49 protein-coding genes, 1 tRNA gene and 1 riboswitch (2 of these 51 running past the window's edge) are annotated in these 56,992 nt (G+C 63.8%); of the genes, 19 read left to right on the forward strand and 31 right to left on the reverse strand.

Annotated features, from left to right (window positions below; all coding sequences use genetic code 11):
• A protein-coding gene (locus WDX12_RS13445; RefSeq protein ID WP_434725183.1) for an O-succinylhomoserine sulfhydrylase crosses the window boundary here: on the reverse strand, window positions 1-942 show its 5' portion. It extends 249 nt beyond the left edge of the window; 942 of the gene's 1,191 nt are visible here — the first part of the coding sequence; the start codon lies at window positions 940-942; its stop codon lies off the left edge, out of view.
• Between the two features lie 56 nt (window positions 943-998).
• Window positions 999-1,076, reverse strand: a riboswitch (SAM riboswitch).
• Between the two features lie 116 nt (window positions 1,077-1,192).
• On the opposite strand from WDX12_RS13445, the gene WDX12_RS13450 reads away from it, so the two are divergent.
• Window positions 1,193-2,287, forward strand: coding sequence for a 2'-deoxycytidine 5'-triphosphate deaminase (locus WDX12_RS13450; RefSeq protein WP_434725184.1), 1,095 nt, complete (start codon window positions 1,193-1,195; stop codon window positions 2,285-2,287).
• 38 nt (window positions 2,288-2,325) lie between these two features.
• Here the strand turns inward: WDX12_RS13450 and araD1 are convergent, their stop codons facing one another.
• The 4 genes from araD1 to chvE form a co-directional block, all read right to left on the reverse strand.
• On the reverse strand, window positions 2,326-3,318 hold the full coding sequence (gene araD1 / locus WDX12_RS13455) for an AraD1 family protein (protein WP_434725185.1): 993 nt from the start codon (window positions 3,316-3,318) through the stop codon (window positions 2,326-2,328).
• Window positions 3,319-3,583: 265 nt separating this feature from the next.
• On the reverse strand, window positions 3,584-4,879 hold the full coding sequence (gene mmsB, locus WDX12_RS13460; protein WP_434725186.1) for a multiple monosaccharide ABC transporter permease: 1,296 nt from the start codon (window positions 4,877-4,879) through the stop codon (window positions 3,584-3,586).
• Window positions 4,876-6,408, reverse strand: a complete 1,533-nt coding sequence (mmsA, locus tag WDX12_RS13465) for a multiple monosaccharide ABC transporter ATP-binding protein (RefSeq protein ID WP_434725187.1) — start codon at window positions 6,406-6,408, stop codon at window positions 4,876-4,878. The genes mmsB and mmsA overlap by 4 nt, the downstream gene beginning before the upstream one ends.
• 195 nt (window positions 6,409-6,603) lie before the next feature.
• Entirely contained in the window at window positions 6,604-7,674 is a 1,071-nt protein-coding gene (gene chvE / locus WDX12_RS13470; protein WP_320297664.1) for a multiple monosaccharide ABC transporter substrate-binding protein, read from the reverse strand.
• Between the two features lie 293 nt (window positions 7,675-7,967).
• On the opposite strand from chvE, the gene WDX12_RS13475 reads away from it, so the two are divergent.
• Together WDX12_RS13475 and WDX12_RS13480 are read left to right on the forward strand one after the other, a co-directional pair.
• The gene (locus tag WDX12_RS13475) at window positions 7,968-8,957 is read left to right on the forward strand and encodes a LysR family transcriptional regulator (RefSeq protein ID WP_434725188.1); all 990 of its coding nucleotides are present in this window, start codon (window positions 7,968-7,970) and stop codon (window positions 8,955-8,957) included.
• A 104-nt stretch (window positions 8,958-9,061) separates the two neighbouring features.
• Window positions 9,062-9,400: a protamine-2 (modular protein) gene (locus WDX12_RS13480; protein WP_434725189.1), complete on the forward strand. Its 339-nt coding sequence runs from the start codon at window positions 9,062-9,064 to the stop codon at window positions 9,398-9,400.
• A gap of 132 nt (window positions 9,401-9,532) precedes the next feature.
• Here the strand turns inward: WDX12_RS13480 and WDX12_RS13485 are convergent, their stop codons facing one another.
• Window positions 9,533-10,597 (reverse strand): glycosyltransferase family A protein, encoded by a 1,065-nt coding sequence (locus tag WDX12_RS13485; protein ID WP_434725190.1) that lies wholly within the window; start codon window positions 10,595-10,597, stop codon window positions 9,533-9,535.
• A 161-nt stretch (window positions 10,598-10,758) separates the two neighbouring features.
• Window positions 10,759-11,700 carry a hypothetical protein gene (locus WDX12_RS13490; protein ID WP_434725191.1) on the reverse strand — a complete coding sequence of 314 codons (942 nt, stop codon included), beginning with the start codon at window positions 11,698-11,700 and terminating at the stop codon, window positions 10,759-10,761.
• Between the two features lie 197 nt (window positions 11,701-11,897).
• Here WDX12_RS13490 and WDX12_RS13495 point away from each other — a divergent pair, with 197 nt between their 5' ends.
• Window positions 11,898-12,617: a methyltransferase domain-containing protein gene (locus WDX12_RS13495; protein WP_434725192.1), complete on the forward strand. Its 720-nt coding sequence runs from the start codon at window positions 11,898-11,900 to the stop codon at window positions 12,615-12,617.
• A gap of 156 nt (window positions 12,618-12,773) precedes the next feature.
• Here WDX12_RS13495 and WDX12_RS13500 read toward each other — a convergent pair.
• The 5 genes from WDX12_RS13500 to WDX12_RS13520 form a co-directional block, all read right to left on the reverse strand.
• A tRNA-Gly gene (locus WDX12_RS13500) sits at window positions 12,774-12,847 on the reverse strand.
• Between the two features lie 56 nt (window positions 12,848-12,903).
• Complete coding sequence (locus WDX12_RS13505; protein WP_434725193.1) at window positions 12,904-14,340, reverse strand: sensor histidine kinase; 1,437 nt, start codon at window positions 14,338-14,340, stop codon at window positions 12,904-12,906.
• Window positions 14,337-15,002: a response regulator transcription factor gene (locus WDX12_RS13510; RefSeq protein ID WP_434725194.1), complete on the reverse strand. Its 666-nt coding sequence runs from the start codon at window positions 15,000-15,002 to the stop codon at window positions 14,337-14,339. The genes WDX12_RS13505 and WDX12_RS13510 overlap by 4 nt, the downstream gene beginning before the upstream one ends.
• Window positions 15,003-15,105: 103 nt before the next feature.
• The gene (locus WDX12_RS13515; protein ID WP_434725624.1) at window positions 15,106-15,489 is read right to left on the reverse strand and encodes a hypothetical protein; all 384 of its coding nucleotides are present in this window, start codon (window positions 15,487-15,489) and stop codon (window positions 15,106-15,108) included.
• Between the two features lie 186 nt (window positions 15,490-15,675).
• Window positions 15,676-16,290, reverse strand: coding sequence for an outer membrane protein (locus WDX12_RS13520; protein ID WP_434725195.1), 615 nt, complete (start codon window positions 16,288-16,290; stop codon window positions 15,676-15,678).
• A gap of 374 nt (window positions 16,291-16,664) precedes the next feature.
• Here WDX12_RS13520 and WDX12_RS13525 point away from each other — a divergent pair, with 374 nt between their 5' ends.
• The gene (locus WDX12_RS13525) at window positions 16,665-16,934 is read left to right on the forward strand and encodes a DUF6460 domain-containing protein (protein ID WP_181166832.1); all 270 of its coding nucleotides are present in this window, start codon (window positions 16,665-16,667) and stop codon (window positions 16,932-16,934) included.
• A gap of 12 nt (window positions 16,935-16,946) precedes the next feature.
• Here WDX12_RS13525 and WDX12_RS13530 read toward each other — a convergent pair whose 3' ends face one another.
• The gene (locus tag WDX12_RS13530; protein ID WP_434725625.1) at window positions 16,947-17,849 is read right to left on the reverse strand and encodes a histone deacetylase family protein; all 903 of its coding nucleotides are present in this window, start codon (window positions 17,847-17,849) and stop codon (window positions 16,947-16,949) included.
• Between the two features lie 121 nt (window positions 17,850-17,970).
• Between WDX12_RS13530 and WDX12_RS13535 the strand changes: the two genes are divergently transcribed.
• Window positions 17,971-19,302 carry an MATE family efflux transporter gene (locus WDX12_RS13535; RefSeq protein WP_434725196.1) on the forward strand — a complete coding sequence of 444 codons (1,332 nt, stop codon included), beginning with the start codon at window positions 17,971-17,973 and terminating at the stop codon, window positions 19,300-19,302.
• 37 nt (window positions 19,303-19,339) lie between these two features.
• Here the strand turns inward: WDX12_RS13535 and WDX12_RS13540 are convergent, their stop codons facing one another.
• Genes WDX12_RS13540 through WDX12_RS13550 form a run of 3 tightly spaced genes read right to left on the reverse strand, consistent with a single transcriptional unit; the run spans window position 19,340 to window position 21,750 of the window.
• A complete protein-coding gene (locus WDX12_RS13540) occupies window positions 19,340-20,302 on the reverse strand; it encodes a PLP-dependent cysteine synthase family protein (protein ID WP_434725197.1) in 963 nt (320 codons plus the stop codon).
• A 30-nt stretch (window positions 20,303-20,332) separates the two neighbouring features.
• Window positions 20,333-21,406: a quinone-dependent dihydroorotate dehydrogenase gene (locus WDX12_RS13545; RefSeq protein ID WP_434725198.1), complete on the reverse strand. Its 1,074-nt coding sequence runs from the start codon at window positions 21,404-21,406 to the stop codon at window positions 20,333-20,335.
• Window positions 21,403-21,750, reverse strand: coding sequence for a DUF952 domain-containing protein (locus WDX12_RS13550; RefSeq protein WP_434725199.1), 348 nt, complete (start codon window positions 21,748-21,750; stop codon window positions 21,403-21,405). Before WDX12_RS13550 ends, WDX12_RS13545 begins: the two co-directional genes overlap by 4 nt.
• A gap of 110 nt (window positions 21,751-21,860) precedes the next feature.
• Between WDX12_RS13550 and WDX12_RS13555 the strand changes: the two genes are divergently transcribed.
• Window positions 21,861-22,292 carry a hypothetical protein gene (locus tag WDX12_RS13555; RefSeq protein WP_320297652.1) on the forward strand — a complete coding sequence of 144 codons (432 nt, stop codon included), beginning with the start codon at window positions 21,861-21,863 and terminating at the stop codon, window positions 22,290-22,292.
• Window positions 22,293-22,479: 187 nt separating this feature from the next.
• Window positions 22,480-23,139 (forward strand): response regulator transcription factor, encoded by a 660-nt coding sequence (locus WDX12_RS13560; RefSeq protein WP_320297799.1) that lies wholly within the window; start codon window positions 22,480-22,482, stop codon window positions 23,137-23,139.
• A 9-nt stretch (window positions 23,140-23,148) separates the two neighbouring features.
• Here WDX12_RS13560 and WDX12_RS13565 read toward each other — a convergent pair whose 3' ends face one another.
• Window positions 23,149-24,660: an MFS transporter gene (locus tag WDX12_RS13565; protein WP_434725200.1), complete on the reverse strand. Its 1,512-nt coding sequence runs from the start codon at window positions 24,658-24,660 to the stop codon at window positions 23,149-23,151.
• Between the two features lie 140 nt (window positions 24,661-24,800).
• On the opposite strand from WDX12_RS13565, the gene WDX12_RS13570 reads away from it, so the two are divergent.
• Window positions 24,801-25,703: a LysR substrate-binding domain-containing protein gene (locus WDX12_RS13570; RefSeq protein WP_434725201.1), complete on the forward strand. Its 903-nt coding sequence runs from the start codon at window positions 24,801-24,803 to the stop codon at window positions 25,701-25,703.
• Between the two features lie 146 nt (window positions 25,704-25,849).
• On the opposite strand, the gene WDX12_RS13575 is transcribed toward WDX12_RS13570, so the two are convergent.
• Window positions 25,850-27,109, reverse strand: coding sequence for an MFS transporter (locus tag WDX12_RS13575; protein WP_434725202.1), 1,260 nt, complete (start codon window positions 27,107-27,109; stop codon window positions 25,850-25,852).
• 120 nt (window positions 27,110-27,229) lie between these two features.
• Complete coding sequence (locus WDX12_RS13580) at window positions 27,230-27,886, reverse strand: O-methyltransferase (RefSeq protein ID WP_434725203.1); 657 nt, start codon at window positions 27,884-27,886, stop codon at window positions 27,230-27,232.
• An 83-nt stretch (window positions 27,887-27,969) separates the two neighbouring features.
• Between WDX12_RS13580 and WDX12_RS13585 the strand changes: the two genes are divergently transcribed.
• Window positions 27,970-28,605: a TetR family transcriptional regulator gene (locus tag WDX12_RS13585; protein WP_434725204.1), complete on the forward strand. Its 636-nt coding sequence runs from the start codon at window positions 27,970-27,972 to the stop codon at window positions 28,603-28,605.
• Between the two features lie 8 nt (window positions 28,606-28,613).
• Here WDX12_RS13585 and WDX12_RS13590 read toward each other — a convergent pair whose 3' ends face one another.
• A complete protein-coding gene (locus WDX12_RS13590) occupies window positions 28,614-32,099 on the reverse strand; it encodes a PAS domain-containing hybrid sensor histidine kinase/response regulator (RefSeq protein WP_434725205.1) in 3,486 nt (1,161 codons plus the stop codon).
• 307 nt (window positions 32,100-32,406) lie between these two features.
• Between WDX12_RS13590 and mscL the strand changes: the two genes are divergently transcribed.
• Both mscL and WDX12_RS13600 read left to right on the forward strand, forming a co-directional pair.
• Window positions 32,407-32,829: a large conductance mechanosensitive channel protein MscL gene (mscL, locus tag WDX12_RS13595; RefSeq protein WP_320297648.1), complete on the forward strand. Its 423-nt coding sequence runs from the start codon at window positions 32,407-32,409 to the stop codon at window positions 32,827-32,829.
• A 103-nt stretch (window positions 32,830-32,932) separates the two neighbouring features.
• Window positions 32,933-34,099 carry a pyridoxal phosphate-dependent aminotransferase gene (locus WDX12_RS13600; protein ID WP_434725206.1) on the forward strand — a complete coding sequence of 389 codons (1,167 nt, stop codon included), beginning with the start codon at window positions 32,933-32,935 and terminating at the stop codon, window positions 34,097-34,099.
• 155 nt (window positions 34,100-34,254) lie between these two features.
• Here the strand turns inward: WDX12_RS13600 and hemA are convergent, their stop codons facing one another.
• Window positions 34,255-35,532, reverse strand: coding sequence for a 5-aminolevulinate synthase (gene hemA / locus WDX12_RS13605; protein WP_434725207.1), 1,278 nt, complete (start codon window positions 35,530-35,532; stop codon window positions 34,255-34,257).
• A 332-nt stretch (window positions 35,533-35,864) separates the two neighbouring features.
• Here hemA and galE point away from each other — a divergent pair, with 332 nt between their 5' ends.
• A complete protein-coding gene (galE, locus tag WDX12_RS13610; protein ID WP_320298870.1) occupies window positions 35,865-36,860 on the forward strand; it encodes a UDP-glucose 4-epimerase GalE in 996 nt (331 codons plus the stop codon).
• Window positions 36,861-37,049: 189 nt separating this feature from the next.
• A complete protein-coding gene (locus WDX12_RS13615) occupies window positions 37,050-38,306 on the forward strand; it encodes a D-amino acid dehydrogenase (protein ID WP_434725208.1) in 1,257 nt (418 codons plus the stop codon).
• A 6-nt stretch (window positions 38,307-38,312) separates the two neighbouring features.
• On the opposite strand, the gene WDX12_RS13620 is transcribed toward WDX12_RS13615, so the two are convergent.
• The 7 genes from WDX12_RS13620 to WDX12_RS13650 all read right to left on the reverse strand — a co-directional run bounded on the left by WDX12_RS13620 (window position 38,313) and on the right by WDX12_RS13650 (window position 45,463).
• Entirely contained in the window at window positions 38,313-39,677 is a 1,365-nt protein-coding gene (locus WDX12_RS13620) for an FGGY-family carbohydrate kinase (RefSeq protein WP_434725209.1), read from the reverse strand.
• Entirely contained in the window at window positions 39,674-39,988 is a 315-nt protein-coding gene (gene rhaM / locus WDX12_RS13625; RefSeq protein ID WP_434725210.1) for an L-rhamnose mutarotase, read from the reverse strand. The genes WDX12_RS13620 and rhaM overlap by 4 nt, the downstream gene beginning before the upstream one ends.
• Entirely contained in the window at window positions 39,988-40,989 is a 1,002-nt protein-coding gene (locus WDX12_RS13630) for an ABC transporter permease (RefSeq protein ID WP_320298866.1), read from the reverse strand. Before WDX12_RS13630 ends, rhaM begins: the two co-directional genes overlap by 1 nt.
• Window positions 40,986-41,963 carry an ABC transporter permease gene (locus WDX12_RS13635; RefSeq protein WP_434725211.1) on the reverse strand — a complete coding sequence of 326 codons (978 nt, stop codon included), beginning with the start codon at window positions 41,961-41,963 and terminating at the stop codon, window positions 40,986-40,988. The genes WDX12_RS13630 and WDX12_RS13635 overlap by 4 nt, the downstream gene beginning before the upstream one ends.
• On the reverse strand, window positions 41,960-43,519 hold the full coding sequence (locus WDX12_RS13640; protein ID WP_434725212.1) for a sugar ABC transporter ATP-binding protein: 1,560 nt from the start codon (window positions 43,517-43,519) through the stop codon (window positions 41,960-41,962). Before WDX12_RS13640 ends, WDX12_RS13635 begins: the two co-directional genes overlap by 4 nt.
• An 83-nt stretch (window positions 43,520-43,602) precedes the next feature.
• Entirely contained in the window at window positions 43,603-44,598 is a 996-nt protein-coding gene (gene rhaS, locus WDX12_RS13645) for a rhamnose ABC transporter substrate-binding protein (protein ID WP_140647400.1), read from the reverse strand.
• A 55-nt stretch (window positions 44,599-44,653) separates the two neighbouring features.
• A complete protein-coding gene (locus WDX12_RS13650) occupies window positions 44,654-45,463 on the reverse strand; it encodes a DeoR/GlpR family DNA-binding transcription regulator (protein WP_320298862.1) in 810 nt (269 codons plus the stop codon).
• Between the two features lie 188 nt (window positions 45,464-45,651).
• Between WDX12_RS13650 and WDX12_RS13655 the strand changes: the two genes are divergently transcribed.
• The 3 genes from WDX12_RS13655 to ggt all read left to right on the forward strand — a co-directional run bounded on the left by WDX12_RS13655 (window position 45,652) and on the right by ggt (window position 51,115).
• Window positions 45,652-47,754: a bifunctional rhamnulose-1-phosphate aldolase/short-chain dehydrogenase gene (locus tag WDX12_RS13655; RefSeq protein WP_434725213.1), complete on the forward strand. Its 2,103-nt coding sequence runs from the start codon at window positions 45,652-45,654 to the stop codon at window positions 47,752-47,754.
• 91 nt (window positions 47,755-47,845) lie between these two features.
• Complete coding sequence (gene rhaI / locus WDX12_RS13660; RefSeq protein ID WP_434725214.1) at window positions 47,846-49,138, forward strand: L-rhamnose catabolism isomerase; 1,293 nt, start codon at window positions 47,846-47,848, stop codon at window positions 49,136-49,138.
• A gap of 237 nt (window positions 49,139-49,375) precedes the next feature.
• Window positions 49,376-51,115, forward strand: a complete 1,740-nt coding sequence (gene ggt / locus WDX12_RS13665) for a gamma-glutamyltransferase (RefSeq protein WP_434725215.1) — start codon at window positions 49,376-49,378, stop codon at window positions 51,113-51,115.
• A gap of 17 nt (window positions 51,116-51,132) precedes the next feature.
• Here the strand turns inward: ggt and WDX12_RS13670 are convergent, their stop codons facing one another.
• From WDX12_RS13670 to WDX12_RS13680, 3 genes are all read right to left on the reverse strand, one after another.
• The gene (locus tag WDX12_RS13670; RefSeq protein ID WP_320298858.1) at window positions 51,133-51,477 is read right to left on the reverse strand and encodes a hypothetical protein; all 345 of its coding nucleotides are present in this window, start codon (window positions 51,475-51,477) and stop codon (window positions 51,133-51,135) included.
• A gap of 218 nt (window positions 51,478-51,695) precedes the next feature.
• Window positions 51,696-53,051 (reverse strand): sigma-54-dependent transcriptional regulator, encoded by a 1,356-nt coding sequence (locus WDX12_RS13675; protein WP_434725216.1) that lies wholly within the window; start codon window positions 53,049-53,051, stop codon window positions 51,696-51,698.
• Complete coding sequence (locus tag WDX12_RS13680; protein WP_434725217.1) at window positions 53,048-54,913, reverse strand: ATP-binding protein; 1,866 nt, start codon at window positions 54,911-54,913, stop codon at window positions 53,048-53,050. The genes WDX12_RS13675 and WDX12_RS13680 overlap by 4 nt, the downstream gene beginning before the upstream one ends.
• 237 nt (window positions 54,914-55,150) lie before the next feature.
• Here WDX12_RS13680 and WDX12_RS13685 point away from each other — a divergent pair, with 237 nt between their 5' ends.
• Entirely contained in the window at window positions 55,151-56,485 is a 1,335-nt protein-coding gene (locus tag WDX12_RS13685) for a dicarboxylate/amino acid:cation symporter (protein WP_434725218.1), read from the forward strand.
• Window positions 56,486-56,609: 124 nt separating this feature from the next.
• Window positions 56,610-56,992, forward strand: the 5' portion of a protein-coding gene (locus WDX12_RS13690; RefSeq protein ID WP_320298854.1) for a histidine phosphatase family protein. 199 nt of this gene lie beyond the right edge of the window; only the first 383 of its 582 coding nucleotides appear in the window; the start codon lies at window positions 56,610-56,612; its stop codon lies off the right edge, out of view.

Genomic DNA, 56,992 nt, shown 5'->3' on the forward strand with positions numbered 1-56,992 from the left:
GAGGCAGATCAATGTCGAGCCGCCCGACATCTGCTTCCTGACGATGTCGGCCTGCGGATGGTCGGCCCGGCCCGGATAGATGACGCGGGCTATCTCCGATCGGCCGGCGAGGAAATCGGCGATCTTGCCGGCGCTCTCGGTCTGCTGGCGCACGCGCAGCGGCAGCGTCTCCAGCCCTTTCAACAGCGTCCAGGCGTTGAAAGGCGACAGGCTCGGGCCGGTGTGGCGGAAATAGTCGTGCAGGTTCTCGTCGATCCACTTCTTGTCCGACAGGATGACGCCGCCGAGGCAGCGGCCCTGGCCGTCTATGTGCTTGGTCGCCGAATAGACGACGATATGGGCGCCGAGCTGCAACGGCTTTTGCTGCAGCGGCGTGGCAAAGACATTGTCGACGATCAGCCTGGCGCCGATCGAATTGGCGAGCTTGGCGACCGCGGCGATGTCGACCACTTCCAGCGTCGGATTGGTCGGGCTCTCGAGGAAGAACAGCTTGGTATTCGGCCTTACCGCCTTTTCCCAATTGGCGATGTCGGTGCCGTCGACCAGCGTTGCCTGGATGCCGTAGCGCGGCGCCAGCGTCTCGACCACCCAGCGACAGGAACCGAACAGCGCGCGCGCCGCGACGATATGGTCGCCGGCCTTGGCGCTGCAAAGCAGCGCCGCCGTTACCGCCGCCATGCCGGAGGCCGTGGCGCGGGCATCCTCGGCGCCTTCCAACGCGCACATGCGCTTTTCGAACATGTCGACGGTCGGGTTGGCGTAGCGTGAATAGATGAAGCCCGGCTCCTCGCCCTTGAAGCGGGCCTCCGCGGCCTGGGCCGTCTCGTAGACATAGCCCTGCGTGAGATACATCGCCTCGGCGGTCTCGCCGAATTGGGAACGCAATGTCCCGCCATGCACGAGTGCCGTCTGAGGTTTCCAGTTACGCTTCTTGGTGCTCATAGCCCTGCTTCCAGACACAAAAAAACCGGCCGCGAAGTCGCAACCGGTCCATATAGCCTTGCGGCTCGACGGTCCTTTAGCGACTTGTTTAACGTGGCTGCAAGCCGACCGGCCAAATCACCACGGGATAACGACCCTTTAGACCCGCGCCGCGCTTGCGTCAATTGCCGGCTTCATTAAGAGGTTTGTACCAGCCGGGCGGCAAGAGCCTGCTCAGGTCCTCGCCCGGCCTTGTGAACGGAGCCAGCCTTTGCGGCAGACAGGCATTCTTCCGGATCAGGACATCGCGGCGCTGTTCGACGCCAAGGCGCTGAAGTCGCCGCGCGCGCTGGATGCCGATCAGATCCAGCCGGCCAGCCTCGATCTCAGGCTCGGCGACAAGGCCTATCGCGTGCGCGCCTCCTTCCTGCCGGGACCCGATCATCTGGTCGCCGACAAGCTCGAACGGCTGAAGCTGCACGAGATCGACCTCACCGGGGGCGCGGTGCTGGAGACGGGCTGCGTCTACATCGTGCCGCTGATCGAAAGCCTGGCCTTGCCCTCGAATGTGTCCGCTTCCGCCAATCCGAAGAGCTCGACCGGGCGCCTCGACATCTTCACCCGGGTGATGACCGATCGCGGCCACGAGTTCGACAAGATCGCCGCCGGCTATCACGGCCCGCTCTATCTCGAAGTCAGTCCGCGCACCTTCCCGATCGTCGTGCGGGCCGGCTCGCGGCTGTCGCAGATCCGCTTCCGCACCGGCAACGCGGTGCTCTCGGAGAACGAGCTGCGCGACCTTCACCGCGCCGAGATGCTGGTCGCCACCGAGCCGCCCAATATTTCGGGCGGCGGCATTGCGCTTTCCATCGACCTCGACGGCGACAAGGACGGCCTCGTCGGCTACCGCGGCAAGCATCACACCGCGCTTGTCGATGTCGACAAGCGCGCCGCGCAGGATGTCGTCGATTTCTGGGAGCCGATCTACAAGAGCGGCGCTGGCGAACTGGTGCTCGATCCGGACGAATTCTACATCCTGGTCTCGCGCGAAGCCGTGCACGTGCCGCCGCTCTACGCCGCCGAGATGACGCCCTTCGATCCGCTGGTCGGCGAGTTCCGCGTCCACTATGCCGGCTTCTTCGATCCGGGCTTCGGCCACTCCGCCGCCGGCGGCAGCGGCAGCCGCGCCGTGCTCGAAGTGCGCAGCCACGAGGTGCCTTTTATCCTCGACCACGGCCAGATCGTCGGCCGTCTCGTCTACGAGCATATGCTGAAGCGGCCGCAGGCGCTTTACGGCACCGATCTCGGCTCGAACTATCAGGCGCAGGGCCTGAAGCTCTCCAAGCATTTCAAAGCAGCCCGCTGAAGCTGCCGATCTCCCCCACAAGGGGGGAGATCACCCAATCATAACGCCTTCACCGCCACCTTCACCGGCTTTTCAATCTCCAGCGGATTGCGCAGCGGCAGGCCGAAATCCGGCGCCTCGATCTCGAACGTATCGCCGGCCTCCGTCTGGACGCCGTCGGCGAAGGAGAGCGTCGCGGTGCCGAACATATGCACATGCACGTCGCCCGGCTGGCGGAAGGCCGAATATTTGAAATGGTGGTGCTCGAGATTGGCGATGGTGTGCGACATGTTCGCTTCGCCCGACAGGAACGGCCTTTCCCACAGAAGCTTGCCGTCACGCCAGATGCGCGATGCGCCGCGGATGTCGGCCGGCAGGTCGCCGATCAGGATTTCGGGGCCGAACGAGGCGTTGCGCAGCTTGGAATGGGCGAGGAACAGATAGTTCACCCGCTCCGTCACATGGTCGGAGAACTCGTTCGACAGCGTGAAGCCGACGCGGAACGGCGCGCCGTCGTCGCCGATCACATAGATGCCGGCGATCTCCGGCTCCTCGCCGCCATCCTGCGCGAAGGCGGGCGACACCAAAGGCGCGCCGGGGGCCACCGCCATCGTGCCGTTGCCCTTGTAGAACCATTCCGGCTGCACGCCGACCTGGCCCTTGGCCGGCTTGCCGCCTTCGAGCCCCATGCGGAACATCTTCATGGAATCGGTGAGCTGCTCCTCGCCGTCATTGAGCTTCTTGTGCATGGAGTCGCGCGTTGCCGCCGAACCGAGATGCGTCAGCCCCGTGCCGGTGAGATGCAGATGCGCGGGATCGGGATGGTTGATCGGCGAGACCAGCCTGCCCCTCTTGTAGGCGGCATCGAGATCGACCGTCTCGCCATAGCCCTTGCGTTCGATCAGCGCCTCGAGGCCTGTGCCGGTGCGGGCGGCCTCCATCGCCAGCGAATAGACGCTGCGCGCGCCGTTGATGACCCTGGTTTTGCCGCCGCCGTTGCGGGCAACGACGCGGATCGTCTCGGCGTCGTCGAGGATCTGGGAGATCAGCATGTTTGAATCCTCTCTCATTTTGTCGGCCGCCTGTGGGCAAGCCTTACCCGGCGCGGCGTGGAGAAATCCCCGCCACGGTTGAAATTCTTCGTCCGGATTGCGCTCGCGAGCACGGTCCTTGCCTGGACTTCTCGGCGCCGGCGGGTTTGCCGGCAGCTTCGCGATCTGGAACCCGTATGCCTCCTGAACTTTGTTCCGGCCCTTAAGCCTTGTTTTGATGCATGTCGTTTCCCCAAAACCGCTAAGCGCTTTTGGGCGACATGCACTAAGCCTTGTTCTTGTTGTAGACGTCGAAGATCACGGCGCCGAGCAGCACCAGGCCCTTGACCACCTGCTGCCAGTCGACATTGACGCCCATGATCGACATGCCGTTGTTCATCACGCCCATGATGAAGCCGCCGACCACAGCGCCGATCACCTGGCCGACACCGCCCATTGCCGAGGCGCCGCCGATGAAGACGGCCGCGATGACGTCGAGCTCTGAGCCGAGGCCCGCCGCCGGCACGGCCTGGCCGAGGCGCGCGGCGATGATCAGGCCGCCCAGCGCCGACAGCACGCCCATGTTGATGAACACCATCAGCGTCAACCGTTCGGTGTTGATGCCAGACAGCTGCGCGGCCTTGGCGTTGCCGCCCATGGCGTAGATGCGGCGGCCGATGGTCATGCGCTTGGTGACGAAGACGAACAGCGAGATAAGCACGCCCATCACCAGCAGCACCACCGGGAAGCCCCTGTAGCTGGCGAACTGGAAGACCAGGAACAGCGCCAGCGCGCCGCCCACCAGCGTCTTGATGACGAACAGCGGGAAGGGCTCCGCCTCATAGCCGTGACGCTCGCGCTTGCGCCGCGTCCTGAAGCCGAAATAGGCGTAGGCGAGCACCCCGACCAGGCCGAGCACGACCGTCGTCATATGCAGGGTGAGGCCGCTGCCGAGGATGGTCTTGCCGGCCGCGTTCACCGTCGGCGGGATCAACGTCAGCGGGCCGATGACGTCCGGGATGAAGCCGGAGCTCAGCGCCTTGAAGCTGTCCGGCAGCGGACCGACCGACGAGCCGCCGCCAAGCAGCGCCTGGCAGATGCCGCGGAAGATCAGCATGCCGGCCAGCGTCACGATGAAGCTCGGTATCTTGTGATAGGCGATCCAGTAGCCTTGCGCCGCGCCGATAAGCGCGCCGACGATCAGGCAGACGATCGAGACCACCAGCGGATTTGAGAATATGCCCAGCGGCCAGATGACCATCATCATCGCCGCGAGCGCGCCGATGAAGCCGGCGACCGATCCCACGCTGAGGTCGATATAGCCGGAGACGATGACCAAGAGCATGCCGAGCGCCATCACGATGATGAACGAGTTCTGCTGCACCAGGTTCGAGAGGTTGACCGGTTTGAACAGCGTTCCCGACGTCGTGTACTGGAAGAACAGCATGATGACGATCAGCGCGATGATCAGGCCGTACTCGCGCAAATTCGTCGTCAGCGCCGAGACCGCGACGCGCGGACCCTGCTGCTTGACGTCTTCGGCGATGCCGCTCTGCGGCGCGGGAGAGGTTTCTGTGCTCATGATGCTTTTCCTTCTCCCCGAACGATGGCGCGCATGATCTTCTCCTGGCTGGCGTCGCTCGCCGCCATTTCGCCGACGATGCGCCCTTCGTTCATGACGTAGATGCGGTCGGTGATGCCGAGCAATTCCGGCATTTCCGACGAGATGACGATGACCGCTTTGCCTTCGGCGGCAAGGCGGGCGATGATCGTATAGATTTCGTATTTGGCGCCGACGTCAATGCCGCGGGTCGGCTCGTCGAGGATCAGGACTTCGGGATCGGCGAACAGCCATTTCGACAGCACCACCTTCTGCTGGTTGCCGCCCGAGAGATTGCCGGTCAGCTGGTAGACGCTGGAAGCGCGGATGTTGGTCTTCTTGCGATAGTCGTTGGCGACGCTCATCTCGCGCATGTCGTCGATGACGCCGCGGCTGGAAACACCGGACAGGTTGGCCAGGGTCACATTGTGCTTGATGTGGTCGATCAGGTTGAGGCCATAGGTCTTGCGGTCCTCGGTGACATAGGCGATGCGGTTTTCCACCGCCTTGCTCACCGATGAGAGGTCGATCGGCTTGCCTTCAAGCACGACCTCGCCGGTGATGTGCCGGCCGTAGGTGCGGCCGAACAGGCTCATCGCAAATTCGGTACGGCCAGCGCCCATCAGTCCGGCGATGCCGACCACCTCGCCCTTGCGCACATTGAGATTGATGTTCTTGATCACCTGCCGCCCGGCATGGATCGGGTGGTAGACCGACCAGTTCTTCACTTCGAAGACGACCTCGCCGATCTTCGGCTCGCGCGGCGGGTAACGGTCGTCGAGCGAGCGGCCGACCATCGAGGTGATGATGCGGTCTTCCGAGATGTCTTTTCGCGGCAAGGTTTCGATGGTGCGCCCGTCGCGGATCACCGTCACCTTGTCGGCGACACGGTTCACCTCATTCAGCTTGTGCGAGATCAGGATCGAGGTCATGCCCTGGCGCTTGAACTCGAGCAGGAGGTCGAGCAGCGCCTGGCTGTCCTTTTCGCTGAGTGAAGCCGTCGGCTCGTCGAGGATCAGGAGTTTCACTTCCTTGCTCAGCGCCTTGGCGATCTCGACCAGCTGCTGCTTGCCGACGCCGATATTGGTGATCAGCGTCTTGGGGTCTTCGTTGAGCCCGACCTTCTTGAGCAGGGCAGCCGTTCGCGTCTCGTTGGCGTCCCAGTCGATGACGCCGTAGGTGGCGTGCTCATTGCCGAGGAAGATGTTTTCCGCGATCGACAGCATCGGCACCAGCGCAAGCTCCTGGTGGATGATGACGATGCCGATATGCTCGCTGTCGTGGATGCCTTTGAAACTGCATTCCTGGCCGCGAAAAACGATCTGGCCGTCATAGGTGCCGGATGGATAGACGCCCGACAACACCTTCATCAGCGTCGACTTGCCGGCGCCGTTCTCGCCGACGACGGCGTGAATCTCACCTTCCTCGACGCTGAGATTGACGTTCGACAACGCCTTCACGCCGGGGAACGTCTTGGTGATGTCGCGCATCTCCAAAATCGTCGAGGCCATCAGGATCTGCTCCCTGGCGCATGGCTCCCAAATCGGCATCGATCGTGGAAAGGCCCATGCGCGAAATCAACATACTGCAGTCTGGTTCGCGCCGCGACGGCGCATCGCTGCAGAAGCCGGCAAAAACAATACCGGGCTCGCTTGTGAACGAAAAGGGGTCCTGCGGTCGCGCAGGACCCCTTCCTGTGGGCTGGATTACTTCAGCTCGTCGGCCTTGATGTAGCCGGAGTCGACGACCAGCTTCTGATAGTTCGACTTGTCGACCTCAACCGGCGTCAGGAGGATCGAGGGAACGACCTTGACGTCGTTGTTGTAGGTCTTGGTGTCGAGGCCCTCAGGCTTGCCGCCGGAGAGCACCTTGTCGACCAACTCCACGGTCGACTTGGCCAGCTCGCGGGTGTCCTTGAACACCGTCGAATACTGCTCGCCCGAGATGATCAGCTTGACCGAGGCGGTTTCGGCGTCCTGGCCGGTCACGATCGGCCAGGGCTGGGCGTCGGTGCCGTAGCCGACGGCGCGAAGCGAGGCGGTGATGCCGCGCGACAGGCCGTCATAGGGCGACAGAACGCCATCGACGCGGCTGCCGTCCGAGTAGTTGGCCGAAAGCAAATTGTCCATACGCGCCTGCGCGGTGGCGGCGAGCCAGCGCAGCGTGCCGACCTTGTCCATGCCCATCTGGCCGGACTTGATCTTGATCGAGCCGTCATCGATCAGCGGCTGCAGGACCGACATGGCGCCATTGTAGAAGAAGAAGGCGTTGTTGTCGTCCGGCGAGCCGCCGAACAGCTCGACGTTCCACGGCTTGGTGTTCGGGAAGCGCTCCTTGAGGCCCTTGACCAGCGAATTCGCCTGGATTACGCCGACGCCGAAATTGTCGAAGGTGGTGTAGTAGTCGACATTCTTGGTCTTCTTGATCAGGCGGTCATAGGCGACGACGACGACGCCCGCGTCGTTGGCCTTCTGCAGCGCGTCGGCCATGGTGGTGCCGTCGATCGAAGCGATGATCAGCGCCTTCGGGCCCTTGGTGATTTCGTTTTCCAGTTGGCTGAGCTGGTTCGGGATGTCGTCCTGCGCATATTGCAGGTCGACGGTGTAGCCGAGCTTCTCGAGCTGAGACTTGACGGCGTCGCCGTCGTTGATCCAGCGCTGCGAGGTCTTGGTCGGCATCAGCACGCCTATGAGGCCCTTGTCGGCGGCGTGCGCCGAATAGCTCATGGCGGCAATGCCAAGGGCCGCCACGGCGGCCAGCGTCTTGATGATCTTCACGATTACTCTCCCTGGTTGATGGACGCGACACCTCGGGGCTTCGCGGGCCGCGCGGTCGGACAGGAGCGCTGGCGCGCCTCCGCCGACTTTATCGATCTCCGGTATCCTCCCAATCGGTCCCGCGACGCAGTTTCAATCGATACGAATTTGCTCGTTGCCGACTGCTGCGCCTCGGAACGCGGGAAGGGTGGGTCCCTTTGACATAACTGTCAAATGCGATCTTTGCTGGTTGCTATATCGAAGCTGATATAGCTTAAGGGACTGACAGCAACCCGGACAAGAGATCAAAAATAATGGCGGCATTGCGCGATCCCGATGCGATTTCAGGGAGTTACGAAAAGTTGCCGGGAGACGGCGAGACGCTGCTGCGCAGCGGCCTCAGTCTTCGCCATATGCGTATGATCGCCGCGCTGGACGATCACGGACGGGTAAGCGCCGCCGCCCAGGTCATGAACATCTCCCAGCCGGCCGCCTCGCGAATGATCGCCGAGATGGAGGCGGTGCTCGACGTGAAGTTGTGCGAGCGGCTGCCGCGCGGCGTGACGCTGACCCCTTACGGCCAGGCGCTCGCCCGGCGCGCCCGCTCGATTCTGCTCGAGATGCGGGAGGCCGATCGCGAGATTTCCGAGCTCAAGGCCGGCAAGGGTGGCTCGGTCTTCCTGGGCGCCGTGACGGCGCCGGCGATCGAATTGGCCGTGCCGGCGATCCGCGAGATCCGCCGCATCTATCCGCGCATCGAGATCACCATGCAGGTCGAGACCTCGAACGTGCTCGCCCGCGAGCTGATCGCGTCGCGCCACGACTTCATCATCGCCCGCATCCCCGACGACCTCAATCCGCGGCTCTTCGAATCGCGCGTCATCGGCGTCGAGAAGGCCTGCCTCATCGTGCGCCGCGGCCACCCCTTGGCGAGCGGCAGGATGGTGCGGCTGGAGGAGACGGCAAGCTATGACTGGGTGTTCCAGTCTGGCGGCTCGCCGCTGCGCCAGGCGATGGAAAGCAACTTTTTGAACCGCGACATCCCGTTGCCCGACCGCATCCTCAACACCTCCTCGCTGCTGCTCACCTTGGTGATGGTGGCGCAGTCCGATGCCATCGCACCTGTCTCGATCCAGGTCGCCAAGTTCATTCAAGGCGGCGATGGGCTCGCCGGCGCGATCGACGTCGTGCAGACCGAATTCGACATCGAAGTCCGGCCCTACAGCCTGATCACGGTCAAGAACCGCGTGCTCTCGCCCGCCGCGAAGATGCTGCACGACTTCATCTTGCGCGAAGTTGGGTAATGGAACGAGAATGCTACTTGTACGTTCAAACCGATCGGTCGCTCGCTGGAGCCCGTTGCGGGTAAGGGAAGAGCCGCCGATGCTCAACAGCTCGGGAGGTTTTGATGGAACGTCGATTGTTTCTGACTGGAATGCTTGGCGTTGCGGGGGCGGCGGCACTGGCAAGCCTGGCCGGACCTGGCAAGGCGGTTGCCGGTATTCCCGCCGGCAACGGAATTCTGGACGAACTCGACAAGCCGGACAATGCAGTCTTCGAAGGTGACGATCAGCCCGAGGTGGAGCTGGTTTCCCACCACCGTCACTATCACGGAGATTGGCGCTGGCGCCACCGCGGGCGTCGCCGTCGGCGCGGGTGGAGGCATGTCTGCCGCCGCGTCTGGCGTCATGGCCGCTGGCGCCGTCGCTGCTGGCGCGAGCGCTACTGGATCAACATCTGGCTGTAGTTCAGGCGCACAATCGCCTTTGAGGGGATGGGTCTTGCACGATTATGCGCGACCCATCCCTGACAGTTATCGGCTGTTACCTGTTTCGCCGCCGTATTTCTCGGTTTTTCTCGGCTCAGCTTCTGGACTGCCTTAATTGCCATAGTTCGAATGGAGCTGCGTGCGAGCGTAAACTTCCTTTTCCTCCACGGGAACCTGCGTTCGTCCTTCCCACGGCAAGTGGGTGGCCGTGTACCGACCTGCTACTCTCACCGCGTCGTATGGCTTGGAAGGCCGATAATATTTCTGGTCGATAACGCAGAAAGTCGTATCGATGCGGGCCTCAAAAACCCTATCGCCTCCGTCAGTGAAATGGAGTGGCTTCGACCAGAACTGCTCTTCCCATCTTGGAATTGTATCGTCACGGTCGACCAGGGCCTTTCCTGTAAACAAGTGGCTTCGCGAGATATCCAGAGCGAAGCCGGCTTTTCCAACAGCATGCCGCTTGGTAAGGTTCAACAGTTCAGTGAGAAAGTTGGTCGGCAGGCGCGCGTTAAAGAGAACATCAGGATCAGTGACACAGAAGTGCCTTGGAAGTTCTCGCTTCAGTCGATTTATCGATTTGTTAGGGCCCATGTTCTCGGTCAGTTTTATGACTTTCCGGCGAGAGTCCTCCCTTCGCAACCAGTCATGCATTTGAGCACTGGTTGAGGCATTGTCCACGAAGCGGATATCTTCAAAGCCTGTGTCCCACAATTGATCCAGCATCAAGGCGCAGTATGTCGGATTGTTGAAACAAGGTATCAGTACTGGGACCCCTCCCTGCCTGTCGTAGGAAGGCGTAGGCCACAGCTCTCGTGTCACGTCGGTACGGGCAAAAATTACATTGCATTGGGAGTCGCCCAACTCTTGATCTCGGAAGATCGGAGTGAGGCCAAGAGATATTAGCTTTTGCAATAGTCCGATAGATCGAGATTGGTCCCACCAAAGCGTAGAGAACTTAACCTTGACCAAAGCGATGCCTGTTCGCTCCAGCGTCTCCATTGCGTCATCCAAAATCCTGGAACTCGTACCCTCTTCATCTATACACAAGGCGACTTTCCGGTTGGACGGCGGTAGTGATTTCGCTTGTATCTCCACTTCATCCCAGTTGACGCCGACATCGTAAAAGTCAGACAGCGTGATTCTGTCAATGGCCGAAAAGAATTCGTCAGCCAAAGCAACATTGCCTAGCTTTCCCTCCTGGAATGCAGTCGCAACATCCAAATAGCTGTGAGTTCGAGGATCCAAAATGTAGGGGCGATGCTTTCGGTGAAGCTTCCGACGCCATTTCTCGATCTTCCTACGTACCATTGGGCGCATTTTGTAAGAGTGTAAAATTACTGTGTAATCGAAGAATGTATTGCGGAGTCCGAGCGGTTAAGTTCGTTCGGGTCGGTCAGAAGTCCTGATCTCGCCAGGATCTTCATCGTGTGCCGGCGCTTGAGTTCAATCAACAAGCGCTGGCGCCCGGGCTCAATTTGGATCGACGTTGTGCCGCATTCATGGGTCCAGTCGTCAATTCGCTCAAAGAATGCTTCTTCGAAGGGAATATTGTCCGCGATCGGCAGCCGATCGACGTTAGCCTTGCATAGTTGGCCTTCGCTAAGGCGACAATAGAGTCGGCTCCAATTCAAGCCGCCTGTGTCGAGGTCATCCAGCCAATCCTTGCCGAAGTTGAGTCGGGTTGTGGTGAGTCGATCGAGATTGAACAAGGCGAAACCCGGCCACAGATACCACCGACCATCCGGATGGGTCGTTACCGCGCCCGCCACGGTGGCGGCGGCCAGTAACCTGAAAGGGTCGGTGTTCTGGATCGGGAAAATGTCGTGGTCGAGAAATGCTACCATCGACGAATTGTTGGCTAGAGCGATGTTCTGCCACGCCCAATTGAGGGCGTATCCATGCGATCTGCTGCCGTCGGGCTTCCCCTTCCCCCAGGGATTTCCGGGCACCGCGACGTAGGTTAGGCCGGTCGACTTACAAATGCCTTGGATAGCGGCCCTTGCTGCAAAATCATTCGAGTTGTCAGCAATGATGTGTATTGCGTGAGGAATATTTTTGGCGATCAGCTTGATCTGCCACCCAATCACTTGGGGATCATTGAAGCTGATTGTAATAAGCACTTTTCGGTTGCGGATGCGAGGAAGAGACACTGGGCCGGCGTGCTTGGCGAGAGCGATCCGCTCCCGGACTTGATAGCGTGCATGATTTTTGCGGTCGACCAGCGGCCGCAGCCTGAACCATTCGCGGACGGTGTATTTCGATAGTGCACGCGGCATGCTTCGTCTTTTACCAATCGGCGATCGATACAACAACCATGAGCTGAGACTCGACGGCTTGGAGTTTCGCTCGCGCTCACGATGCCTCCAATGCCAACGGAAGCATCATCGATATCGGGCTCGGCAGGGCGGCCGTCCGTGAGGGAATCGACGCCCTCCGAATTGACCGTGAAGCAGCGCGGGGCTACTGGTCGCGGATGGCCTCTATTACCTACGACCCAGAGTTCTACGAAGCGCGAGCAGGCGAAATCGCCATCGCACGAAAGATTCTTGAACTTGTGTTCGAGTACATTAGGCCAAGCTCAATAGTTGACCTTGGGACGGCTGCCGGTTCCTGGTTGGCGGCAGGTAAAGAACTAGGTGTTACCCTCGTTAGAGGCGTCGACGGCGAGTGGGTACCGCAAGAACAACGGCATATCCAGGCGGAAGAGTTCATCTCCGCAGATTTGGAAACCGCAATCCCTGATCTTGGCCGATTCGACTTGGCCATCTGCACGGAGGTCTTGGAACATATCTCCGCAGAAGCTTCCGTTCGCGCCGTGGAATGGCTTTGCCGGAGCGCTCCAGTCGTTCTTTTCTCCGCCGCCATTCCCTTTCAGGGGGGCACCCACCACGTCAATGAGGCCTGGCAGAGCCAGTGGGCAGCGCTGTTCAAAGAGTATGGGCATCTGACTTTCGATCTTATCCGCCCAAGAATTTGGAGTGACGATAGTCTGCCCTATTGGTACCGGCAAAACATCCTTCTGATGGCCAACGAGGATTCCGCTAAACGCTTGGCGCTGCCCACGACGTCAACCGTTCTGGATTGCGTTCATCCGGGGCTCTATCTGCCCAGAGCAGCACGGTTCAATCGGCTCGACGCTCGCAGTTTCAATGGGCGATTGCGCTCATTGCGGAGATTATTCACGGCAACCTGAGGTCGACAGCGGCCATCAGAGATTGTCGTCATCGCCGGCAAGACACGATTCGATCGCTCAACGAAGCCAAAGACAGAACGTGAATTGCAAAACCGGGTGCAAAACTGCGGTAGAAAACGGATCGGGGAAATGGCCGCAAACCCTTGCGCTGCAGACTGGAGCGGGTAGCGGGAATCGAACCCGCGCGTTCAGCTTGGGAAGCTGACAGGCTACCATTACATCATACCCGCGCGAGCCCTCGTTACCATGATGGCCGGGCCTCAAGCAATCGGCAAAGCGGAACCACTTACGACGGCAAGGTGGGCAGTTCCATGCGCACCCAGGCACCTGCCGATGCGCCGCTCAGTATCCTGACGCTACCGCCATGCAGCTCCGCGATCCGCCGGGCAAGGTTGAGGCCGAGGCCGGCGCCGCGCGACTGCGGTTGCAGCCGGTAGAAGGGCTGGAATACATTCTCCCGTTCTGCCGGCGGGATGCCCGGGCCTTCGTCGCGCACCTCCATGCCGCCGTTTTTGTCGACCGCGACGGTGATCGTGCCGGCCCCGCCGCCATGGTCGATGGCATTGCGCAATAAATTGGCCAGGGCGCGTTCGATCTGCGAGCTGTTCCCCAGGACATGAACCTTCTCTTGGGGCGCCGGCTCGAAGGCAAGGTCGTAGCCGGCCTCGATCGCGAGCGGCGCGAAATCGGCGGCGACCCGGCGGCCGAGTTCGACCAGATCGACGACCTGGCGCTCGTCGGCCGGGCGTTCCAGCATCTGATGATCGAGCAATTGCTGGGCAAGGTGCGACAGCCGCTCGATGTCCTGCAGCAGGCGCTCGCTTTGCGGCTCCTTCGTCAACAGTTCCGCCCGCGTGCGCAGAATGGCTATCGGCGTGCGCAATTCATGCGCGGCGTCCGTCAGGAAGCGGTTGTGCTGGTCATAGCCATGGGCAAGGCGCGCCAACGTCTGGTTGAAGGCTCGCACCAGCGGCGCGATCTCCTGCGGCACGCGCTGCACCGGCAATTGCAGGCCGCGCGTGTTGATGTCGATACGGGCAGCCTGCTCGGCGGTGTCGACGAGTCCGGCGAACGACCTGCGCACCACGGCCGGTGTCGTCACCAAAGTTGTGATGCCCATGACCACGATGATGGGCAAAAGCAACATGGCGATGATCAGCGCCAGCGCGGGCAGGGCTCGCTCCCAGTTCCGGCTGCCGTCGGGATTGTGAGCGACGTCGATCGTCGCCGATATATTGATCTCCAGCCCGTCGGTCTCGCCGCGCGATGACCGTGTCGAGGTGATGACCTGCACCAGACCGGCCTTGGTGGCGACGTTTTCGACATAGGCTTCGGGCCGAGAATCGTCCTTGGCGAATTCAAGGGTCGCGCGGTCTACTCCATCCAGCAGATCGCCTGGCGTCTTGGTATAGACATCGGGAACGGCGCCTGCACGGAGGCTTTGGCCCTTGCCGTCGCGGATAATGTACCAGAGGTGGGGGAACCTCTCGCGGAATTGGCGAAGCTCTGCCGTTTCGCGCACCACCAGGCCACCCTCATCGTTGCGCTCGACAGCATTCTTCAACGCCGCGACGGCCGCCTCATTGTCGACCAGCCAGTGCGGATTGGAAATCCATAGCGCCGCAGCGCAAAGCGCGATGAAGATCGCAAGCATCGCCGCCTGCAGCAGGATCAACCGCCGCACCAGCACCCATTGCAGCGAACGTGTCCGCCGTTGCCTCACGGCAAGGTCCTGAGAAGATAGCCGATGTTGCGAATGGCGCGGATCTCGATGCCCGCGGCAGCCTCTTCCAGCTTGCGGCGCAGCCTGGAAATATGCGCGTCGAGCGCGTTCGAACCGATCTCGTCATCCAGCGAATAAACGGCCTCTTCCAGCGTCCGGCGCATTACCGCCCGGCCCGGCCGCCGGATTAGCGTTTCCAGCACCAGGCGCTCGCGCCGGGGCAAGTCGAGAGCCTTGTCGTCCACCAGCGCTTCGCGGTCGCGAAAATCATAAATCAGGCGGCCGACCTCGATGCGGTCGGCGCGCAAGGTGAACTGGCGGCGGTGCAGCGCGCGCAGCCGCGCCACCAGCTCCTCGGTGGCGAAGGGTTTCACCATATAGTCGTCGGCGCCGGCGTTGAGCCCGACGACACGGTCGTTGATGCCGGCCAGCGCGATCACCGGCGTATCGACATTCATCGCGCGCAGGCGCGGAATGAGATCGAGGCCCTCGCCATCGGGCAGACGGCGGTCGAGCACGATCGCATCATGCGTTCCGACCTTGGCCATGATCTCGGCGTCGGCCAGCGTCGCGGTGCGGTCGACGATGAAATCCTGTCGCTCCAGCGCCGTCTTGAGCACCGACGCCATTTCCGGCTCGTCCTCGATCAGCAGGATACGCATGTCCAGTCTCCGTCAGCGCGGCGGCAGCACCGCACGCGGCCATGGGGTGGGCTAGGGCCTTGAGCGTCGGTGGGCAAGAGCCAGCCAGCCGTTTGCGATCGCGTTACTCGCACTCCAGCTTCGGCTTGCGGAAATTCGTGATGAACCAGCGACCACCCGAGGAGCGCGCGTAGAAGGTGTAAAAGCATTCCTGACGCTCGACATAGCCGGGCGTCTCGGTCTCCTCATATTCGGTGCCGTGCTTGGTATGTCGGACCTCGCCGCTCGATGAGCTGGAGACCACGTTGGTAGAGACCTTGCGCCACTGATAGGCGCGCTCGCCCGGGCCGAGCTCGACGACGGTTGTCGGTGGGCCGTAATCGAGGACGACCGACTCGACTGGCTGTCCGACATAGTTCTTCATGATGTCGGAGGCGCAGGCCGACATGCCGATGAGCGCCGCGGCGAAGAAGGCCTTCAGCGCCAGGGTGAGGCCTCTGCTTGTCATGAACATGATCTGATTCCTGGGATAGTGGTGCGCTCCGGCAGCTAGGCCACGAAAATTGCATCGACATTACGCGGGCGTCCGTTGGCTCCGGCCGCTTCTGCGATGGCGGAGAAAGGCAGTTTCCCGCGGTGGAGATCGGCGGGGATCGGGCCGCCGCGGAAAACTGGTCTCCGGCGTTCCCAGGCCCTAGAAGCGGTAGTTGATGCCGGCCTTCAGTTCCTGGCTGCCTATATCGGTCTTCGCTTTGCCGAAGGCCGATCTCGTTTCCACGTCGGGCGTGCGGATATAGTCGTATTCGATCTTGGCGGAGAGGCCGCCGGCGAAGGCCTGCTCGACGCCGGCACCGACCAGATAGCCGAGCTTGCGGCTGTCGGTGTCGCGTACGCCGCCTGCCTTGTCGAATGTCGTCATGGCCAGGCCGGCGGTGCCGAAGACCAATGTCTGGTCGAAGGCAAGGCCAGCCTTGGCCTTGGCGGCGGCGCGCCATTTCTCCTTGATCTTGCCGCCCTCGACATTGTGTTCGGCGCCGCCCAGATAAGAGCCTTCGAGCTCGGCGCCGAAGACGGCGGGCCCTGTCTGTATGTTGTAGCCGGCCTGCACGCCGCCGCTCCAGCCATTCCGGCCGGCGAACGGGTTGGGCATCTTGGTGAAGGCGGTTCCGCCATGGACGCCGACATAGGCGCCGCTCCACTGGAAAGCCGGCGGATCGTTGTAGGCGGGCGACAGGTCGGCGGCCATCGCCGCTCCACTGAGACAGGCGGCGAAAGCCGCCGCCAGGGCAATCTTGGTTCGATAAAACATGCTCAATACTCCAAACGCATGCGCAGGACAGGGCCATGCGCGGATTGACCAGTGGAGCTGGCTCCTGGGATGGCCGCTCCGGTTCGCTTGTCTTTCGCGGGCAATAGAATCCCGTGCCGCAAGGCGCCTGCCTTGCGGCCCGAACTTCCGGTGCGACACGCTGCTCGAAAGACCGGACCTATCTGTCAGGTGAAAATTGCACGCACATTGCGCGGGCCGGATAAGTGAAGATTTTTCTGTTTATTTTCAGCAATTTGCTGAATTTTTGTTTACGCAAAATTAAGCACTGCCTGGCGGTCGCGCAGCTTGCTGGCGGACGACCGAGTGCGTATCTCTGATGTCGCGCTGCCGAATCAGGCGGCTCGAACCGGAGAATGGCCTTGTCCGCACTGACGCGCTTTCTTGGCGACACGCCGCTCAGGGTGTTCCTGAAGCTGCTCGTGGTCTCCTTCCTCGTCGGCCTCGTCATGCATGCCTTCGGCTGGTCGCCGATGGACGTCTTCTATGGCATCCGCCAGTTCTTCGTCGATTTGTGGAATCTCGGCTTCCACGCCATCGACCGCTTCCTCGGCTATATCCTGCTCGGCGCGGCGATCGTCGTGCCGGTGTTCATCCTGCTTCGGATCGCCAGCTACAGGAAATAGCCCGGCCTGGCATCACGCGTATCGGGATGCGACCTCGAACAGGATGGCGTGGCGCGCCGCCAGCGCCGGCACGTCGGTCGAATAGCCGCCGCCGATGACGCCGCAAAGCGGCACGCCGTGGCCGCGAAAATGGCCGATGACCATGTCTTCGCGGGCGGTGAGGCCGTCGTCGCTCAGCGCCAGCCGGCCGAGCCTGTCCTCGGCATGAACGTCCACGCCCGCATTGTAGAAGACGAGGTCCCAGCGCCTTTGCCCGGATAGTTCCGGCAGGATGGCGGCGAGCCGCTCGAGATAGGCGGCGTCGCCGGTGCCGTCCGGCAAGGCGACGTCGAGGTCGGAGGCGATCTTGCGCACCGGGTAGTTGCGCTCGCCATGCATGGAAAAGGTGAAGGCGCGCGGTTTGTCCTTGAGGATATCGGCCGTGCCGTCGCCCTGGTGCACGTCGAGATCGATAACCAGGACATTTTCGACGGCGCCTTCGGCCAGCAGCACCAGCGAGGCGACGGCGACATCGTTGAAGGTGCAGAAGCCGGCGCCCTGCGCGCGCCTGGCATGATGGCTGCCGCCGGCGGCGTTGCAGGCAATGCCGTGTTTCAGCGCCAGCCTGGCGGCCAGCACCGTGCCCGCCGTAGCGAGCTGTGCCCTGAGCGACACGCGCGGACCGACCGGAAAGCCGATCTCGCGCTCTATCTTCTCCGGCACCTGGCAGGCGATCACCTGGTCGACATAGTCGGCCGCATGCGCAAGCTTCAGCCCTGCTGCCGGTGCTGGTTCCGGCATCCAAAGCGCGTCCGGCTTGGCCAGCCCACGCATGCGCAAGGCCGCCATCAAAAGCGGATATTTGCTCATCGGAAAGCGATGGTTGACGGCGAAGCCGGCGTCATAGTCTGGGTGATGGACGATCTGCAGCGGCATGGATCGGGAGGTCTGAGCCAAGTCTGAAATTCGGTTGGCAGTCCGGCGGATGGCGGTTGCGTGACGCCGGCAAACTGGGGCACATCGGGTCCTCAATCAAGCCGCAATCAGCCAGGCAGCAATGGACGCAACCCAAACCGGCGCCAGATCCTTCGCCGTCACCAACCGCTCGGTGCTGGCGATCGCCGTGCCGATGACGCTTGCCTATCTGACGACGCCGCTGCTCGGCATCGTCGACACAGCGGTGGTCGGCCAGTTCGGCGACGCGGCCCTGCTCGGCGGCCTGGCGGCGGGATCGCTGGTCTTCGACGTCGTCTTCACCACCTTCAACTTCCTGCGCTCCGGCACCACCGGCCTCGTCGCCCAGGCCTTCGGGCGCGGCGATCCGTTGGAGGAACAGGCGGTGCTCTGGCGCGCCGTGCTGATCGCGGTCGTCGCTGGCGTCATACTGGCGGCCCTTTCGCCGCTCTTTGCCGTCGCCGGCCAGTGGTTCATGGGCGCCGAGCCGCGCGTCAGCGCGGCGATGTCGGTCTATATCCGCATCAGGCTGCTCGCCGCGCCCTTCTCGCTGATCAACTACGCCATACTGGGCTACGTGCTGGGGCGCGGCGAAGGCGGGGTCGGGCTGATGCTGCAGGCCGTGCTCAACGGCATAAACATCGTGCTCTGCTTCCTGCTCGGCCTCGAGCTCGGCTGGGGCGTCGCCGGCGTCGCCTGGGCGACCGTCACCGGCGAGTTCCTCGCCATGCTGCTCGGCTTGGCAATCGTGCTCGCCCGTTTCCGCAGGCTGGAGCGGCCGTCGCGCCGCCGCATCCTCGATTTGCCCGCCTACCGGCGCATGCTGTCGCTCAACCGCGACATCATGATCCGCTCCTTCTCGTTGCTTGCCGCCTTCGCGCTGTTCACCAGGCAGGGCGCGCAGTTCGGCACGGTGACGCTCGCCGCCAACGCCGTGCTGATGAATTTCTTCCTCATCGCCGGCTATTTCCTCGACGGCTTCGCCACGGCGGCTGAGCAATTGGCAGGCCGCGCCATCGGCGCGCAGGCTGCAGCGCCGTTCCGTCGTGCCGTGCAACTGACGCTGATATGGGGTTTTGGCCTCGCCGGCGCTGCCACGCTCATCCTGCTGACGGCGGGCGCAAACCTTGTGGCATTGGTGACGACGTCTCAAGAAGTCCGCACGATCGCCGACGCCTATCTACCCTGGGCGGCCTTCACCGCGCTGAGCGGCGTGCTCGCCTTCCAGATGGACGGCGTCTTCATCGGCGCCACCTGGTCGCGCGACATGCGCAACATGATGCTGTTGTCGTTCCTCGTCTTCAGCGCCGCGCTCATCACGCTTGCGCCGGCCTTCGGCAACAACGGGCTCTGGGCGTCGCTGCACGTCTTCCTGCTGGTGCGGGGAGTGAGCTTGCTTGCAGTGCTCAGGCTCAGGGTGCGCACGGCATTTTAGCGCCCATCGTTCGGCTCCGGTCGAGCGCCAGCTTTTCTCAGCTCCAGAGGTCGGTCGAGAGGTATTTCAGCCCGGAATCGCAAATCACGACAGCGATCGTCTTGCCTGATTGATCGCCGCGCAGGAGACGCAACGCGGCAGCCACATTCGCCCCGGAGGAAAAGCCGCCGAAGATACCTTCGCTGCGCGCGAGCAAGCGCGTGGCCTCTCGCGCTTCGTCGCCGGACACCTGAAGATAGCCATCGACGGGCGCGTTGGTCAGGAATGCCAGGTCCGGCATGGCGTAGCCGCCGCCTTGAATGGGGTGTTCGGGTTGGGTGACTGTCTCTCCCGCTGCCGCCGCGGCGCCCTCAGGCTCGACGATGAAGCACTTGATCAGGGGATTGCGCTCCTTGAGCGCCCTCGCCACCCCGGCATATGTGCCGCCCGAGCCGATGAAGTCGACGAATGCATCGACGGCGCCATGGCTGGCGTCCCAGATTTCCGGCCCGGTACCGTGATAATGCGCAAGCCAGTTGCCGTCGCGATGGAACTGGTCGGCGCGGTACGCGCCTCGTTCCTCCGTGACCGCTCTGGCCGCCTGCTCGACGAGCGCCAGATCGCCACCCGAGACCTGTCCCGGCACCGACCCCGGCAACTGGTCTACGAGGATAACTTCCGCGCCGAGCGCCGTCATCATGCGTGCACGCTCTTCGGAGTTGCCCTTCGACATCACCGCGACGAAGGGGTAACCCCTGACGGCGCAGATGATCGCGAGCCCCGTTCCCATGTTTCCGGAGGTAAGCTCGACCACCGTTTGCCCCGGCTTGATGGCGCCGGACCTTTCGGCCTCCTCGACTATTCCAAGCGCCGCACGGTCCTTCTTGGAAAAGCCCGGATTGAGATATTCCAGCTTGGCGAGGATTGCGCCGTCGACGCCTGCCTGCGCCGTCAGCCTGTCGAGCCGGACCAATGGTGTTCCACCGATCGAGTCCACGACAGAGTTCAGAACCTCGGCCATCGTCTGTCCTCCCGGTTTGGCGGAAACTCGTCAGAGTCGTTCGGACCAGCTTGCGCAGCCGGTATCGCGCAACTCTCCGATGGATTTGAGACGCTCCTTCTCCACAAAGCGCGCCATGCCGGCAACGATGCGCCCCGGCAGCATTGGTCCAGCGTAGATCATCCCGGTGTAGAGCTGGACGAGGTCGGCGCCGGCGCGGATCTTTTCCAATGCCGCCTCGGTGGAATCGACGCCGCCGACACCGATGATCGCGATCTGCGGGCCAAGCAGCCTGCGCATCCGGGCCAGAACCGCGGTCGAACGCTCGAACAATGGTTTCCCAGAGAGCCCGCCGGTTTCATTCGCGACGCCGCCGCTCCGCAACCCGGTCCGCGCCAGCGTCGTGTTGGAAACGATGACGCCATCGACTTCCTTCTCGGCGACCTCGGCGGCGATGTCTTCCAGCTCCGCCTCGACGAGATCCGGCGCGATCTTGAGGAAGACGGGCGGTTGCGCAAGAGCGGTGGCGCGCGCGGCCATCACCCGCGACAGCAATTCGCCGAGCTGCTCGCGCGCCTGCATGTTGCGCAGGCCCGGCGTGTTTGGCGAGGAGATGTTGACGGTCAGATAGCTCGCATAGGGCGCGAAGCGGGCGACGCCGCGCTCATAGTCGGCGATGCGGTCGGCGCTGTCCTTGTTGGCGCCGATATTGACGCCGACGATACCCGGCCGCCCCTTGCGCGCGGCAAGCCGTCTTTCCGCCGCCGCGTGGCCCTCATTGTTGAAACCCAGCCGGTTGATCACCGCTTCGTCCGCCGTCAGCCGGAAGATGCGCGGCTTCGGATTGCCCGATTGCGGCTGCGGCGTGATGGTGCCGACCTCGGCAAAGCCGAAGCCGAGCCCCAGCAGCGCGTCCGGCACCTCGGCGTTCTTGTCGTAGCCGGCGGCCATGCCGAGCGGATTCGGGAAATCGAGACCGCTAAGACTGATCTTGAGCCGCGCGTCGCGCGTTGTGGTCGCGCCGACCGGAAGCCCGCAGCGCAAAGCCGCGATCGACATGCCGTGCGCGGTTTCCGGATCGAAGGAGAAAAGCAGCTTCTGGCCGATCCGGTCGAGCACGCTCATTCGCCCTCCAGCGCCGGGAATTCGTGGCCGTTCGCGCCGAGCGGCAGCGGCTTGACCCAGAGGGCGGCATCGAGAGCGAGCGGAGCGTAAAGATGCGGGAACAGGGCGCCGCCGCGCGACACTTCGTATTTCAGCGCGTCGCCCAGCTTAGCCCCGTCGATGGCGATAAGCAGCAGATCGCTCTGGCCGGCGAAATGCCTGGCCGCCGTCTCGCGCACCTGGCCGGCGGTGGAGAAATGGATGAAGCCGTCGGCGATGTCGATCGGCGCGCCGGTAAAGCGCCCGTTCCTCTCGGCTTCGCGCCAAAGCGCCTCGGGGGCGATCTTGTAGATAATCTGAGACATTGTCGCGCTATAGTCCGAACCGAAGGTGCGGGGAAGGCTCAAGCTCGACTCTTCCCCATTTCCGGCGCAAACCTGTGATAGCCCGCCTTCACTGGCTCATGGAGGACACTATGCGTCTGCAGCACATCCTGATCCCCGCGGCGCTCTGCTCGCTGGTTGCCGCGTCCGCCTATTCCGAGGAGACCGACCACTATCGGCTGGAGAAGTCCGCCGACGGTTATGTTCGCATGGACACAAGGACCGGCGCCATGTCGATCTGCGAGGAGCGCACCGGCCAGCTCGTCTGCAAGATGGCGGCCGACGAGCGGGCCGCCTACCAGGACGAGATCGACCGGCTCGACAATTCGGTCAAGGCGCTCGACGCGCGCGTCGCCAAGCTCGAGAATTCGCTCTCGGCCCGGCTGGAATCGCAACTGCCGAGCCAGGAGGACTTCAACAAGACGATGGGCTACATGGAGCAGTTCTTCCGAACCTTCAAGGACATCGTCAAGGACATGGACAAGGAAGACGGCGACAGCGGCAAGCTGAACCAGAAGACCTGAACCGAGGGCGCAATTCCAGGAAAAGTGCATAGCGGTTTTCCGTCCGGAATTGCGCAAAACAAGAGCCGAACCGTTGGGGAAAACCCCGCGCGCGGCCTTTGCCGCTTGAAAACGCGCCGCGTCGCCGCATAATCATTCCGGTCCCCGCAAGAAGCACACAATGATGATGGGATCGGGGGAGGAATATTTGCCGTCGGGCCACACTTTCGTCATTGCCGACGACCATCCGCTTTTTCGCGGCGCGCTGAAGGAGGCGCTGGCCGGCGTCGGCGACGTTGCCGCCATCCATGAGGCAGGGGATTTCGAAAGCGCCAAGGCGCTGGTGCTCGCCAACGAGGATGTCGACATGGTGCTGCTCGACCTGTCGATGCCGGGCGCCAGCGGCCTCTCCGGCCTGATCTCGCTGCGCGGTATCCATCCGGCGGTGCCGCTGGTGGTGGTGTCGGCGCATGACGATCCCGTCACCATCCGCCGCGCGCTCGATCTCGGAGCGTCCGGCTTCATTTCCAAATCGGCCAGCATGGAAGAAATCCGCGCCGCCGTGCAGGCGGTGCTTGCCGGCGATATCGCCGCACCCGCCGGTATCGAGCTCGGCGTCGAGCGCGATCCGGAGATCTCCGACCTGATCAAGCGCCTGCAGGCGCTGACGCCGCAGCAGACGCGAGTGCTCGGCATGCTGGCGGAGGGCTTGCTCAACAAGCAGATCGCCTATGAGCTCGGCGTCTCCGAGGCCACCATCAAGGCGCATGTCTCGGCCATCTTGCAGAAGCTCGGTGTCGACAGCCGCACCCAGGCGGTGATCCAGCTGTCGAAGATCGGCGGCGACCCGCTGCAGCCGGTCGGCTGACCGTCCGTTTCAGTCCGGGCGCTGAACCGCTTCCTGCCGCGCCGGTCGTGCCCCGAAGATCGCAAAGCCGATCGCCGCCATGATCCATACGGCGACGCCGCCATAGAGCATCACCCAGCCAAAGCCGCTCGCCAGCGCGCCATGCGCGACGTCGTCCGGCAGGCTCGGCACCGGATTGCCGGCCGCGATCGCCTCGGCGAACTGACGGAGTCTTGCGCTGTCGAGATCGGGCAGCACGATCATGAGATGGGAGAGCACGCCGTTCGCCAGGATGAAGCCCATCACCGCGATGTTCACCGCAAGCGAGATCATGCGCGCGCTCATGTCGATGCCGGACGCCATCCCGGCGCGGTTGCGCGAAACCGAGCCGGTGGTCGTGTTGGTGACCGGCGTGTTGGTGATGCCGAGCCCGGCGCCCGCGATCAGGCAGCCGGGCAGCATGGTCAGCCAGCTGGCATGGGCCGCGGCGCTGCCCCATTTCATCAGGAAGAAACCGATGCCGATGATCGCGAGCCCCGCCGGGATGACGACGCCGGGCCGGTAGCGCAGCGACAGCCGCTCGGCCAAAGGCGGCATGACCAGCGTCGGCAGCGTGTAGGCCAGCAAGGCAAGGCCGGTGGCGAAGCTGTCGAGGCCGAGGCCTGTATGGAACCAGATCGGCAGATAGATCATGAACGGCCAGTAGCTGATATTCATCGCCGTCGAGCCGACGATCGCGCCGGAAAACGGGCGGATGCGAAACACCGAAAAGTCGAACATCGGCCGCTTGCTGAGCCTTTCGGCGACGAGGAACGCCACGAAGCTCGCGATCGACAGGCCAAGGATCGCCAGGGCGGCGGGGCTGGCAAATCCGAGCTCCGGTCCCTGCGTGATGTAGAAGACGAGGCAGAAGACGGAAGGCGACAAGGTCAGGATGCCGGCGAGATCCAGCCTGCCCGCTTGCAGATCCCTCGATTCATGGACGCCGCCCAAGGCAAGCACGAAGGCGACGATCGCAACCGCCACATGGATGAGGAACACCCACTGCCAGCTCGACACGGCGACGATGCCGCCGCCGATGATCGGACCGAAGCCGAGGCCGATGCCGAAGATGACGCCCCACCAGCCCCAGGCCACGGCGCGCTCGCGCCCGTCCTGGAATTCATGCGACAGCACGGCGAGCTGGCAGATCAGCATCGCGCCGCCGCTCAACCCCTGCAGGAAGCGCGCGGCGATCAGCGTCGAGACGTTGCCCGCCAGGCCGCAGATCAGCGAGGCAAGCCCGAAGGCGGCGATCGAGACCAGGAAGACGCGCTTGCGCCCATAACGATCGGCAATGGTGCCGACCGCCATCAGCACGCTCGTGACGGCGATCGTATAGGCGTTCATCACCCATTGCAGTTGCGTGAAGTCCGCCTTGAGCACCTGCTCCAGCGTCGGCAGGATGGTGGGAACGCTCGATATCTCCAGCCCGAACATCAGGCAGGCAAGACATGCGGCGAACAGAACGACGATGCCCCGGCGGGTGAGGACAGGAGTCATGGTCAAACCTCTCGAATTTCTTGGGGCAGGGCGAAACCGGATGGTTTGCCGCTGTACGCCCAACGCAAGTTAAGGCAGGCTTGATCATTTTAGAATTGCATGGTTGGCTATTTCAGAGACAACAAAACAGGATAGCTGACATGACGCTGGACGTAGATGCGGTAAGAGCCTTCGTTACTGTCGCCGACCTACGCAGCTTCACCCACGCCGCCGACGCCATTGGCAGCACCCAGGGCGCGATCAGCGTCAAGCTGAAGCGGCTGGAAGACCGGATCGGCGAAAGACTGATCGAGCGGACGCCGCGGCTGGTGCGGCTTTCAACGCGCGGTGCCGTCTTCCTGGAGCCGGCGCGCGAGCTGCTTGCCGCGCACGACCGCGCTGTCGCCAGTCTTACGGCTGTTCGCCGCCATTTTCGGCTCGGCATCGCCACCCATGTCGGCGGCGCCGAGGTGCCTACCTTGCTGGCGCGGCTCAGTGCGCATGACCCGGCGCTGACCATCGAGGTCAGGCTTGACGACACACGCGACCTGCTCGCCGCCTTCGATCGCGGCGATCTCGATGCGGCGATCGTGCGGCGTGGGGACGGCCGCCGCGACGGCGAGGTGCTGGCGCCCGAGCATTTCGGCTGGTACGCGACGCCGGACTTCGTCTACCGCGCTGGCGAGCCGCTGCGGCTGGCCGCCTCCTCGCCCTCCTGCAGCATCCGCGACGTCGTCACCGGCGCGCTCGACGCGGTCGGTATACCGTGGACACAAGTCTTCCTGGGCTGCGGCTCCTTTGCGGTTGCGGAGGCCGTGTCGGCGGGCCTTGCCGCCGGCGCCTTCTCGTCTCGCCTGGTTCCGCCCGGCACGATCGAGATCAGCCGCAAATTCGGCCTGCCGCCGCTGCCGGCATCGGAGATCGTGCTGTTGTCCACGCTCTCCGACGCCCAGTCGCGCGATGCGTTGCGCACCCTTGCCATGGCGTTTCGCGATCACCGTCCGCCTGCTAGTGGCGCGAGGCCTCGGTTCCGCAATTCGCAAATGGCCGACAGCTCCATCTGAAGCTGCCGGCCGGCGCGGTCCTGGCCGTGATGCTGAACGAGCGCCTAAAGCAGGTCGAGTGAAAAAGGATTCACGCGACCTGCTTTAAGTTTTTGATTTTAAGCATGTCTTTGTCCCGAAACCGGGCCACTTTCGGGAGACATGCTTTAGCGATAGTTTTCGACGGCCGAGGCCGGCATTGCATCATCCTCGGCGGTGTCCACAGGGCTCCGCGCTCGTCCGATGGCCGCGCCAAGACCAAGCGAGGCGATGGCCACGAGCGGAATGCCGGCGATCCAGGGCAGGCGTGGCGCCAGCGCGTAGAGCGCAGTGCCGATCGACGGTCCGAGCGAGTCCTTGAGGTCGACAGCCACCGACGAGGCGGCCATGTAGGAGGCACGCCGCGCCGATGGCGCCAGCGCGTTGACGGCGGTCGGCACCAGCGGCCCGACCAGCATCTGCGCCACCGCGCACAGGCTGACGGCGGCGATGAGCGAGATGATGCCCGGCGAAACCGCCAGCAGCGCAAAGGCGGCGATGGTCGAGATGCCGGCGCCGGCTGCCAGCCAAAGCGCCGATCGCGCCTCGGCAAACCGGCCGACCAGCATCTGCAATCCGACCGTCAGGGCGGCCGCATAGGCAAACAGCGCGCCGACGCCGGACGGGCTGAGCGTGCCGGCATCCTGCGCATAGAGCGGGATGACGGCCTCGATCCAGTTGCCGGAAATCTCGAACAGCACCACCCAGGCGAGCAGCTTGGCCAGGCGGCCGTCGCGCAAGGCTGGCAGCAGCGCCGACAGGCTTTCCCCTTCCTCCGCGTCCTCGGCTTCGCCTTCGGCGCGACCGCTGCCATGCGTTTCGGCGAATGCGATGAGCATGACGATGCCGCCAAGGATGAGCATACCGCCACCGGCGAGGAACACGCTGCCCAGCGAAACGAGCGCCAGCAGCGCGCCGCAGGCCGGTCCGAGGATCTGCCCGGCGCTCGAGCTGACGCGCGCCATGCCGAACCAGCGCGGATGCGCGGAAGACTCCGTCACATCGGCGATGGCGGTGAGGATGGTCGGGTGGAGCACCGACTCGCACATGCCGGTCAAAAGCAGCGCGGCCGCGGTGGCGGCGACGCCGTGGACGAAGAACAGCGCGATGAAACCGCAGCCGACGCCGAGCGAGGACAGGATCAGCACCGGCCGCCGGCCGATCCCGTCGGCAATGCCGCCGATCAGCGGCGCGGCGACGAGCTCGCCGCCCGCATAGCAGGCAAACAGCAAGCCGATAGCGCCGACAGGGATGTTCGCCTCGCCGCTCGCCCAAAGCGGAAAGAAGGGCACCAGCGCGCCATCGGCGAAACCGGCGCAGAAGAACAGGAAAAGGCCGAGCAGGGCCGGGCGCGGCAGCCGGCGCCAGGTCGATGGCAGAATGGTCATGAAGTTCACCTACGCGTCAAAGGCTCGAAGGCCGGGGCCCGAAGGCTGGGATTGCGCGTTGGTTGACGTAAACGCCTACGGCTGTCCGACGGACAGCATGGGTTTGTCGTTGGGGCGTGATCAGTTGAGCCGCATCGACAGCTCGACGTCGTCGCCGAACGGCGTCGACATATAGCCGCCCTCCGGCGCGCGCACCCGCTCCAGATATTCGGGCGAGGAGTCGGCATTGTCGGCGATGACTAGCGCGCCGGGTCGGAGCCGGCTCTCGACCAGGTTCAATATCTCCGGATAGAGCGCCTTGGCGCCGTCGAGCAGCAGGAGGTCTATCCGGTCGGGCAGGTCAGCGCTAAGCGTTTCGAGCGCATCGCCTTCGCGGATCTCCACCAGGTCGATGAGGCCGCCTTCGGTCAGGTTGGACTTGGCCCGCACCACCTTGGACGGCTCGAATTCCGTGGTGATCAGGCGGCCGCCACCATTGTCGCGCAGCGCCGCGGCAAGATAGAGCGTCGAGATGCCGAACGAAGTGCCGAATTCGACGATGATGCGCGCGCCGGTGCTGCGCGCCAGCATGTAGAGCAGTGTGCCGGTCTCCGGCGAGACCGCAAGCCACAGGTCTTTCACGCTGCCGTAGAATTGTGGGTATTCCGTCTTGCTGCTGATGAGACGCGCCCGTTCCTCATGCGAGTATCTGGAAATCGCCGGGCTGGTCGCCGAGGCGGCTTCCTTGAACAGGCGGTTGAGGAGCGGGGCCAAAGGAGTTCCGGTCAAGGTGGTCATGATTGTCTCCGGGCGGTTCTTGTGTCGCTTCGAAAAATACGAATAATCCTTCAGGTTTCCAATTCGCATTTCCAAGCGTGGCCATGATCCAACGCCCAAGCCCTTCAATTTCCACCCGAAAACAGCCAAAACAGGCGCGCGCCACGGAGCTCGTCGCGGCGATTCTGCAGGCGGCTGCTCAGGTTTTGGCGAGCGAGGGGGCGCAGAGATTCACCACCACGCGCGTGGCGGAAAGGGCCGGCGTCAGCGTCGGCTCGCTCTACCAGTATTTCCCGAACAAGGCCGCACTTCTGTTCCGCCTGCAGAGCGATGAATGGCGTCAGACGACCGAACTTCTGTGCGGTATCCTTGAGAACCTCGAACTGTCGCCGTTCGAGCGGATAAGAACGCTGGTGCACGCCTTCATTCGTTCGGAATGCGAGGAGGCGGCGGTGCGCGGCGCGCTGAACGACGCGGCGCCGCTCTATCGGGATGCGCCGGAGGCCGAGGAGGCAAAGGCCATGGCCGACCGCACGGTCGAGACCTTCCTGCGCGAAGTGCTGCCCGACGCTTCCGCCGCTGTCCGCGCCATGACCGGCGAGTTGATCATGAAGACGCTGAGCGCCGTGGGAGCGGATTTCTCCGAGAAGGAACGAACGCCCGATGAGATCGAAGCCTATTCCGATGCACTCGCCGGCATGTTCTGCGCCTATCTCCGAAGTCTCGGCCATCGCGGTTGAGTTTGAGATCACTCCGCCGCCGGCGCCAGCGGCCTGACGCGCGCCATCATCGAGCGCAGCACCGCTGGCTTCAGCGGCTTGTTGACGACGGGAATGTCGAGCCGGCCGGCAGCCGCGCGCACTTCGCTGGAGCGGTCGGCGGTGACCAGCACACAGGGCAGGTCCTGTCCGTAGGCGGCGCGCAGCGTGGCGACGGCATCGAGCCCGGTGCTGCCGTCGAGATGATAGTCGGCAAGCACCAGGTCCGGTTTCGGCGCGCCGGGTTTCATGAGATCGCCTGATCCCGAAGCCGTCTCGACATGGCATCCCCAGCCTTCGAGCAGCAGCCGCATGCCGTCGAGGATGCGCGCGTCATTGTCGATGCACAGCACATTGAGCCCGGCAAGCGTCGAGGCGGAGCGGGCCGGCGCCTTGCCGGCCTCGCGCGGCGGCGCCGCCACCGCCGCGACCGGCAGGATCACGGAAAAGCGCGTGCCCTTGCCGGGGTTGGAGAAGATCTGGATCTCGAGCCTCAGCACCCTGGCGATACGGTCGACGATGGAGAGACCCAAGCCAAGGCCTTCGGCCTCGCGCACGCCCTCGTCGAGGCGCGTGAACTCGTGGAAGACGGTGTTCAGCTTGTCGCCGGCAATGCCGATGCCGGTGTCGATCACCTGGATCTCGGCCAGCTCGCCGCGCCGCCGCACGCCAACCAGGATGCGGCCTTGGCGCGTGTATTTGATGGCGTTGGAAACGAGGTTCTGGATCAGCCGTCGCAACAGATTGCGATCGGTCATGACGCCGAGCGAGGATGGGATGATCGTGAGCTCGAGCTTCTTTTCAGCGGCCAAAGGGCGAAAATCATTGCCGATCTGGCCGAGCAGTCCGCCGAGGTTGAAGGCGGCGTTCTCGGGCTTCATGGCGCCGGCGTCGAGCCGCGAGATGTCGAGCACCGCGCCGAGGATGGTCTCGACCGATTCCAGGGAGGATTCGATGTTGACGGCGGCCTTGCCGGCCGGTCCCTTGCCGGCCTTCTCGATCAGCGACGAGCAATAGAGCCGCGCCGCGTTGAGCGGCTGCAGGATGTCGTGGCCGGCGGCGGCGAGGAAGCGCGTCTTGCCGAGATTGGCTTCCTCGGCCAGCATCTGCGCCTGCGCCAGCTCCTCGTTGACGCGGGTGAGCTCGATGGTGCGGGTCTTGACCCGCTGCTCCAGCGATTCATTGGCCCGCTTCAGCGCCAGGTCCTGCTCGACGCGGCCGGAAATGTCGGCATAGGTGGCGACGATGCCGCCATCGGGCATCGGGTTGGAGCGCAGCTCCAGGATGCGGCCGCTGGTCTTGAGCTCCATCTGCCATGGGCCGGCGAAGCTGGTCAGTCGGTTGAGCGTCGTCACGCGCTGGTCGGCGGGAATGTCGCCGCGCTCGGCGAGATGGCGCAGGATCCGGTCGAGCGAGACGCCGACCTGGCCCATCTCGTCCGGCAGGTCGAACAGCAGCCGGTATTGCCGGTTCCAGCAGATCAGCCGGAAATCGCGATCGAAGACGGTGATGCCTTGCTCCATCTGGTCGAGCGCGATCTGTAAGAGGTCGCGATTGTGCTGCAGCGCCTCGGTGGCGTCGTCGAGCAGCTTGAAGGCATCCTTGGAATCGCGGTCGTTGCGGCGGAAGAGCAGCGACAGGATCAGCCGCGCCGAGGAAGAGCCGACGGCGCTCGCCAGCAGCTGCTCCGAGAAGCGGATGACATCCATGCTGGCCTGTTCGGTGCCGTGCAGGGAGACTTTCGCGTCCCTCTCGAAGGATTGGAACGAGCGCTCCGTGCGCTCGACGCCGAGATAGCGCGAGATCGTATCCTTCAGGTCGTTGACGGTGACGGCGGTGCGGAAGCGCCTGAGGCTCGGCATCGGGCCGGCCTCGCGCGGCACGAAGATCGCCGCCTGGATCCGCTCCAGCGGTACCGATGCTCGCGACAGAGATCCAAGCACGAAGAACAGGGCGTTGACCGAGAGGCTCCACAGCACGCCATGGTTCAGCGGCTCGCCGACGGTGCCGAACAGCGCCTGCGGCCTCAGCGCCTCGAAGCCGAACAGCCCATGGGCGACGATGCCGGAAGCGGGACCGACCAACGAGGGGAGTAGCAGCGTGTAGCTCCAGACGGCGATGCCGGCGACCATGCCGAGTGCTGCGCCCCGGCCATTGGCGCGACGCCAGATCAGCCCGCCGATCAGCGCCGGCGCGAATTGCGCGATCGCGGCAAACGACATCAGGCCGATCGACGACAGCCGCGCGCTGTTGGTGCTCTCGCGATAATAGAGAAAGGCGATGAACAGCATGATGAAGATCGAGGCGCGGCGCACGTTGAGGATGAGCGTCGACCAGTCCTCGCTCTCCGAAGAACTGGTCTTGAGCACGCGCCGCACGAACAGCGGGATGACGAGATCGTTGGAGATCATGATCGACAGCGCGACGCTCTCGACGATCACCATGGCGGTCGCCGCCGACAGGCCGCCGACGAAGGCGGCCATCGCCAGCAGGTCATGCCCGCTGAGCAGCGGCAGCGACAGCACGTAAAGGTCGCTGCTGGTCTTGGTGCCGACCAGCGACAAGCCGGCAAAGGCGATCGGCAGCACGAAGAGGTTGATCGCCACGAGATAGAGCGGGAACACCCAGGTCGCCGTGCGCAGTTCCGCCTCGCTGCGGTTCTCGACGATCGTGACGTAGAACTGCCGCGGCAGCATCAGCACGGCAAAGCCGCTGAGGCCAGTCAGCACCAGCCAGGTGGCCAGGGAGGTGCTGTAGCTCATGGCCTGGCGCACCTGGCCGTTTCCGGCGAGCTTGGCGAACATGTCGCCGGGGCCGCCGAAGATCAGGAACGTCACCATCAGGCCGATGGCGAGAAAGGCGGCGAGCTTGACCACGGTCTCGACCGCCACCGCGAGCACCAGCCCGTCCTGATGTTCGGTGGCGTCGGCATGGCGGGTGCCGAACAGCACCGCGAACAGCGCCAAAAGCATCGCCACCACCAGCGAGATATCGCTGACGAAGGGATCGAAGGAGGGCGGCGAGCCGGTATAGTGCTCGACCATCAGGCTGACGGAGCCCGAGATCGCCTTGAGCTGCAACGCGATGTAGGGCACCGCGCCGACGGTTGCGATCAGCGTCGCGATCGCCGCGACTGTGAAGCTCTTGCCGTAGCGGGCGCCGAGGAAGTCGGCGATCGAGGTGATCTTCTCGCTTTTTGCCAGCCGGATCATGCGGTTGAGCAGCGGGAAGCCGAACACGAAGACCAGCACCGGACCGGTATAGATGCCGAGGAATTCGAGGCCGCGCTCGGAGGAAAGGCCGACCGAGCCGAAAAAGGTCCAGGAGGTGCAGTAGATGGCCAGGCTGAGCGCATAGATGAAAGGCCGTGCCCGGCCCAGGCCGATCGTAGCCGAACGCCGGTCGCCGACGCTGGCGATGGCGAAAAGCAGCGTCACATAGGCGATCGCGATGATGACGACGAACCAGCCTTGCACGGTCCGCACTTCCTCCCTGGAGCATGATGCCGAAAAGTGGGAAGCGGTTTTCGGGCGACATCATGCTCTATTCTTGATTCAAAGTCGGTCTCCACCCTGGCCTGGGCTAGACGCAATCACAGCTTGGAGCCCAAGTCCATCGCGGCTTTCGGCGCATATGTGCTTGATGACGCTATGTAAACACAAACCGGTGCCTTGGCTCATTTTCCGGTTTTGCAACCGGGGGTTTTTGTTATTGTGAACCTTGGGTCGGCGTCGAAGGACACTGGAGAGGCGGCAGCGCGGCCCGTGATGCAAGGAGGGTCGAATGCTGAAAGAATTCCAGGAATTCATCTCCAAGGGCAATGTGATGGACTTGGCCGTCGGCGTCATCATCGGCGCCGCTTTCGGCAAGATCGTCGAATCGCTTGTCAATGACATCATCATGCCGATCGTCGGCGCGATCTTCGGCGGGCTGGACTTCAACAACTACTTCTTCGGACTGTCCTCGAACGTCCATTCGGCCACGCTGGCCGATGCCAAGAAAGAGGGCGCGGTCTTTGCCTATGGCAGCTTCATCACCGTGGTGCTGAACTTCCTGATCCTGGCCTTTATCATCTTCCTGATGGTCAAGGCCGTGAACAATATGCGCAGGCGGCTTGAGCGCGAAAAGCCGGCCCCTGCCGCCGCGCCGCCGCCTGCCGATGTGCAGCTTCTGACCGAAATCCGCGACCTGCTCGCCAAGAGATAACGCAGAGCGGGCGCTCTGGACCAAAACCCCGGCCGCCCGCGGCCGGGGTTTTCCGTTTGGCGATCTGGTAAGAGCGCTCACGAGACGAATATGGATTTTGCCCATGACCCTTATCGAGACCTTGCGCACCGAGGCCCGAGCTGCCCCTGAAAGCGGCATTGTCGCCGTCGTCAATCATGGTCGCCTGCGCGAAGGCCTGATCCCGCTCTGGGCCGGTGAGGGCGATCTGCCGACGCCGGCCTTCATCAGCGATGCCGCCGCCAAGGGACTGGCCGACGGCGAGACTTTCTACACCTGGCAGAGGGGCATTCCCGCGCTCAGGCAGGCGCTCGCCCGCTACTACGCCAGGCACTTCGGCAAGACCTTCGCCGAGGAAGAATTCATCGTCACCGGATCCGGCATGCATGCCATCCAGCTGGCTATCGACGCGATCGCCGGCAGCGGCGATGAGGTTATCTACCTCTCGCCCGCCTGGCCGAACTTCGCCGCGGCCGCCGGCGTGGCGGGCGCCGTGCCGGTGCCGGTCACCCTCGACCAGTCCGGCAATGGCTGGTCCTGCGACGTCGACAAGATCGCCGCCGCGGTCACGCCGCGCACGAAGCTGTTGTTCATCAACACGCCGTCCAACCCGACCGGCTGGACCGCCGATCGGGAGACGCTCCAGGCGATCCTCGATCTCGCCCGCCAAAAGGGCCTGTGGATCATTGCCGACGAGATCTATTCGCTGTTCCACTACGGCCATGGCCGCGCGCCGTCCTTCCTCGACATTACCACGCCCGAGGACCGCATTCTGTTCGTCAACAGCTTTTCCAAGAACTGGGCGATGACCGGCTGGCGCGTCGGCTGGATCAAGACGCACCCCGCCTTGCAGCAGGTGTTCGAAAACCTGATCCAGTACTCGAACTCCGGCGTCGCCCAGTTCATGCAGCGCGGCGCGGTCGCCGCCCTCGACGAGGGTGACGGCTTCATCGCCGAACAGGTGGAGCGCGCGCGAAAAGCACGCGATCTGGTCTGCGATATCCTGGGCGCCACCGGCAAAGCGCGCTTCACCGTGCCGCAAGGCGCCTTCTATCTGTTCTTCACCGTCGACGGCCTCAGCGATTCCCGAAAAGCCGCCTTCGACATCGTCGACAACGCCAATGTCGGCCTGGCGCCCGGCACCGCCTTCGGCCCCGGCGGCGAGGCCTTCCTCAGACTATGCTTCCACCGCCGCCTCGATCAGCTCGAGGAAGCGGCGCATCGCCTGGGGAAATGGATGAAGACGGTATAGCCGAGCCGTCGACGAAGCCCGAATTGAGACTCGCTCCGGTGAGTCAGCCGGTGTGACTTTCGAGAACCGGAGCGCAGCGGACATTCAAGTCCGTGAGCACCGGAAGCGCAGAAAGTTGCAGCGGATGGCCGCCGGAGTAGAGTTTAAAACGGGCTTCACCCGCCTGACTTCGGCACCAGGAGCGGAATGATCCGGTCGGTCTTGGCGACGGCGGGACGGCCGGAGCCGGCATAGGGGATGCCCAGCGCATCCCAGGTCTCGACCAGCGCGTCCTGCAATTCGGCGATCAGCGCGTCCGAATGGAACGGCGTCGGCGTGATGCGCAGCCGCTCGGTGCCGCGCGGCACCGTCGGGTAGTTGATCGGCTGGATGTAGATGCCGTGCACGCCAAGCAGGCGGTCGCTCGCCATCTTGCAAAGCTCGGGGTCGCCGACCAGCACCGGCACGATGTGGGTGGCCGATTCCATCACCGGCAGGCCCGCGGCGGCAAGCACCTGCTTGGTCCTGGCTGCCTGGCGCTGCTGTGCGTCGCGCTCGGACTGCGAGCGTTTGAGGTGGCGGATGGAGGCGGTGGTGGCGGCGGCGATCGCCGGCGGCAGCGCGGTCGTGAAGATGAAGCCCGGCGCATAGGAGCGAACCGCGTCGATCACCGCGCTCGTGCCGGTGATGTAGCCGCCCAGCGTGCCGAACGCCTTGGCCAGCGTGCCCTGGATGACGTCGATGCGGTCGGCCAGGCCCTCGCGTTCGGTGATGCCGCCGCCGCGCGGCCCGTACATGCCCACCGCATGGACCTCGTCGATATAGGTCATGGCGTTGTAGCGTTCGGCGAGCTCGACGATCTGCCTGATCGGCGCGATGTCGCCGTCCATCGAATAGACGCTCTCGAAGACGATCAGCTTGGCGCGCTCGCGGCCGGCCGCCTGCAAGAGGCTTTCCAGATGCGCGACGTCGTTGTGGCGGAAGATCTTCTTTTCCGCGCCCGAGCGGCGCACGCCTTCGATCATCGAGGCATGGTTGAGCTCGTCCGAGATGATCAGGCAGTTGGGCAAAAGCCTGGCGATGGTCGAGATCGAGGCCTCGTTGGAGACGAAGCCGGAGGTGAAGACCAGCGCCGCTTCCTTGTCGTGCAGGTCGGCGAGCTCATGCTCCAGCTCGACCAGCGGGTTGGAGGTGCCGGAGATGTTGCGGGTGCCGCCGGCGCCCGAACCCATCTTGCCGGCCGCGGTCTGGAAGGCGGCAATCACATCCGCGTTCTGGCCCATGCCGAGATAGTCGTTGGAGCACCAGACGGTGATTTCCTGGGCGCGGCCGTTGGAACGCCAGATGGCGCGCGGGAACTTGCCAACGATGCGCTCGAGGTCGGCGAAAACGCGGTAGCGACGCTCGGCGTGGAGCTGGTCGATCGCATCCTCGAAGAACCGCTGGTAGTTCATGTCGACTTCCCAATTTTGCGGCGGATCATAGTCACTGCCCCATGCCACGTCCACCGGACCCGACCGGTCAAAATGCCACGCCCCGGCCCTGTTCCTAACGATGCCGGATCGTGGCCTATTCCCGGCTGTTTGAAGCAGCTTTGTTTCAGTACGATGCCTCGGACGGGAGGAACTGTTACGGACTTAACATTATGGGGAGGCGTATGCATATCGCCCAAAAGTGCACAGCGGTTTTGGGGGAACGACATAGGCTTTAGCGGGCTTGCGGCGGGGTTTCCAGCACGGTGGCTGTTGAGACAGTTTCCGATAAATCTTGATCAGCGAGGTAGAAAATGACGGTTTTGGTGACGGGCGGTGCCGGCTATATCGGCAGCCACATGGTCTGGGAGCTGCTGGACGCCGGCGAGAGCGTCGTGGTGCTCGACCGGCTTTCCACCGGCTTCGAATGGGCGGTGGCGCCCGAGGCAAAGCTCGTGATCGGCGACGTCGCCGACAAGGAACTGGTCGGCCAGGTGATCCGCGAAAACAAGGTCGACGCCATCATCCATTTCGCCGGCTCGATCGTGGTGCCGGAATCGGTCGCCGATCCGCTCGGCTACTACGAGAACAACACCTGCAAGACCCGCACGCTGATCGAAACCGCGGTGCGTGAAGGCGTGCCGCACTTCATCTTCTCCTCCACTGCCGCCGTCTATGGCGGCGCCGGGCTGGAGCCGGTGCGCGAGGATGCCCGCCTTGCGCCGGAATCGCCTTATGGCCTCTCCAAGCTGATGAGCGAATGGATGTTGCGCGATGCGGCGCTGGCGCACGACATCCGCTATACGGCGCTGCGCTATTTCAACGTTGCCGGCGCCGATCCGAAGGGCCGCACCGGACAGTCGACGCCCGGCGCCACGCATCTGATCAAGGTCGCCTGCGAGACCGCGCTCGGCAAGCGCCCCTTCATGCAGGTCTTCGGCAATGATTATCCGACGCCGGACGGCACCTGCATGCGCGATTATATCCATGTCAGCGATCTCGCCGCCGCGCACCGGCTGGCGCTGCAGCGGCTGCGCGACGGCGGGAGTAGCCTCGTCGCCAATTGCGGCTACAGCCATGGCTATTCGGTGCTGGAAGTGATCGACAGCGTGCGCCGCGCCTTCGGCCATGACTTCGATGTGCGTATGGGGGACCGCCGGCCGGGCGACGCCGCCGCGGTGGTCGCCAATTCCGAGCTCGCCCGCAAGGAGCTCGGCTGGACGCCGCAGCGCGACGATCTCGACCTGATCGTCAACGATGCGTTGGCGTGGGAGCGCATTCTGACGACCAAGAACTCGGTTCGAAACTGAGCAATTCCAGGAAAAGTGTGTAGCGGTCAGGCTCGGCGACTTCGCCGTAGCCTTCCGTCCGGAATTGCGTCAAGACAAATAGTCCATCTGTTGGGCCAAGGGCTCGTGCGACCTCTGCAGAGGCGTTAAGGGATAGCCGGAGCGGTGCGCAGAAGCGTGCCGCCCGGCACGATCCTTGAGGGGGATGGCATGAAGGTCCTGGTTCTCGGCGCCGGCGTGGTTGGCACGGCGGCCGCCTACTATCTGGCCAAAGACGGTCACGAGGTGACGGTGATCGAGCGCCATGAAGCGGCGGCGCGGGGCACCAGCCAGTCGAATGCCGGTCTGGTGTCGCCGGGCGACGCCACCGCCTGGGCCTCGCCGGCTGCGCTGAAAACCTTCCTGCGCGCGCTCTGGAATCACGATCTCGGCATCAAGGTGAGGCTGCGCCTCGATCCGTATTTCTATGCCTGGAGCCTGCGTTTCCTGCGCGAATGCACGATCAAGCGGCTGCGCGCCAACACCGACATCAAGCTGAGGCTGGCGCTCCACTCGCGCGCGTGCATCAATCAACTGTCGGAGGAGACCGGCATCCATTACGACGAGCGCAAGAAGGGCATTCTCTACTTTTTCCGGTCGCAGAAGAGCCTCGACACCGGCACCGACAATTACCGCTATCTCGGCGAGCACGGCCTGCCGATCGAGATTGTCGGCCGCGAGCGCCTGGTCGAGCTGGAGCCGGGCCTTGCCGGCGTGAAGGAAAAGATCGCCGGCGGCATCTATTCGCCGATCGACCAGACCGGCGATTCCAAGCAGTTCACCGACAGGCTCGCCGCCTATGCCGCCGAGAAGCTCGGCGTCAGATTCCTGTTCGGCACGACGATCCAGGGTCTCGACATCGAGGGCGACCGTGTGCGGGCGGTCATCACCTCGGCAGGGCCGGTCACAGGCGACGCCGTCGTCATCTCCATGGGACCGGAAAGCGGCTTGCTCGGCCGACGTTACGGCATCAACTTGCCGGTTTATCCGGTGAAGGGCTATACGGCGACCATTCCCCTGGAGGACGAAAGCAAGGGGCCGACCATGGGCGGCGCCGACGAGGATCGGCTGATCGGCTATTCGAGGCTCGGCAATCGCCTGCGCATGTCCTCGACGGCCGAATTCACCGGTTTCGACCGCAGCTTCAAGCCCGGCGATTTCAGGACCATCCTGGAAACCGGCAAGGATCTTTTCCCGGGTGCCTTCGACGAGAAGAAGGCCGTGCTGTGGGCCGGCTTGAGGCCGATGATGCCGAACTCGGTGCCGGTGATCGGCCAGGCGAAATACCGCAATCTCTATCTCGACACCGGCCACGGCCATGTCGGCTGGACCATGGCCTGCGGCTCCGGCCAATTCCTGGCCGACGTGGTCGCCGGCCGCAAGCCGCAGATCGACCCGGGGGGACTGCTTTACGGGACGGCGCGCTGAGCCGGCTTAGAGCTTCACGGCCTGCTGCCACGCCAACACGTATTCGCCCCAGGCGCGCTCGACTGGCGGTGCGGTGCGCTCACCCTTGCTCATCACGGTCACACCATCTGAGGCCAATAATGCCGCCCCGATGCTGGTGCCCGTCGAGGTCTCCGACGTAGCGACCGGTCGTCCCGTCGCTGCCGCCAGCATGCAGTTGAAAAGCGGGTTTTGCGCGAACGGTCCCTCGACGGTTGTCGGCCCGTCGCCGCCAATCAGCTCCAGGCAGGTCGCGGTCATCAGCGCCAGATAGAACGAGATGGCGGCGAAACGCTGGCCACTATTCAGGCCTTCGGCATTGGCCCATTGCGCGGTTCGGTGCGGGAATGGTCCGGAACCCGACTGAGTGGAAGGCAGTAGCAGAGCTTTCCGCGTCAGCACGTCGGCAACGTCGGCCTCGCTCCATTCCTGTGGCTGACCCTCGGTCAGCAGCGAAAACTCGCGTCCGCCCATAAAGCGCGCCGACGGCACCGGGTCGCCGAGCGCATTGACATTGACCAGCGTGTCGCGTGCCGGGTCGAGCTCGACCTTGCTGCCGCCCACCGCCATCGACACTACCCATGTGCCGGTCGAGACGACGGAGAACGGCGGTGCGTCGGACAAGAGGTGCGGCAGCAGCGAGGCGTTGGAATCGTGCAGTCCGCAGAACACCGGAGTCTGCTCGTCGAGCCCGGTGCGTCGCGCAAGCGCTGGCAGGATTGGACCAAGCCGGTCTTTTGCCGGCCGCACCGGCGCCATCAGTTGGCGCCACCCCATCTTGTCGACCAGCGAGGAATAGTCGGAGGTCCAGGGGTTCCACAGATCGGTGTGGCAGCCGAGCGACGTCGCCTCGTTGGCTGCGACGCCGGTCAGCCGCAGCGCCCAATATTGCGGGTACATCAGCATCGCGGCGGCCCTGGCGAATTCCGCTGGGAACCACTTCTGCTGCCAGAAGAGCTGCGCGCCGAGATTGAGGCCGATCGGCAGCCGCGGCGTGCCGGTCTCGGCAAAGGGCGGGCGGACGGCGTCGTAGTCGGCCGCAAGCCAATTGGGACCGTCGAACTCATAGTCGAGCACCGGGAGCACCAGTTCGCCTGAGGCGTCCACCAGCGCGCCGGTCGCGCCATGCGTGGTGATCGAAATGGCGTCGATCCGCCGTTCGCCGTCGAGATAGGTCAGGCTGTTCAAGATGAACGTCCACAGCGCCTCGACATCGTGGTGCGGGTAGGGCGCGTGCCGCACCGGCGAGTTCGCCGTGCGGCGCAGCGCAATTTCGCTCAGCGTCGTGAGATCGACCAGCGCCACCTTGGCGTTGGTCTTGCCGATGTCGATGACGGCGACGTGGCGGATCATGCCATATGGAACAACGTTTCCAGCGGCGCCGCCACCGGTTCGTTGTCGGCTTTGGTTTCCATGACGTCGGCCATATGCGCCCACCAGCGCTGCATCACCGGATGCTTGGGCAAGTCCGCCATGTCGTGATCGTCACGGCGCCAAAGCACGCCGAACAGGATGTCGGTCTCCTCGTCGAGGTGGATCGAATAGTCGGAGACGCCGGCCCGCTTCAGCAGCGCCACCAGCTCAGGCCAGATCTCGTCATGGCGACGCTTGTATTCGGCTTTCATCCCGGGATTGAGCTTCATCTTGAAGGCGTATTTTTCCATCAGGCGAAGCGCCCTTCGCGCAGTCGCCGCCAGACGATCGGCAGCGCAATGACGATGATCAGCAACAGGCCGATGAAGATCGACATGACGATGCCCGGCACGTTGAGCAGGCCGAGCCCGAACGTCACCAGCCCCATGATGAAGGCGGCAAGCACGACGCCGAGGATGCTGCCGGCGCCTCCGAGGATCGAGACGCCGCCCAGCACCACCATGGTGATGGCTTCCAGCTCATAGCCCTGCGCGATCGACGGCCGCGTCGAACCGAGCCGTGACGTGATCAGCACAGAGGCTATGCCCGACATCAGCCCGGTCAGGCAAAACAGGATGAACTTGATGCGGGCAACGCGCACGCCGGAGAACTGGCAGGCGACCGGATTGTTGCCGATGGCGAAGACGCGACGGCCAAAAGCCGTGCGGTGCAGCACGAACCAGTAGATCAAAGCCGCGACGAGGAACAGCGCCAGCTCAAACGAGAATACCCACCAGACGTAACCCTGGCCGAAGAAGGCGAAGCTTTCCGGATAGCCCTTGTAGGCCTGGTCGCCGAGGATGATGAAGGCGATGCCGCGAAACAGGCTCATCGTGCCGATGGTGACGACGATGGACGGCAGGCCGAGGCGGGTGACCAGCAGCCCGTTGAACGCGCCGCAGCCCAAGCCGACGACGATGCCGATCGCCACCAGCACCGGCGTGCCGGCGCCGGCCTGCACGGCCATGCCCATCATCGTCGAGGCTAAAGCCACAATCGCCGCGACCGAAAGGTCGATCTCCCCGGAGATGATCAGCAGCGCCATGGCTAAAGCGATCAGCCCTTTTTCCGTGAAGTTGAAGGTAAGGTCCGACAGCGACCACGGGTCGAGGAAGTAGGGCGAGGCGAAGCTGTTCACAGCGAAGATGGCGACCGCGATGACGACGAGCAGCGCCTCCCAGGAGAAGATCGCCGAGGACAGCGGCTTGTCGAGCCGGTCGGGGATATGGCGCGGGTGAGGGGCGTCGGTCATGCCGCTTCCGCCTTTCTGAGGATGATGCGGCCCTGCCGGCGTTCGCCGCGCGCATTGAGCACCACGGCCAGGATGATGGCGCTGCCCGAGATCGCCATCTGCCAGAAGGGCGAGATGTTGATGACCGGCAGTGCGTTGGAGATGATGCCGAGGAACAGCGCGCCCAGCACCGCGCCGCCGACCGAGCCGATGCCGCCGGCGATCGAGATGCCGCCGATGACGCAGGCGGCGATGATGTTGAGCTCATAGCCGTTGGCGACCTCGACCGAGGCGATCACGTAGCGTGAGATCCACAGATAACCGGCGAGCCCGCCGATCATGCCGGAAATGCAAAAGACGATGAACTTGGTGCGGCCGACATCGATGCCGGCATAGACCGACGCCGTCGGGTTGACGCCGATGGCGTGGATCGAGCGGCCAATCGCGGTCCGCGTCATCACCAGGAAGAACAGCGCGATCACGATGATCGCGATCCAGGACAGCACCGGCAGGCCGAGGAAGACGGCGCGCTGGAAATTGATGAAGTCGGGGCTCATCTGGTCGGCATTGACCCAGGCGCCGCCCGAAACGACGAAGGTGGCGCCGCGATAGATGGTCAGCGTGCCCAGCGTCACCACGATCGACGGGATGTTCAGCCGCCACACCAGCAAGCCGTTGATCGCGCCGAGCACGAGGCCGACGGCGAGAGCGATGACGATCAGCACCGAGATCGGTATCGCCGGATGCGCGGCGTTGAGCATCGCCACCACCATGCCGGTGAAGCAGAGATTGGAGGCCATCGACAGGTCGATCGAGCGCGTCAGGATCACCACCATCTGGCCAAGTGCCAGGATCATCAAAATGGAGGTGTCGTTGAACACCTGGCGCAGATTGGCGGGGTCGGCGAAGCCGGGAAAGCGCGTCGAGATCAGCCCGATCAGCACGACGATGCCGGCAAGCAGCCAGATCTCGCGATATTTGAGGAAGCTCTTCATGCCGCGATCCCCGCTGCCGTTCGAACCAGCGTTTCGGCGTCCAGCCCCTTGTTGTCGTACGTCGCCGCGATGCGGCCTTCGCGCATGACCACGACGCGGTCCGACATGCCGAGGATTTCGGGCAGTTCCGACGAGACCATGATCACCGAAAGGCCTTGCGCGACCAACTCGGCCATGAAGCCGTGCACGGCGGCCTTGGAGCCGATGTCGATACCCTTGGTCGGCTCGTCGAGGATGATCACCTTGGGCGTTGTGGCCAGCCATTTGGCGATGACCACCTTCTGCTGGTTGCCGCCCGAAAGCGTGCCGACATCCTGGCTGAGCGATGAGGCGCGCAGATCGAGCCGTTCGGTGTAGGAGCGGGCGAGCGAGAATTCTTCCGCCAGCCTCAGCACGCCGGATTTCGAGGTGCGCGCCAGCGACGGCAGCGACACGTTCTGGAAGATCGGCAGGCCGATCACCACGCCCTGTTTTCCGCGTTCTTCCGGCACATAGACGATCCCGGCCTCGATCGAGTCGGCCGCCGATCTCGGCGCGATCGACTGGCCGTCGAGCGAGATGGTGCCCCGGTTGGTGCGGGTGATGCCGGCGACCGCCTGCATGACCTCGCTGCGGCCGGCGCCGACCAGCCCGTAGAAACCGAGGATCTCGCCCTTGCGCAGCTCGAAGCCGATGTCGTCGAATTCGGTCGGATGCGACAGGCCGGAGACGGACAGCACCGGCGCGCCGATCTTCGGCTCGCGCTGCGGAAAGATGTGGTCGACGTTGCGGCCGACCATCATGCGCACGATCTCGTTCTGGCCGGTGTCCTTGAGCAGGCCTTCGCCGACCATCTCGCCGTCGCGGAAGACGGTGTAGCGGTCGGCGATGCGGTAGATCTCGTCGAACTTGTGGCTGATGAAGAGCACGGCCTTGCCTTCGCTCTTCAGGAATTCGATGAGCAGGAAAAGCTCCTCGATTTCTTTCATCGAAAGCGCCGCGGTCGGCTCGTCCATGATGACGATGCGCGCGTCGATCGACATGGCGCGGGCGACAGCCACGAGGTGCTTGTTGGCGATGCCGAGGTCCTTCAATCGCGCGTCGGCGTCGATATGGCCGGCGCGCATCGTCTCCAGCACCTCGCGGGCTTGTCTGCGCATGGTGCGCCAGTCGATGGTGCCGAAGCGGGTGCGCGGCGCGTGGCCGAGGAAGATATTTTCGGCGACCGAAAGATCGTCGAACAGCACGGTTTCCTGATGGATGGCGGTGATGCCGTGGCCGAAGGCGGCATGCGCGCTGGGCAGCGTCGTGGCCTGGCCGTCAATGCCGATCTCGCCTGAATCGGGCTGGTAGATGCCGGTCATGATCTTGACCAGCGTCGACTTGCCGGCGCCGTTCTCGCCGATCAGCGCCGTTACCTGACCGGGATAGAGCGACAGGCTGACATTGTGCAGTGCGCGCACGCCCGGGAAACTTTTCGAGATGCCTGAGAGCGTCAGGCGCGGAGAGGCGCTTTGGGAGGGGCCAGAGGGCTGGGGTCGCTCCGTCTCCGCTTTGCGCTGGGCTGTCGTGTCCATATCGTATCAGGCCCTGAGAGAAGGTCCGTTTGAGGATGCGGCGGGACAGTTGTCCCGCCGCATGAGCGTTAAGTCGACCAGGATCAATAGATCTTGGAGAACTTCTCGATGTTGGTCTTGTCGAACTGGAAGGGCGGAGCCATCGCGGCCGAGTTGGTGTCGTCGAGCGTCACCTTGCCGACGCGGCCGATCGACAGCGTGGCGCCGGGCTTCGCCTCTTCCTTCTTCACCGCCAGGTCATGGGCGAGATAGATCGCCGAATAGCCGAGATCGATCGGGTTCCACAGCGCAACCGCCTGGCTGGCGCCATTGTCGATGAACTTCTTGAACTCCGACGGCAGGGCGAGGCCGGTGACGTTGACCTTGCCGATCAGGTTCTCGTCGGTGACGACCTGCGCAGCCGCTACAACACCAACTGTGGTCGGCGCGATGATCGCCTTGAGGTTCGGGTAGGACTTCAACAGGCCCTTGGCTTCGTCGGTGCTCTTGGCCGAGTCGTCATCGCCATAGACGGTGGCGACCAGCTTGATCTTCGGGAACTTCTCCGGCAGCACTTTCTTGGCCGCTTCGATCCAGGCGTTCTGGTTCGTCGCCGTCGAGGAGGCCGACAGGATCGCGACGTCGCCGCCTTCCGGCAGGTAGTCGGCGGCGAGCTTGATGATGGTCTCGCCGATCAGGCCGGTGTCGGACGGATTGAGGTGGAGCTGGCGGCCTTCCTTGGCGACGCCGGAATCCCATGAGATGACGGTGATGCCGCGCTCCATCGCCTTCTTCAGCACCGGCACCAGCGCGTCGGCGTCATTGGCCGAAACGGCGATCGCGTTGACCTTCTGCGCGATCAGCGAATTGATCACTTCGATCTGCGCTTCGGCGGTCGCCTTGGTCGGGCCGGTGTAGATGACGTCGACATCGCCCAGTTCCTTGGCCGCTTCCTCGGCGCCCTTGTTGGCGGCGTCGAAGAAGCCGTTGCCGAGCGACTTCACCACCAGCGCGATCTTGACGTTCTCGGCATAGGCGGCATTCACGAACATGGCGGCGGAAAAGGCCGCCGTGACCAGCAGTTTCTTCAAAAAGCTCATCGAATATCCTCCCTTGAGCGTTGCATTCCATCGCCGCTGCGGGCGTGAGTTTCCCTCAGGCCTGCAGTGAAGATTCTTCCTTCTCGCTTGACTGTCTGCGGGCGACGATCAGCGCCACGCCCGCCGTTTCCAGCATCTTGGCCTCGCGGTCCTCGATGCCATCGTCGGTGATCACGGTCGCGATGCGCGACAGCCCGCACAGGATCAGGCTGGAGCGCATGCGGAATTTCGAGGAATCGACCAGCACCACCAATTCGTCGGCCTGGTCGATCAGCTTCTGCTCGGCCTGGATCAGCAGCGGGTCGCCTTCCATCAGCCCGAGCGGGCCCAACCCTTGCGCGCCCATGAACATGCGACGCGCATAGAAGTTGCGCGTCACGTCATTGTCGAAGGGCGACAGGATGATGTTCTGCTCGCGGTAGATTGTGCCCCCCGACAGCATCACCGTGTTCTTGGAGTGCTTGAGCAGATGCTCGGCGATCGGGAACGAATTGGTGAAGATCGGCATGCGGCGTCCGGTCAGGAAATGCACCATCTGGAACGTGGTGGTGCCGCCATTGATGATGATCGGCTCGCCGTCCGTGCAAAGGTTGACCGCTTCCCGCGCGATCGCCCGCTTCTGCGCGGCGTTCAGCGTCTCGTTGACGGAGAAGGGCCGGCCGGCAAGGCCGATGAACTGCGGCGGCGAGATCGCCTCGGCGCCGCCCCGCACTCGGCGAAGGCGCTTCTGGACATGCAGCGCCGCGATATCGCGCCGGATCGTCGCTTCGGAGGAGTCCGTCAGCTCGACCATCTCCTGCACCGTCACCACAGGCTTTTCCTGGACGGCGGACAGAATGATCCTGTGGCGCTCTTTCTCGTGCATGGTTCCTCCCTGCCCAGGCATCAGGCCTTAGAAAACGCGCAGTGTCAATCATTTCCGATCAAATATTTTCATTGTGCAGTGCAATATGATCGATATTGATCGTTTGTGATTGACAAGTGCGGCGCTTGCGTAGACATTCCCGGCGAGAAATGAGGGGCGCGGCGTTCGCGCTCCAAGGGAGGATACCTATGCTCGACAAGCGCTCCGGCTCGCGCCTCGCCAATCTGTGGGACGATGCAAAAGCCGAGGGGATGAGCGGTCCCGAGCTCCTGGTCTATCGCTCGAACACGCTAGGATCCGACAAGCGCGTCACCAACTATGGCGGCGGCAACACCTCGTCGAAGGTCCGGCAGAAGGACCCGCTCACCGGCGAGGACGTCGAGGTCCTGTGGGTCAAGGGCTCCGGCGGCGACAGCGCCTCGATCAAGCTTGACGGTTTCGCTACGCTCTACATGGACAAGTTGCGCGCCATCAAAGCTCTTTATCGCGGCGTCGAGCATGAGGACGAGATGGTGGGCTACCTGCCCCACTGCACCTTCAACCTCAATCCGCGCGCGGCCTCGATCGACACGCCGCTGCACGCTTACGTGCCGAAGCCTTGCGTGGACCACATGCATCCAGACGCCATCATCGCGGTCGCGGCGGCCAAGGATTCTAAGGCGATCACGAAGGAGATCTTCGGCGACGCCATCGGCTGGCTGCCCTGGAAGCGACCGGGCTTCGAGCTTGGCCTATGGCTGGAGAAATTCTGCCTCGAAAACCCCGACGCCAGGGGCGTCGTGCTCGAAAGCCATGGCCTGTTCACCTGGGGCGACACGCCGAAGGAATGCTACGAAACGACGATCTCGGTGATCAACCAGGCGATCGAATGGTTCGAGCGTCGGTCGGAAGGCGTGGCAATCTTCGGCGGTGAAGCGGTCAAGTCGCTCGATGCTCCGGCGCGCCGCGCCATCGCGGCCAAGCTGATGCCAAGGATCCGCGGCCTGATCTCTGAAAAGAGCCACAAGCTCGGCCATTTCGACGATCAGCCCGCCGTGCTCGAATTCGTGAACTCCAAGGACCTGCGACCGCTGGCGGCGCTCGGCACCTCATGCCCCGACCACTTCCTGCGCACCAAGATCCGGCCGCTGGTGATCGAGTTCGATCCGGCAAAGCCCGATATCGACGCCGTCATCGCGCGGCTCGCCGACGACATTGCCGAATACCGCGTCGGCTACCAGGCCTATTACGACAGCTGCAAGCATCCGGACTCGCCGGCCATCCGCGATCCCAACGCCGTGGTCTATCTGATGCCCGGCGTCGGCATGTTCACCTTCGCCGGCGACAAGGCGACGGCGCGCATCTCCGGCGAGTTCTACGTCAACGCCATCAACGTCATGCGTGGCGCCTCGACGGTCTCGTCCTATGTCGGCCTGCCGGCGCAGGAAGCCTTCGACATTGAATACTGGCAGCTCGAGGAGGCCAAGCTGCAGCGCCTGCCGAAGCCGAAGGCGCTGGCCGGCCAGATCGCGCTGGTCACCGGCGGCGCCGGCGGCATCGGCCGCGCCACCGCCAACCGGCTGCTGCGCGAAGGCGCCTGCGTTGTGCTCGCCGATATCGACGAAGCGGCATTGGCCAGCGCCAATGAAGAGCTGTCGAAGGCGTTCGGAAGAGACTTCGTCCGTCCAGTGCGGATCGATGTCACCTCCGAGGACCAGGTGCTTTCCGGCTTTGCCGAGACTTCGGTCGAGTTCGGCGGCATCGACATCCTCGTCTCCAATGCCGGCCTCGCCTCCTCGGCGCCGATCGAGGAGACGACACTGGCCTTGTGGAACAAGAACATGGACATCCTGTCCACTGGCTATTTCCTGGTTTCGCGCGAGGCCTTCCGGCTGTTCCGCGCCCAGAAGATCGGCGGCAATGTCGTCTTCGTCGCCTCCAAGAACGGGCTCGCCGCTTCGCCGAATGCGTCCGCTTATTGCACAGCCAAGGCGGCTGAGATCCACCTTGCCCGCTGCCTCGCGCTGGAAGGCGCGGAAGCGCAGATCAGGGTCAACGTCGTCAATCCGGACGCCGTGCTGCGCGGCTCCAAGATCTGGACCGGCGAGTGGAAGGAACAGCGCGCCGCGGCCTACAAGATGTCGACCGACGATCTTGAGGAACACTACCGCTCGCGCTCGATGCTGAAGCGCTCGGTCTTCCCGGAAGACATCGCCGAAGCGATCTACTTCTTCGCCTCTGGCATGTCGGCCAAGTCGACCGGCAACATCGTCAACGTCGACGCCGGCAACGCGCAAAGCTTCACGCGCTAAGCGCGCTTTCCCTTCTCCCCGTTCAACGGGGAGAAGGTGCCGCAGGCGGATGAGGGGCAGCGCCAGCCGAACGAGTTCTGGGAGGAATTGCATGTCCGAAACGATCATCTCGGCCGACCTCGTCGCCAGCCACAACGCCGCGCGCAAACCCGACCTCGAGCGCGACTACGCCTCCCTCGGCGAACGCCTCGACCGCCGTGGCATCGCCATCGACGCGATCCGCGACAAGGTCGAAAAGTTCGGCGTGGCGATCCCGTCCTGGGGCGTCGGCACCGGCGGCACGCGCTTTGCCCGTTTCCCCGGCGCCGGCGAGCCGCGCGACATCTTCGACAAGATCGAGGATTGCGCCGTCATCAGCCAGCTGACGCAGGCCACACCTACCGTCTCGCTGCACATTCCCTGGGACAAGGCCGATCCGAACCGGCTGAAGCAGGCGGCCTTGCGCTTCGGCCTCGGCTTCGACGCGATGAACTCGAATACCTTCTCCGACGCGAAGGATCAGGAACGCTCCTACAAGTTCGGCTCGCTGTCACACGCCGATGCCGGCACGCGCCATCAGGCGGTCGAGCATAATCTCGAATGCATAGAGATCGGCAGGACGCTGGGCTCCAAGGCGCTGACGGTGTGGATCGGCGACGGCTCGAACTTCCCCGGTCAGGTCAATTTCGCAAGAGCCTTCGAACGCTATCTCGATGCCATGCGCGAAATCTATGCCGGACTGCCCGACGACTGGCGGCTGTTCACCGAGCACAAGATGTACGAACCGGCTTTCTATTCGACGGTCGTGCAGGACTGGGGCACCAACTACATCATCGCCAGGGAACTCGGCGACAAGGCCTTCTGCCTGGTTGACCTCGGCCATCACGCGCCCAACGTCAACATCGAGATGATCGTGTCGCGGCTGATCCAGTTCGGCAAGCTCGGCGGCTTCCACTTCAACGATTCGAAATATGGTGACGACGACCTCGACGCCGGGTCCATCGATCCCTACCGGCTGTTCCTCGTCTTCAACGAGCTGGTCGACGCCGAGCTTTCGGGCGCCAAGGGCTTCAACCCCGCCCATATGCTCGACCAGAGCCACAACGTCACCGACCCGATCGAAAGCCTGATGCTGTCGGCGGTCGAGGTGCAGCGCGCCTATGCGCAGGCGCTGCTGGTCGACCGCAAGGCGCTTGAGGGTTTTCAGGACGCCAATGATGCGCTGATGGCGACGCAGACTTTGAAAGCTGCCTACCGCACCGACGTCGAGCCGATCCTCGCCATGGCGAGGCTGAGGACCGGCGGCGCCGTCGATCCCGTCGCTGCCTATCGTGAGGCCGGTTACCGGGCCAAGGTCGCGGCGGAACGGCCGGCGGTTGCGGGCGGTGGCGGCGGCATCGTCTGATAGGCCGAGCCAGGCCCCCTCATCCGACCGCTGCGCGGCCACCTTCTCCCCCAGGGGAGAAGAGGTCAACACCGTCGCAAGCTCCTCTCCCCGGGGGAGAGGTCGGATTGCCCGAATTGCCCTTGCAATTCGACTTGGCAATCCGGGTGAGGGGGTCTCTCTCGCTGCTTCAATTATTATTGGACTAATTCGCCCTGACGGTCTTTCCTAGGCGTCCCCAACGCCAGGAGCACCGCCATGCCCTTGACTCGTCGGACGCTGATCGGCGTCATCCTTTCGCTCGCAATTACCCTCACGCCATCGACCATCGCCTTCGCCGCTTCACCGGCGCCCGCCAAGGGTGAGCACGGCATGGTGGTGACCGCCCAGCATCTCGCCACCGAAGTCGGCGTCGACGTGCTGAAGAAAGGCGGCAACGCGGTCGATGCCGCTGTCGCGGTCGGCTACGCGCTTGCCGTGGTCTATCCCAATGCCGGCAATATAGGCGGCGGCGGCTTCATGACCGTGCGCATGAAGGACGGCCGCACGACCTTCCTCGATTTCCGCGAGCGCGCGCCGCTCGCCGCCACCAAGACCATGTATCTCGACAAGGACGGCAATCCGGTGAAGGGCGCCAGCCTCGACGGCTATCTCGCCGTCGGCGTGCCGGGCTCGGTGGCCGGTTTCGAGATGGCGCGTGAGAAATACGGCACTCTCTCAAGACAGGATCTGATGGCGCCGGCAATCGCCTACGCCAAAGACGGCTTCGTGCTCAACCAGGGCGACGCGGCTTCCTTTGCCGGCAGCGCCGCGCGGCTGGCGAAGGATCCCGCGGCCGCCGCCATCTTCCTGAAAAAGGACGGCAAGCCCTATGGTATCGGCGAGAAGCTCGTTCAGCCGGACCTTGCCACCTCGCTTTCGGCGATCTCGGAAAAGGGGCCGGACGCCTTCTACAAAGGGTCGATCGCCGATGCCATCGTCAAGGCGAGCGGCGCCAAGGGCGGCGTCCTCGCCAAGGGCGATTTCGAGCAATATGCCGTGCGCGAGCTGAAGCCTGTGACCTGCTCCTATCGCGGCTACGAGATCATCTCCTCGCCGCCGCCGAGCTCCGGTGGCGTCATCATCTGCGAAATCCTCAACGTGCTGGAAGGCTATCCGCTCGACTATCTCGGCTCGGGTTCCGCCGAGACAGTCCATGTCATGGTCGAGGCCATGCGCCATGCCTATGTCGACCGCAACTCGGCGCTGGGCGACCCGGATTTCGTCGACAACCCGGTCTCGAAGCTGCTCGATAAGGCTTACGCGAAAGACATCCGCGACAAGATCGATCCGTTCCGCGCCGGCGTGTCGAAGGACCTGATGCCGAAAGGCTTCGGCGAGTCGAAGGAAACCACTCACTATTCGATCATCGACAATGACGGCAACGCCGTCGCGGTCACCTATACGCTGAACGGCTCCTTCGGCGCCGGCGTCGTCGCCGATGGCACCGGCATCCTGCTCAACAACGAGATGGACGACTTCACCCAGAAGCCCGGCGTACCGAACCTGTATGGCCTAGTTCAGGGCGAGGCGAATGCCATCCAGCCGAAGAAGACGCCTTTATCCTCGATGAGCCCGACGATCGTCACGAGGGACGGCAAGCCGTTCATGGTCATAGGCAGTCCGGGCGGTTCGCGCATCATCACCATCACGCTGGAGGCGATCGTCAACGTCATCGACCACGGCATGGACATCCAGCAGGCGATCGACGCGCCGCGCATCCATCATCAATGGCTGCCGGACACGGTCTATGTCGAGCCTTTCGGGCTTTCGCCGGACACGGAGCGGCTGCTTGCCGGCATGGGCTATCATCTCGATCTGAGCGACCAGACCTGGGGGCAGGCCGCCGGCATTCTGGTCGGCGGCAAGAGCCTCGGCGAAATCGAGAAGGGTGGCGGCGCGCGCTACAACGGCGCCATCGACAGCCGCGCGGCAGCAGGCGAAGCCTTGGGGTATTGATCGGGCCTATGCCGAGGTCAGGTCACCAGCGTGATGGTCGAAGCGATCAGCATCACGGCGGCGATGGCCACGAACAGCGCATAGATGCGCGGCCGGTCGAGCAGCAGCGCATTGCCCGAGATCCAGGCAGCCGTGGCGCCGCCAAGCGCGAACAGGAAGCCGTTGCGGTGGCCGAACGACATGGAGGCGGCCATCAGGCCGCCGATGATCAGCGCGCCGAAGACGATGATGACGGCGACCGCGTATTTCTCGAAATCATTGCCGCCGCCCATCGCCGGCCCCATCGCATTGAGATTGGGCAGGTCGTCCGGGTCGAAAGGGTTGGTCGAGCCGTATTCGTCTTGACCGAGGGATTCGCGCATTATTCGTTCTCCGCTGGGCGGCAACAAACCATCAACGCCTGCCGAGCGCAACCCGGCAACGCCGCCGCGGCGATGCGTTCGCCGCCCGGCTGATGCCCGAGTGCCACGGTTTCCCGGTCGATTTCAACGGCGGAAGCTGCGTTGCGGTTCCCTGAGCATGATGCCGAAAAGTGTGAAGCGGTTTTCGGACGACATCATGCTCCGTCTCTGGCCTTGACCTACCTGGAAAAATCGCTGCGCACGATGCCGTGCCGCTGCAGCTTGTCGTAGAAGGTCTTGCGCGGAATGCCGAGCGCCTCGATGGTGCGGCGCACGTCGCCGTCATTGCGACCAAGTGTCTCGCGGATGATTTCGGCTTCGTAACGATCGAGCCGTTCAGGCAAGGGCATGGAGGTGTCGATCTCCATTGCCGCGGGGGAAAACGCAGCGGCAACATCGTCCAGCCCGAGCACGAAGCGTTCGGCGAAATGGGCGAGTTCGCGCACATTGCCGGGCCAGTCATGGTCGCCGAGATGGCGCCGGATCGCGGCGGAGATCGCGGGCACAGGGCGCCGGAAGCGGGCGGCAGCACGCTCGGCGAAGTAACCGAACAACAGCGGCACGTCGTCCCGCCGCTCGCGCAGCGGCGGGATCGAAAGCGTCACCACATTGAGCCGGTAGTAGAGATCCTCGCGGAAATTGCCGCGCTGGCTGGCGTTGCCGAGATCGACCTTGGCGGCGGCAACGACGCGCAGGTCAACCGGTCGCACCTCATTGGTGCCGAGCGGCGTCACCTCACGCATTTCGAGCACGCGCAGCATCTGCACCTGCGTCGAGGCCGGCATGCTTTCGATCTCGTCGAGGAACAGCGTGCCGCCGCTTGAATGCTCGATACGGCCGACGCGCTTCTTCTGTGCGCCGGTGAAGGCGCCGGCTTCATGGCCGAACAATTCGCTCTCGATGACCGTCTCCGGCAGCGTGCCGCAGTTCAACGCGACGAAATTGCCCTTGGCGCGTCGGCTCCAGCGGTGCAGCAGGCCAGCCACCACCTCCTTGCCGGAGCCGGTCTCGCCGGTCACCAGCACGTCGACATCGGTGTCGGCGATCTGCCGCAGCGTTCGGCGCAGCCGCTCCATGGCCGGCGTCTGGCCGATCAGCGGCAATCCTTCCTGGGCCTGCTCGGCCGCCTCGCGCAAGGCGCGGTTTTCCATCACTAGGCGGCGTTTCTCGGCGGCACGGGCAACGCTCTGCGCCAGCCGCTCAGTGGCGAAAGGCTTGGTGATGAAGTCGTAGGCGCCGTCCTTGATCGCCTTGACGGCCATCGCGATATCGCCATGGCCGGTGACCAGGATCACGGGAATATCGGGGTCGAGTTGCAAGACGCGGTCGAAAAGCTGCAGTCCGTCGATCTCCGGCATGCGGATGTCCGACACCACCACCCCGGCGAAATTCCTGTCGAGCGCCGCCAGCGCTTCGCTCGCTACCGCGTGGGCCGACACCGCAAAGCCGGCAAGCTCCAGCGTCTGCCTTGTCGCCTTGAGCAGATCGCTGTCGTCATCGATCAGGATGACCGGTGCTGAATCGTGATTGGTCATGCTGCGCCGGCTTTCGACAGATGGATGGTGAAGCGTGTGCCCTGGCCGCTGCTCGAAACCTCGATGCGCCCGCCATAGTCGGCGACGATGTCCTTGGAGATGACGAGGCCGAGCCCGAGGCCTTTTTCCTTGGAGGTGTTGAAGGGCGTGAACAGCGACTTCAGGATCGCGGGCGGGATGCCCGGGCCGTTGTCCAAGACCATGAGCGCGACGTCATCGCCGGCCGCAGTCGCCGAAACCTCGACTTTCGCGTCGTCGCGGCCGTCGAGCGCCTCCAGCGCGTTCTGGAACAGGTTGATCAGCACCTGCTCCAGCCGCAGCCGGTTGCCCATCACCTTCAGCGCCGGCGGCGGCAGCGTGATCGTCAGCGCATCCAGCCGGCCGGCGAAGCGGCTCCTGAGCAGCACCACGGCGCCTTCGATCACGCCGCGCAGCTCCACCGGCTCGGCCGCTGTGCGGCCCTTGCGAGCGAAGGCTTTCAGCTCCTCGGTGATCGAGCCGATGCGCTCGGTCAGCGCGGCGATGGCGCCAAGGTTCTCCTCGGCTGAGGCGCTCTGCTTGCGTTCGAGGAAGACGCGGGCATTGTCGGCATAGGCGCGGATCGTCGCCACCGGCTGGTTGATCTCATGCGCGACACCGGCGGCGACCTGGCCGAGCGTTGCAAGCCGGTTGGCCTGCACCAGCTCCTGCTGCATTACCTGCAGCCTGGCTTCGGTGCTGCGGTGGTCGACGATCTCGGCCTGCAGCCGGTCGCGCGCCAGGCTCAGATCCTGCGTGCGCTCGACGACGCGGCGCTCGAGCTCGGCGCGCGCGGCCTGTTCGGCGGCAATCCGCATCTGCCCGGATTGCCGCCGCCACAACAGATAGGCGGCAAAGGCGATGAGCGGCACGAGGACGCCCAGCACCAGGAGCCGCATTTCGCGCTGCGCCGCCGCGACCGGTGCTTCGGCGGGAACGAGATAGTCGAGGCGCCAGGGCGTCGACGGCACGGCGGTCGACAGCCGCAGGTATTCGGCGTCGCTGCCGCCAGGCGTGATGGCATGGACAAGCGCGACATCGGGGCTGAGCGGTTGTGGCTTCGTGATCGGCAAGGCCACCAGCGGCGCATCGCCGAATTGCTGGCTGGCGCGGATGTCGGCCGTGACCGGAGCAGCCAGCGGCGCGACCGTCATGAAGCGCCAGGAAGGGACGCTGGTGATCAGCACCACGCCATGCGCATCGCTGACATAGGCCGGCCGGTTCGCCTCGCGCCAGTCGGACTCGAGCTGGTCGAATTCCATCTTGACCACGACGACGCCGAGCGGCCCCGAAGCGCCGTCGACGCGGCGCGAGATGTAGAGACCGGGGCGTTTGCTGACATTGCCGAGCGCGAAATATTCGGCCGTGCCGGTTTCCATCGCGCCCGAGAAATAGGCGCGAAAACCATAGTCGTTGCCGACGAAGCTCACTGGCTCGCGCCAGTTGCTGGAGGCGATCGCCAGACCGTCCGTGCCGGTGACATAGAGCACCGAGGCTTTGGTGCCCGACACCAGTCCTTCAAGCTTGCGGTTCAAGACATCGATCGATGCGGGGCTGCGCTCGCTTAGCGCGTCATGCACCTGTTGGTCTTCCGATAGCAGCAGCGGCAGCGCGCGCGGGTTTTCCAGCACCGCGCGCAGCAGCGCGACCTTGAGGTTGGCGTCGGTGCGCCCTTGGGTGGTCAAAGCCTCTATCTCGGTCGAGCGGCCGTAGAGCCCGGCACCGTAGAGCGCCGCGAGCACGATCAGCAGCGCCACCGCCGCGAACAGCAGCCAGGCACGACGCGCCCGCCCGGCAAGCAGTTCGGGCGTCGGGGCGAGGGCAGCGGCAGGGCGTTGCAGCATGCCGCATCTGTGCATGATTTCGCACAAAGCGCAATTCGACCTATGCGGATAATCGCACTGATGCCGCTGAAAAGATACGTAGAAGATCGAAAAAGCCAGAAAAATCAACGAAGCGGAACGCCGGGCGCAATCTGGCACGCCCATTGCAAACACATCTGAAGCAGCCGCGAGGCTGTGGAGGTCAACTGCCCCCTGGGAGGTCGAGCGTTCTCGATCGGGGGCCGAACGGAGGACATCATGCAGACAGCAATCGCTGCCGCCGAACCGCGCGGCAAGGTTCCCTTTTACCGGCATCTCTATGTGCAGGTCCTGGTGGCGATCGCCGCCGGCATCCTGCTTGGACATTTCTACCCCGACCTGGGCGCCTCGCTGAAGCCGCTTGGCGATGCTTTCATCAAGCTGGTCAAGATGGTCATCGCGCCGGTGATCTTCCTCACCGTGGCGACCGGCATTGCCGGTGTTTCCGACCTGCACAAGGTCGGCCGCGTCGCCGGCAAGGCGATGATCTATTTCCTCGTCTTCTCGACATTGGCGCTCGTCGTCGGTCTCGTCGTGTCGAACGTCATCCAGCCCGGCGCCGGCATGCACATCAATCCCGCGACCCTCGATCCCTCGAAGGTTTCAACCTTCACCGAGAAGGCGCATGACACTTCGATCGTCGGCTTCCTGATGAACATCATCCCCGACACCATCACCGGCGCTTTCGCCCAGGGCGACATCCTGCAGGTGCTGTTCTTCTCGGTGCTGTTCGGCATAGCGCTGGCGCTGGTCGGCGAGCGTGGCCGCCCAGTCGTCGATTTCCTGCAGGCGCTGACCGCCCCGGTCTTCCGCCTCGTCGCCATCCTGATGAAGGCAGCCCCCATCGGCGCCTTCGGCGCCATGGCCTTCACCGTCGGCAAATATGGCATCGGCTCGATCGCCAACCTCGCCATGCTGATCGGCACCTTCTATCTGACGTCGCTGCTCTTCGTGCTCGTCGTTCTCGGCACCGTGGCATGGTACAACGGCTTCTCCATCCTGGCGCTGATCCGCTACATCAAGGAGGAACTGCTTCTGGTGCTCGGCACCTCGTCGTCCGAGGCGGCACTTCCCGGCTTGATGGCCAAGATGGAGCGCGCCGGCTGCAACCGTTCGGTCGTCGGTCTCGTCATTCCGACCGGTTATTCCTTCAACCTCGACGGCACCAACATCTACATGACGCTGGCGGCCCTGTTTATCGCCCAGGCGACCGACACGCCGCTTACCTTCGGCGACCAGATCCTGCTCCTGCTCGTCGCCATGCTGAGCTCCAAGGGTGCTGCCGGCATCACCGGCGCCGGCTTCATCACGCTGGCCGCCACGCTCTCGGTCGTGCCCTCGGTGCCCGTCGCCGGCATGGCGCTGATCCTCGGCGTCGACCGCTTCATGTCGGAATGCCGCGCGCTCACCAACTTCGTCGGCAACGCCGTGGCGACAATCGTCGTGGCGCGCTGGGAAGGCGAGCTCGACCAGAAGCAATTCGCCGCTGCCATGGCTGGCCAGTTGCCGGAGGAGGCCGACCTTGCGCTGTCGGGCGGCCTGCAGCCCGCCTGATCACCCGCATCCTCCCGATGCGCAGCAGGTCGCGGCAGTCGCCGCGGCCTGTTCTTTTTGTCGGCCGCCGCATAGGCTGCGCGAGCCGGATTCTCGGCAAAACATTCAGCCGAGAGGGTGGTCGATGAGCAGCGCGTATCCCGAGATCTATCTTGTTCGCCATGGCGAGACAGAGTGGAGCGCCTCGGGCAGGCATACCGGCCGCACCGACATCCCGCTGACAGCGAGAGGCGAGGAGGCGGCGCGCGGCGTCGCCGATCGGCTCAAGGGGCTGACTTTCCAGGCGGTCTGGTCGAGCCCCTCGCAGCGCGCCTTCGACACTTGTCGGCTCGCCGGCTTCGGCGCGCGCGCGGTCAAGAAGCCGGATCTGCAGGAATGGGACTATGGCGCTTACGAAGGCGTGACGACCAAGGAGATCCTGTCGAAGCGCCCTGGCTGGCAGTTGTTTCGCGACGGCTGCCCAGACGGCGAGACGGCGGCCGACGTCGGCGCCCGCGCCGACGCCGT

This window comes from Mesorhizobium sp. RIZ17, from assembly GCF_051127865.1.
Lineage (GTDB): Bacteria > Pseudomonadota > Alphaproteobacteria > Rhizobiales > Rhizobiaceae > Mesorhizobium > Mesorhizobium humile.

Excerpts from the sequence above, each read along its gene's own strand:
- araD1 (WP_434725185.1), bottom strand. The coding sequence starts at position 3,318 with ATGCTGATCTCCCAGATCCTCGACGACGCCGAGACGATCCGCGTCGTT.
- mmsB (WP_434725186.1), bottom strand. The coding sequence starts at position 4,879 with ATGAGCACAGAAACCTCTCCCGCGCCGCAGAGCGGCATCGCCGAAGAC.
- mmsA (WP_434725187.1), bottom strand. The coding sequence starts at position 6,408 with ATGGCCTCGACGATTTTGGAGATGCGCGACATCACCAAGACGTTCCCC.
- WDX12_RS13475 (WP_434725188.1), top strand. The coding sequence starts at position 7,968 with ATGGCGGCATTGCGCGATCCCGATGCGATTTCAGGGAGTTACGAAAAG.
- WDX12_RS13480 (WP_434725189.1), top strand. The coding sequence starts at position 9,062 with ATGGAACGTCGATTGTTTCTGACTGGAATGCTTGGCGTTGCGGGGGCG.
- WDX12_RS13490 (WP_434725191.1), bottom strand. The coding sequence starts at position 11,700 with ATGCCGCGTGCACTATCGAAATACACCGTCCGCGAATGGTTCAGGCTG.
- WDX12_RS13495 (WP_434725192.1), top strand. The coding sequence starts at position 11,898 with ATGGCCTCTATTACCTACGACCCAGAGTTCTACGAAGCGCGAGCAGGC.
- WDX12_RS13510 (WP_434725194.1), bottom strand. The coding sequence starts at position 15,002 with ATGCGTATCCTGCTGATCGAGGACGAGCCGGAAATGGCGTCGGTGCTC.
- WDX12_RS13515 (WP_434725624.1), bottom strand. The coding sequence starts at position 15,489 with ATGACAAGCAGAGGCCTCACCCTGGCGCTGAAGGCCTTCTTCGCCGCG.
- WDX12_RS13520 (WP_434725195.1), bottom strand. The coding sequence starts at position 16,290 with ATGTTTTATCGAACCAAGATTGCCCTGGCGGCGGCTTTCGCCGCCTGT.
- WDX12_RS13525 (WP_181166832.1), top strand. The coding sequence starts at position 16,665 with ATGGCCTTGTCCGCACTGACGCGCTTTCTTGGCGACACGCCGCTCAGG.
- WDX12_RS13530 (WP_434725625.1), bottom strand. The coding sequence starts at position 17,849 with ATGCCGCTGCAGATCGTCCATCACCCAGACTATGACGCCGGCTTCGCC.
- WDX12_RS13535 (WP_434725196.1), top strand. The coding sequence starts at position 17,971 with ATGGACGCAACCCAAACCGGCGCCAGATCCTTCGCCGTCACCAACCGC.
- WDX12_RS13540 (WP_434725197.1), bottom strand. The coding sequence starts at position 20,302 with ATGGCCGAGGTTCTGAACTCTGTCGTGGACTCGATCGGTGGAACACCA.
- WDX12_RS13545 (WP_434725198.1), bottom strand. The coding sequence starts at position 21,406 with ATGAGCGTGCTCGACCGGATCGGCCAGAAGCTGCTTTTCTCCTTCGAT.
- WDX12_RS13550 (WP_434725199.1), bottom strand. The coding sequence starts at position 21,750 with ATGTCTCAGATTATCTACAAGATCGCCCCCGAGGCGCTTTGGCGCGAA.
- WDX12_RS13555 (WP_320297652.1), top strand. The coding sequence starts at position 21,861 with ATGCGTCTGCAGCACATCCTGATCCCCGCGGCGCTCTGCTCGCTGGTT.
- WDX12_RS13565 (WP_434725200.1), bottom strand. The coding sequence starts at position 24,660 with ATGACTCCTGTCCTCACCCGCCGGGGCATCGTCGTTCTGTTCGCCGCA.
- WDX12_RS13570 (WP_434725201.1), top strand. The coding sequence starts at position 24,801 with ATGACGCTGGACGTAGATGCGGTAAGAGCCTTCGTTACTGTCGCCGAC.
- WDX12_RS13575 (WP_434725202.1), bottom strand. The coding sequence starts at position 27,109 with ATGACCATTCTGCCATCGACCTGGCGCCGGCTGCCGCGCCCGGCCCTG.
- WDX12_RS13580 (WP_434725203.1), bottom strand. The coding sequence starts at position 27,886 with ATGACCACCTTGACCGGAACTCCTTTGGCCCCGCTCCTCAACCGCCTG.
- WDX12_RS13585 (WP_434725204.1), top strand. The coding sequence starts at position 27,970 with ATGATCCAACGCCCAAGCCCTTCAATTTCCACCCGAAAACAGCCAAAA.
- mscL (WP_320297648.1), top strand. The coding sequence starts at position 32,407 with ATGCTGAAAGAATTCCAGGAATTCATCTCCAAGGGCAATGTGATGGAC.
- WDX12_RS13600 (WP_434725206.1), top strand. The coding sequence starts at position 32,933 with ATGACCCTTATCGAGACCTTGCGCACCGAGGCCCGAGCTGCCCCTGAA.
- hemA (WP_434725207.1), bottom strand. The coding sequence starts at position 35,532 with ATGAACTACCAGCGGTTCTTCGAGGATGCGATCGACCAGCTCCACGCC.
- galE (WP_320298870.1), top strand. The coding sequence starts at position 35,865 with ATGACGGTTTTGGTGACGGGCGGTGCCGGCTATATCGGCAGCCACATG.
- WDX12_RS13615 (WP_434725208.1), top strand. The coding sequence starts at position 37,050 with ATGAAGGTCCTGGTTCTCGGCGCCGGCGTGGTTGGCACGGCGGCCGCC.
- WDX12_RS13620 (WP_434725209.1), bottom strand. The coding sequence starts at position 39,677 with ATGATCCGCCACGTCGCCGTCATCGACATCGGCAAGACCAACGCCAAG.
- rhaM (WP_434725210.1), bottom strand. The coding sequence starts at position 39,988 with ATGGAAAAATACGCCTTCAAGATGAAGCTCAATCCCGGGATGAAAGCC.
- WDX12_RS13630 (WP_320298866.1), bottom strand. The coding sequence starts at position 40,989 with ATGACCGACGCCCCTCACCCGCGCCATATCCCCGACCGGCTCGACAAG.
- WDX12_RS13635 (WP_434725211.1), bottom strand. The coding sequence starts at position 41,963 with ATGAAGAGCTTCCTCAAATATCGCGAGATCTGGCTGCTTGCCGGCATC.
- WDX12_RS13640 (WP_434725212.1), bottom strand. The coding sequence starts at position 43,519 with ATGGACACGACAGCCCAGCGCAAAGCGGAGACGGAGCGACCCCAGCCC.
- rhaS (WP_140647400.1), bottom strand. The coding sequence starts at position 44,598 with ATGAGCTTTTTGAAGAAACTGCTGGTCACGGCGGCCTTTTCCGCCGCC.
- WDX12_RS13650 (WP_320298862.1), bottom strand. The coding sequence starts at position 45,463 with ATGCACGAGAAAGAGCGCCACAGGATCATTCTGTCCGCCGTCCAGGAA.
- WDX12_RS13655 (WP_434725213.1), top strand. The coding sequence starts at position 45,652 with ATGCTCGACAAGCGCTCCGGCTCGCGCCTCGCCAATCTGTGGGACGAT.
- rhaI (WP_434725214.1), top strand. The coding sequence starts at position 47,846 with ATGTCCGAAACGATCATCTCGGCCGACCTCGTCGCCAGCCACAACGCC.
- ggt (WP_434725215.1), top strand. The coding sequence starts at position 49,376 with ATGCCCTTGACTCGTCGGACGCTGATCGGCGTCATCCTTTCGCTCGCA.
- WDX12_RS13670 (WP_320298858.1), bottom strand. The coding sequence starts at position 51,477 with ATGCGCGAATCCCTCGGTCAAGACGAATACGGCTCGACCAACCCTTTC.
- WDX12_RS13675 (WP_434725216.1), bottom strand. The coding sequence starts at position 53,051 with ATGACCAATCACGATTCAGCACCGGTCATCCTGATCGATGACGACAGC.
- WDX12_RS13680 (WP_434725217.1), bottom strand. The coding sequence starts at position 54,913 with ATGCTGCAACGCCCTGCCGCTGCCCTCGCCCCGACGCCCGAACTGCTT.
- WDX12_RS13685 (WP_434725218.1), top strand. The coding sequence starts at position 55,151 with ATGCAGACAGCAATCGCTGCCGCCGAACCGCGCGGCAAGGTTCCCTTT.